Below are 55521 nucleotides of genomic sequence, written 5' to 3'. Positions count from 1 at the left end.
GACGTTCGACGATCCGCGCTGGCTGGTCAAGCACCTGCCCGAGCACGCCCGCGAGGCCGTGATGTTCCGCAACGGCATCGCCACGTACCACCTTCCCGAGACGGTTCCGGCCCTCGAGGGCCAGGTGCGGGTGTTCTGAGTTGGACGAGCAGAAGAAGACGCCCCGGCTGGCCCAGGGGCGTGAGCACGTCGTGGCCACTGTCGACGAAATCCCGCCGGGCAAGCACAAATTGGTGCCGATCGGACGCCACGGCGTCGGCGTGTACAACGTCAATGGCACGTTCTACGCGATCGCGAACTACTGCCCGCACGAGGGCGGCCCGCTGTGTTCGGGCCGCGCCCGCGGTCGCACCGTCGTCGACGACAGCGTGCCCGGCGACGCGGTGATGGTTCGCGACCTCGAGTACATCTACTGCCCGTGGCACCAGTGGGGTTTCGAACTGGCCACCGGCACCACCGCGGTCAAGCCCGAATGGAGCATCCGCACCTACCCGGTTCGGGTGGTCGGCAACGAGGTGCTGGTGCAGGCATGAGCGAAGCTCGCGAGCGAATCATCGGCACAGAATGCCGCGGCGGAGCCTGCGAGGTCGCGGCATGAGCGAAGCTGTCGGCCCCAAGCTCAAGCGCGGCGAGAAGACCATCGAGATCAACGGCGGCAACGTCGTCTACGAAATCCTAGGTAAGGAAGGCGATTTCATCGCGCTCACCCCGGGCGGCCGGTTCAGCAAGGACATCGAGGGACTGCGTCCGTTGGCGCAGGAGCTGGTCAAGGGCGGCTATCGGGTGCTGCTGTGGGACCGGCCCAATTGCGGCAAGTCCGACGTTCAGTTCTACGGGCAGAGCGAATCGCACATGCGCGCCGACACCCTGCACGCGTTGATCACCGGCCTCGACATCGGCCCGTGCATCATCGCCGGCGGTTCTGGCGGCGCCCGCGACTCGATGCTGACCACCATGCTGTATCCCGAGATCGTGCGAAAGCTGGTGGTGTGGAACATCGTCGGCGGCGTGTACGGCTCCTTCGTGCTGGGCTCGTACTACATCGTGCCGAGCATCCTCGCGGTGCGTGGCGCTGGCATGAAGGCGGTTGCCGCCGTCGACGAGTGGAAACAGCGCATTGAAGAAAATCCGGCAAATCGCGAGCGTATCCTCGCTCAGGATCCCGATCAGTTCCTCAAGCTGATGCTGCGGTGGCTCAACGCGTTTGTCCCCAAACCCGGCCAGACCATCCCCGGCGTCGAGGACGAGATGTTCGACAACATCAAGGTTCCGACGCTGATCATCCGCGGCGGTGAGAACGACCTCGACCATCCGAAGCGGACCTCGCTCGAGGTGAGCTGCCTGATCAAGGGCTCCGAACTGATCGACCCGCCGTGGCCCGAGGACGCCTGGGAGCGCGCCGGTGAAGCTCGCGCCTCCGGAAAGGTGAAGCGATTCAACATGTTCGACACGTGGGTGCAGGCTGCGCCCGCGATCTTGAAGTTTCTGGACAGCTAGATGAGCAGGCGAACCTCCCCCGCGGGGGCACACGCGCCGGTTCATACGGACCGGATGCGCACCTCGCAGTTCAGTGACGCCTCGAGCGCGGTGTGGACGCGGCTCTCGGGCACGCGCTCGAGGTCGGCCTTGCGCAACGTCACGTGCACGACGTCCCAGCCGTCGTCGCCCGGCACGCGTTCGATCTCACCGGCCAGCCCCAGACCGGCGAGCACGCCATGCGCATCGGCGTCGGTGCCGCGACTGATGAACGTCACCACGCCGGGTACCGGTGTGGTGCCAAACTCGCCAAAGGCGCGAGCGCACAAGTCGACAGCGGTACGCGTGAGGGTCGCGGGATCGTCGCCTTCGATAAGCAGTTCCACCTCGCGGCGATGGGCAGGCAGGCCGGACAGCTTGTTCTCGATCAGTTCGATGCCCGCCGCGCCAGCCAGCTCGCGCAGGCGGGCCGTGCCCTCATCGAGCTGCGCAGAATCGAGTTCGCCTGCGCGGTCGACGCCGACACGAACCACCGCAGTCCTCATGGCCGTCAGCCTATCCGCGGATTGCAAGGACGCCTCATGACCTCCACCGCCACCGAAGTCGCAGTCACCGCCTGGCCTGACTGCACGCCACGACTTCTGCGCCTCGCGGGCTCGGGTCCGGAGGACTATGCCGACTACGCACAGGCGGGTGGGTACCAGGCGCTGTCCGACACCGAGGCGCTGGCCGAGCAGGTAGACCTGTCCGGACTGCTGGGTCGCGGCGGCGCGGCTTTTCCCATCGGCACCAAACTTCGTTCCGTGCGCGACGCATATCAGCGCGGATCGGACACCGTCGTCGTCGCAAATGGCGAAGAGGGCGAGCCGGCGTCGATCAAAGACCGCTGGTTGCTGCGCCACCGCCCGCACCTGGTGCTCGACGGACTACGCTTGGCCGCCGTCATCGCCGGGGCCGGGCGCGCCTACGTGTACGTTTCCGACGGCCCCGCGGCCAGCGCGGTGAGCATTGCGTTGAGCCAACTTCCGCCAGACACGTTCGGCGGTACCGAAGTCACCGTCGTGATCGTCGAACCGGGTTACGTGGCCGGTGAGGAGACCGCGGCAGTGCGGCGCATCAACGGCGGGCAGGCCAAGCCCACCGACAAGCCGCCGCGGCCCTTCGAGGAGGGGGTGTCCGGGCTGCCGACGATGGTCAGCAACGTCGAGACGTTGGCCAACCTGCCGTTCATTCACGCCCACGGCGCGCAGGCGTTCCGGTCGGTGGGCACGCCGATGTCGCCGGGAACCTTTCTCGCCACCATCACCGGTGGTGCTCGGCCGGCCGTACTTTACGAGATCCCGCACGGCACAAGGTTTTCCGAGCTGCTGCAGGTGCACGGTGTCGACAAAGAGGCCGTCACCGGTGCGTTGATGGGCGGCTACTTCGCCGGCCTGCTCAACACCGACGTCCTCGACGCGACGCTGGACCACGAATCGATGCGCCGCCTGGGCAGTGGCCTCGGCTGCGGGGCCATCTCCATCCTGACCGACGACTGCCCGGTGGCCGTCGCCGCGTCGGTGATGGCCTACTTCGACCGCGAGAACGCCGGCCAGTGCGGAAGCTGCTTCAACGGCACCGCCGCCATGAGCGCGGTCACCTCGGCACTACGCGACGGGGTGGCGACCGACGAAGACGTCGCACGCCTGGAACGGTGGTCAGTGGTGTTGCGCGGCCGCGGCGCCTGCGGCACCCTCGACGGCGCCACCAACATCGCCGCCAGCCTGCTGCGCCAGTTCCCGCAGGCGGTCGCCCGCCATCTCGCCGACGACTGCCAGATCTGCCGTGCCGGCGCCTTCGAAGCAATCCGACCCTACGAAGTGGAGGCGGTGGCCCGATCATGAGCGACGGCTTGAGGATTCGGCTCGACCGAACGCTGTGCGACGGCTTCGGCATCTGCGCCAGGCACGCCCCGGAGTACTTCTCGCTAGACGACTGGGGTTACGCGTCGCTGATCGGCGACGGGACGGTGCCGGAGAAGGACCGCGACGCGGTGATGCGGGCCCTGCTCGACTGTCCCGTCCACGCGATCATCTACATGGGTGAACACCGGCCGTCCGATGACAACGCGGTGCGCGAAGAACCGCGCGAGTCCCCCGAGCCCGATCCGACGGCCGGCGAGAGTAACGAAGCGATCTCGGGATTCGTTCGGTGACCCGGCCGCTGCCGGAACTCACGGTCCTCAACGAGTTCTTCTGGACCGCAGGCGCTGACAACGTGCTGCGCATCCAGGAGTGCCGCGACTGCTCCGCGCTGATCCACCCGCCGCAGCCGGTGTGCCGGTACTGCCGCAGCCACAACATGGGCGTTCGCGACGTGTCGGGCAGGGCCACGCTGTCCGCTTTCACGGTCAATCATCGGTTCGGCTTCCCCGACCTGCCGCCGCCGTATGTGGTGGCTCAGGTCGCCGTAGTCGAGGACCCGCGAGTTCGGTTGACCACCAACATCGTCGACTGCGATCCCGACGCTCTCGAACTCGGCCAACTCGTCGAGGTCACGTTCGAGAAGCTCGCCGATCAAGCCGGAGACGTCTTCCTGCCGGTGTTTCGGCCAAGCGCCGACAAGCAGACCGGCCCCCTTCCCGACGACGAGATCGCGCCGCAGGATTTCGCCAAGCACGTCAGCAGCCCGCTGACCACACACCGGTTCGAGGAACACTCCGCGATCACCGGCATCGGCGCGTCCCGGCTCGGCCGCCGGCTGATGGTGCCGCCGCTGTCGCTGACCATCGAGGCGTGCGAGGCGGCGGTCGCGGACGCGGGCCTGACCTTCGACGACATCGACGGGCTCTCCACCTATCCGGGCCTGGACATCGCGGGCATGGGCGAGGGCGGCGTCTCCGCGCTCGAAGGCGCGCTGGGCATCCGTCCGGCGTGGATCAACGGCGGCATGGACACGTTCGGTCCCGGCGGCTCTGTCATCGCCGCGATGATGGCGATCGCCACCGGCATGGCCCGTCACGTGCTGTGCTTCCGGACGTTGTGGGAGGCCACTTTCCAGCAGCTGATGAAGGAGGGCAAGGCCTCGCCTCCCGGTGGTGCCCGCACGTCGAGCTGGCAGATGCCGTTCGGCGCGATGTCGGCAGCGCACACGCTTGCCCTCAACGCGCAACGACACTTCGACCGGTACGGCACGACGCGGGAGACCCTCGGCTGGATCGCGTTGAACCAGCGCGCGAATGCGGCGCTGAACCCGACTGCCATCTACCGCGATCCGATGAGCATGGACGACTACCTGGGCGCACGGATGATCACCACGCCGTTCGGGCTCTACGACTGCGACGTGCCGTGCGACGGCGCTGTCGCGGTGATCGTCTCGGCCGTCGATGCCGCCAAGGACATGCCGCGCAAACCCGTGCTCTTCGAAGCCGTCGGGACGCAGATCGTCGAGCGCACGGACTGGGACCAGAGCACTCTCACCCACGAGCCCCAGGTGCTCGGCCAGGCGGCGCACCTGTGGACGCGAACCTCACTGCGGCCCAAGGACGTCGACGTCGCCGAGCTGTACGACGGCTTCTCGTTCAACTGTCTGTCCTGGCTGGAAGCGCTCGGCTTCTGCGGTATCGGAGAGGCCAAGGACTTCCTCGACGGCGGTCAGGCGATCGCCCGCGACGGCGTGATCCCGTTGAACACCCACGGCGGTCAGTTGTCCCACGGCCGCACCCACGGCATGGGCCTGATCCACGAGGCGGTCACGCAGTTGCGCGGCGACGCCGGTGACCGACAGGTCAACGATGCGCGCGTCGCCGTGGTCAGCAGCGGCGGGCTGACGCCCAGCGGGGCGATCCTGATGCGGACCGACTCGTGAGTGTGAGGCCGCGCTCTGATGTCGCCGCCGGTGCGGCTCCCCGTCCCCGCGTCGTCCTTGTCGACGGTGTGCCGATGTCAGGGCTCGTCGCCGCCGTCGACGAACCGAGGGCCGTGATCGTTGCGTTCCACGGCGGGGCCAGCACCGCGGCGTATTTCGACTGCCCCGGCCATCCGCGGCTGTCACTGCTTCGCATCGGCGCCGCGTTGGGCTTCACCGTCGTCGCGCTGGACCGACCGGGCTACGGCAGTTCGGCGCCGTATCCGGACGCGATGCAGCAACCGGACCAACGCGTTGCGCTGACCTACGGCGCCGTCGAGAAGGTCCTCGCCGACGGTTCCCACGGCGCCGGGCTGTTCCTGCTCGGCCACTCGGCCGGCTGCCAGCTGGCAGTGCGGATGACCGCAAGTGAAAACGCGGTCGACGCAGGCGTTCTCGGGCTCAGCTTGGCCGGCACCGGCCTGCGGTACAGCGATCAGGCCGCCGAGATGATGAAGACCGCGACGGCCACCCGGCGACCGGTCGGGTTACGTGAACTGCTGTGGCAGCCCGCGCACCTCTATCCGCCCGAGGTGCTCTCCGGCATGACCAACTCCTCCGGTGGCGCGCAGTACGAAGCTCAGACCACCAAAACCTGGCCGCGCCAGGACTTCCCGGCGCTCGCAGCGCAGGTGAGCGTCCCGGTACAGTTCGTCGTCGCCGAGCACGAACGGGTGTGGCGCACTGATTCCGACGCGCTGGCCGACATCGCCGCGGTCTTCACGGCCGCACCCAGGTTCGTGTTCGACGAGCAACGCAATGCCGGACACAACATGTCGTTGTCGGTCAGCGCTGCGGCATACCACCTGAAGGTCTTGTCATTCGTCGAGGAATGTGTAGTCGCGCACTTGAGCGCAGAAACGAAGTTGGAGGCGGGTTGATGCGCGTCGGATTCATCGGGCTGGGCAGTCAGGGCGGTCCCATGGCACGCCGGATCGCCGAAGGCGGTTTCGAGACGACACTGTGGGCCCGCCGAGAGGCCAGCTTGGAACCCTACAAAGACACCCCCGCGAAGACGGCGAGCTCGCCCGCGGAACTGGGCGCCGCCAGCGATCTGGTCTGCCTCTGCGTGGTCGGGGACGACGACGTCCGCGAGGTGCTCAACGGCGAGTCCGGCGTGCTCGCCGGCCTGGCCCCCGGCGGTATAGTCGCCATCCACAGCACCGTACATCCCGACACCTGCCGCGAAATCTCGAAAGCCGCTGCAGAGCAGGGTGTTTCGGTTATCGATGCGCCGGTCAGCGGCGGTGCACCCGCCGTCGAGGAGGGCAAGCTGCTGGTCATGGTCGGCGGCGAGGAGGAGGTCGTCGAACGCTGCCGCCCGGTGTTCGCCACCTATGCCGACCCGATCGTCCACCTCGGCCCGCTGGGCAGCGGACAGGTCACCAAGATCCTCAACAACCTGTTGTTCACCGCGAACCTCGGCGCAGCGTTGAGCACATTGGATCTCGGTGAGTCGCTGGGCATCCCGAGGGTGCGCCTCGCCGAGGTCCTCAACGGCGGATCGGCCACCAGCAAAGCGCTCGGCAGCATCTCCGTGTTCGGCGGCACGGTGGAGGGCCTCGCCCCGATCGCAGGAGCGCTGCTGCAGAAAGACGTTCGGCATGCCGCCAACATCGCCGCCAGCGCATCGGTGTCGGAGGGTTCGGTGTTCACCGTGGCCGACACCGCCCTGGAGTCGATGGAACATCCGCGGTGACCCGCGTCGGGTTCGTCGGGGCGGGCCGGATGGGCGCCCCGATGGTGCGCCGTCTCGTCGCAACCGGTCATGACGTCGCAGCTCTTGGCCGGACCGACGACAAGCGCGCTGCCGTGCGCGATCTCGGCGCGCGCCCGGTCGACACCGTGACCGACGCCGCCGACGCCGACGTGGTGATCGTGTGCGTTTTCACCGACGAGCAGGTGCAACAGATCTGCCTGCACGACGGGTTGGTGGCGGCGATGCGCCCGCGCGCCTCGCTCGTGATCCACACGACCGGAAGCCCCGCCACCGCACGGACCATTGCCGGGCAGTTCCCCGATGTCGACGTCGTCGACGCCCCGGTCAGCGGCGGCCCGCACAACATCGCCGCCGGCCAGGTGACCCTGTTCGTCGGCGGCTCCGACGAGGCGGTCGCCCGGGTGCAATCCGTGATGGGCGCCTACGGCGACCCGATCCTGCATGTCGGTGCGCTCGGCGCGGGCCAGGCCGTCAAGTTGATCAACAACGCGTTGTTCGCCGCGCAGATCGGTTTGCTCGCCGAATCCGTGACGCTGGGCGCTTCCCTCGGGGTGGACGAGGCCGAACTGCTCGCGTCGATATCCCATGGCAGCGGGGCAAGCCGCGTCGGCGAGTTCATCTCCGCACGCGGGTCGGTGTCCGGGTTCGTAGCCGATGTCGGCGAGTTCATCGGCAAAGACGTCGACGTGGTCCGCAAAACGGCGGCTGAGCTGGGCCGTGATCTCGGCTTACTCGACGACGTCATCAACGCCGGAATTCGACCATGAAGACAGCGATTCGCCCTACTCAAACCCTTCCCATGGGGGATACTATTGACGTTACACAATTGCGCCCTCGCGTAACGGAAGCGGTTACTAGCCCACCGCGAAAGAGGAGATCATGACCAAGCCGAAACTCGTGTTCGACCCGTATTCGCAGGAGTACTTCGACGACCCGTATGAGATCTACGCCCGGATGCGCGACGAGACGCCGATCTACTACGACGAGGAGCAGGACTTCTACGCGCTGACGCGGCATGCGGACGTTGCAGCGGCCCTCAAGGACCACGAGTCGTTCTCGTCGACCCGCGGCTGCCACCTGAACATGGTCAAGTCCGGCAAGGGGTTCCAGAAATCCATCATCTTCATGGATCCGCCCGAACACCGCTTCATGCGCAGCCTGCTCAACAAGGCGTTCACCCCTCGGGCCATCCAGTCGCAGCGCGACACCGTCGTCGAACTCGTCGAGCACTATCTGTCCAAGGTGGATCCCGACAACTTCGATGTGGTGCAGGACTTCTCCGGTCCGTTCCCCGTCGAGGTGATCACCCGGATGGCAGGGGTGCCCGAGGAATTCCGTCAACAGGTACGGCACTGGATCGACAAGGGCCTGGAAGTCAAGCCCGGGCAGCTGGATCTATCCGAAGAGAACATGCAGGCCAACATGGACGCCGGGGTGTACTACTTCGGGCTCGTGCAGGAGCGCCGGCAGGATCCCCAGGACGACATGATCAGCCGCCTGATCGCCGCGGAGGTTCCCGGCGAGAACGGCGAAATGCGCAAACTCGACGACATCGAGATCACCGGCTTCGTCGCACTACTCGGCGGCGCGGGCGCCGAAACCGTCACCAAGTTGGTCGGCAGCGCGGTGGTCGAGTTCGCGCGGCATCCCGAGCAGTGGCAGATGCTGCTCGACGACCGCAGCCTGGTACCTGCTGCCGTCGAAGAGTTGCTGCGCTACGTGGGCCCGGTGCAGTACAACGTGCGCTATACCCTCAGGGAGGCCGAAGTGCCCAGCGGCACGATTCCCGCGCACAAGCCGGTGTTCCTGATGAAAGCGGCCGCCAACCGCGACCCCCGCGCCTTCGACGACGGCGAGACGTTCGACATCACCCGTGACCGCACGCAGGCGCAGAACCTGGGCCTGGGCTACGGCATCCACAGTTGCCTCGGCGCCGCGCTGGCCCGGTTGGAGACCACCATCGCGCTCGAGCACCTGCTCGATTTCATGCCGCGCTACGAGGTCGATTTCGACGGTCTGCAACGCGTGCACATGCAGAACGTCGCCGGGTACCACCACGTGCCCGTGAAGGTGTTGAAGTGACCGCTGGGGTGAGGAGGAGGGCGCTTCTGTGACTCAGAAAATCGTCGTCGACTTCGGGCTCTGCGAAAGCAACGGGGTGTGCATGGGCATCATCCCCGAGGTGTTCGATCTCGATGACCAGGACTACCTTCATGTGCTACAGGAAGAAGTGACGCCGGAGAACGAGCAGCAGGTCCGGGAAGCGGTGCGCCAGTGCCCGCGGCAGGCGATCTCGATCGAAGACGAATGACGGCAACCGAACTCGTCTTTGACCCGTTCTCCGAAGAATTCTTCAACGGACCGTGGGAGGTCTACCGCCGCCTGCGTGAGGAGGCGCCGGTCTACTACAACGCGGAGCACGACTTCTACGCACTGTCCCGGCACGAGGACGTGGCCGCGGCGTACAAGGACTTCCAGACGTACTCGTCGGCGTACGGCCTCGACCTGGCGACGGTGCGGTCCGATGAACCGATGGTCGCGAAGATGATCATCGTCATGGACCCGCCCGAACACCGGCAGATGCGCAGCCTCGTCAACAAGGTGTTCACCCCGCGCGCCATCCAGGCGCTCAAACCCATGGTCACCGAGACCATCGAGCGGTACCTGTCGCGGGTCGACCGCGACCGCTTCGACGTGGTTCAGGACTTCTCGGCGCTGTTCCCGGTCGAAGTGATCACCCAGATGCTCGGGGTGCCGGAGGAATACCGTCAGCAGGTGCGCGAGTGGGTGGACATCTCCCTGCATCGCGAACCCGGGCAGATCGAGATGTCCGAGAAGGGATTGCAGGCGGTCGCGGAATCGATGGCTCTGTATTACAAGCTGATTCAGGAGCGGCGGGCCGAGCCGCGCGACGACATGTTCAGCCGCCTGATCGCCGCCGAGATCGAGCGGGACGACGGCGGCAAGCAGACGCTGGACGACTTCGAGATCGCCGGCTTCGCCACACTTCTCGGTGGCGCGGGCGCTGAGACCGTCACCAAACTGGTCGGCAACGCCGCGGTGACGTTTGCGCGCAACCCCGACCAGTGGCAGAAGCTGCTCGATGACCGCAGCAAGATTCCGGACGCGGTGGAAGAGTTGCTGCGCTATGAGGCGCCCAACCAGTACAACGTCCGGCGCTCCATGCGGGAGGTGCACCTGCACGGGGTGACGATCCCGGCCGGCAAACCGGTATTCCTGCTCGCCGGTTCGGCCAACCGGGACCCCGAGGCGTTCACCGACGCCGACACGTTCGACATCGATCGGGATCGCACCGAGGCGCAGAACCTCGGGTTCGGCTACGGCGTGCACAGTTGTCTGGGCGCCGCGCTCGCCCGGATGGAAAGTGCCATCGCGCTGGAGAGCCTCTTGGACTTCATGCCACGGTATGAGGTGATTTTCGACGAGTGCCGGCGGGTGGCCGCCCAGAACGTCGCCGGCTGGTCGAGTGTGCCGGTGCGAGTGCTGCACTGATGCGATTCGTCTTCGTGCACGGCGGTTTTCACGCCGCCTGGTGCTGGGAACGCACCATCGCCGAGTTACAGGACATGGGCCACGACGCGGTGGCCGTAGACCTGCCCGGCCACGGCGCGCGCACGGAGCAGGAGTCGACACTGGCCAACCGCCGCGACGCGATCGTGTCGGTGATGCAACCCGGTGACGTGCTCGTCGGACACTCCGGCGGCGGGTTCGACGCCACCCTGGCCGCCGACGCCCGCCCGGATCTGGTCAGTCACATCATCTACCTGGCTGCGGCGCTACCCCGCGAGGGCCGCACCTATCCCGAGGCGATGGCGATGCGGGACTCTGAGGACGGCGAGTTCGATGCCGACGTCGGAGAGATGTTGAGCTATCTGAAGTTCGACGACGACGGTGCGATGTGGTTCGCCGATTTCGACGGCGCGTGGCAGTACTTCTACCACGACTGCGACGAGGCCACCGCGCGGTGGGCGTTCGAGCGCCTCGGCCCGGAACGGTTCGGCGACACCACGGTGACGCCGGTGTCGGTGCCCTCGTTCTGGGCCGCCGAACTCGCCCGCAGCTTCATCCGCTGTCTGCAGGATCGCTCGATGCCACGCTGGCTGGCCGATACCGTGACGCGCCGCCTCGGCGTCGAGCAGTTGACGATCGACACGTCGCACTCGCCGTTCCTGAGCAAGCCGCGCGAGCTCGCCGGACTCCTGGTGCACGCCACCACGACATCACCGACCGGCCCCCTGGTGCCCCACTGACCCAGCTGAACACCGCCGCTCATCGCTGCGCCGAGATCGACGTTTTGGCGGTTTTCACTCCAACTTTTCCGCCAGAACGTCGGTTTGGGCGATGGTGATCAGCCGAGGCCGTGCAGGATGACGCCGTTGCAGTCGGCGGCGGCTTGCCGCAACTTGACCGCCTCCTGATAGGCGTCGGAGTTGTACCACTCGCGGGCCGCCTCTTCCGACTCGAACTCCAGCAACACGGTCTGCGTGCCGTGCCACTCGCCCTCGAGCAGCTCGGGCTTCTGGTCGAACGACAGCAGCGTGGACCCGGCCATCGCCTTGCCGGCCAGCTTGGCGTACTCGGCCATGCCTGCTGGGTCCTTCACGTCCTCGGTGATGAGGATGTACGCCTTGGGCACTGAAAACTCCTTCGTGGTCAGTCGATTTCGCGGATCGCTTGTTCCGGACAGTTTTGGATGGCGTCGCGCGCGGCGTCCTCCAGCCCGACAGGCACGTCGCCCGGATCGGCAACCGCCCAGCCGTCGTCGGTCATCTCGAACACCTCGGGGCACAACGTCAGGCACATGCCGTGGCCCGCACAGCGGTCTTCGTCGACGGTGACCTTCATCGGGCACCACCGTCGACGAGATCGAACTCCAGGTGCAACTCGGTGAGACCGCGCAGGATGTACGTCGGGATGTAGCAGTAGCGGCGCGAACCGGCAGGGCCGTGGTGCTTTTCGCTGATGCGGATGTCGGTCGTGCGGTCCAGCAATCGCTCCAGCCCGACACGCGTTTCGGCGCGGGCCAGCGGCGCTCCCGGGCAGCTGTGGATGCCGCGACCGAACGCCAGATGCTGACGGGCGTTCTTGCGTTCGGGATCGAAGGTGTCGGGATCTTCGAAACGGCGCGGGTCGCGGTTGGCGGCCCCGTTGATCACCATCACTGTGCAGCCTGCTCCGAGCGACTGCTCGCCGATGTTCGTCGGCACCCGCGACAGCCGGAAGTCGCCCTTGACGGGGCTTTCGATGCGCAGGCACTCCTCGATGAAATTCGGTAGCAGGCTGCGGTCCTCGCGTAACTTGCGCTGAATGTCGGGGTTGTCGCCCATCACCTTCAGCGCCGTCGACAACAGCCGCACCGTGGTTTCCTGTCCGGCGGAGAACACGTTGGTCGCCACCCGCACGACGTCGCCCACCTCGGGCAGCGTCCCGTCGGGGAACGTGGCCGTCGCCAACCCGGTCAGCACGTCCTCACGCGGCTCACGACGACGATCCTCGACATACTCGGCGAACACCTCGTAGAGGTATTCCAGTGGCGTCTTGGTGAGCGTCTTCTCGGCGTTGCCGAGCCCGCCGCCGTGGGTGCCGCGCGCGAGCCGCTCGAGCAGTTCGGGGCGGTCCTCGTCGGGGACGCCGAGCAGATCTGCGATGACGCGCAACGTGAACGGCCCGGCGAAGCCCTTGATGAACTCGCCCTCACCCGGCGCAAGGAACTCGTCGAGGATGTCGTCGGCCAGCTGCCACATCGCGTCCTCGTTCTCCTTGAGGCGCTTGGGCGTGATCAGCCGCATCAGCAGGGCGCGGTGATTGGTGTGCGTCGGCGGGTCCAGCGTCGGCAACTGGTCGCTGAACGGGATCTCGTCGCGGTGCTGGTTGATCAGGTCCGTGATGTCGTCGTCCTGCAAGCCGTCGAGCGGCACCGGAAAGCCGGGGAACGGGCCCGTCACCGAGATGCACGACGAGAACGTCTCGGCGTCGTTGTAGACGTCGACGGCCTCCTGCCAGCCGGTCACCATCGTCACGCCGTAGTGGTCCTCCCGGCTGACCGGGCACTTGTCGCGAAGTGCCGCGTAGAACGGGTACGGGTCGTCGGTCAGACGGCCGTCCCGGAAGAAGTCGACCGAGGTGAGGTCCTCCGTCATTGGCCCTCCGTTTCGACGATCTCAGCAGGAGAGAACGTGATTCTCATATCGGGGTATCAGATTTCCATACGGCAATGCCGTCGTCAACGACCGGTGCTGTGCAACTGCTCAGCGCTATTGGATCGGCTCGTCACCGAGCACCGTCGTGCGCAGCATCTCGCGCGGCGAATCGGGGTCGTACGGCGCCGCGCGGTGCAGCACACCGTTGTTGTCCCAGATGACCGTGTCGCCGACGGACCACCGATGGCTGTACACCAGGTCAGACCGGGTGGCACGGTCGAGCAGGTCGGCAAGCAGCGCTCGGCCCTCGTCGAGATCCATGCCGACGACGTAGTCCGCCGACGCGCCCAACACCAAGGATTTGCGGCCGCTGCGGTGTGTCCACACCAGCGGATGCTCGTGGGTGGGGCGCGCGCGCCACTTGGCCACCAGCTCCGGCGACGGATCCGGCGTGACCCGGCGCTGCGACGCCTCGAGCGAATGAACCACCCGCAGCGCTCCGAAGCGTTCCTTCTCCTCGTCACTGAACGCCTCGTACGCCGCATACGAGTTGGCGAACTCCGTCTCACCACCGCGCTCGGCCACCTGTTTGGCGGAAAGCACGGTCGCCTTCTGCGGGCACTCGCCGTTGGTCGGCGTGCAGCCGTCGATGTGCCAGTCGAACGTGGCGCGCAGGTACGCCGCGGACGAGTTCTTCGACTTGTCCAGCGTCACCGGATAGATGCCGGCCACCGGATGGTGGCCGTCGGACGAGTGGTCGATGTCGCCGAGTCGCCGGCAGAACGCCACCTGCGCCTCGGGCGTCAGGCCGAGACCCGGGAACACGAGCACGCCGTTGTCTTCCAGCGCGTCGAGGACGGCGGCGCCGAGCGCATCGTCTCCTGCCAGGGCGTCGGAATCCACCCCGAGCACCTCGGCGCCCACAGATTCGGTGAGTTTGTTGATCGTCAGCACAGTCATGGTCGTCCCGTCCTGGTCGTCACGGCACCGGCGCGCTGACGCGGTGCATCTCCGCGTCAGCGGAGTCGATGGGCTTCTGCGTACCGAAGATCTCGACGGCCATCGAGACCATGATCATCGAGTAGATGAGATGCAACAGGTTCAGCGCATCGTCGGGGACATCGTCGAGCGGAAACTTGTCGCAGTAGTCGATCGCCTCCTCGAAGCGGGGCGAGAACGCGTCGTAGAACTTCCGCATCTCCTGCATGGGCGTGCTCAGCCGCGCTTCCCACCGCTCCGGTTCCGTTGCCAGACACCACTTCTCGGCAAACGGCTCGAACTCGGCGAATGCGCTGGGCAGTCGGGTCTGCGCCATGGTCACACCCCCACCGGACTGCGCTCGTTCTTGTACTCCTCGACCCACTTGACGGCCTCGTGGTGTAGATGTCGCACGAGGATCTCCTGATCACTGAGCGGAAAGTCGTCGACCACGTCGTACTCCAACGCCGCCTGCGTTCCGCCGAGCATCCCGGCGTCCTGCAGCGCGAACTCCTTGAGCACGACCGAGGCGACCTCGTGTTCGATGCGCTCGCGCACATTGCGCGCCGGATGAAAAGCGTTGTACGCCTCGAACTTGTGGGTGTTGTGCGACGTCGGCCAGTACCGGTACAGCAGGTACCAGCCGTGGTAGATGAGGATCTCCAGGTTCGGGAAGATCTGGAAGTTGGAGATGCCCCACGGTTCGATCCCGCCCGGGTTCAGACCGGCCGACTGATGCGTCTCCGGGGTCCGCCATGGGCCGACAAGCCCACTGCGGGTGACCCTTTCGACCGGGTACATGTACTCGGGATCGAGCAGCCACCGGCGCGTGCCCGCCGTGGACACGAGGCGATGCGGACCGTCGATCTGGAAGTGCCCGCATTCGAACGTCGCATTCGGTTGCCGCACCGCGCTGGGCACCTGCTGCGAGTGCAGCGACGGCACGTGGTAGTACTCCTGGAACGCGTCGGCGAAGATCTTCCAGTTGCTGTTGTTGTGCGCTTCGAACTCGTAGCGTTCGGTCATCAGGTGGAACGGGTAGTCATCGAGCGCGGTGATCATCGGGCCGAGGAACTCGCGCAGGCTCCACCGCGGTTCGGGGTCGAAGTTGATGAAGATGAAGCCGTTCCACACGTCGCAGTGCACCGGCTTCAGCCCGTACCGCGAAGTGTCCAGGCCGAAGAACTCTCCCTCCTGCTGGACGAAGGTGAGATCGCCTTTGAGGTCGTAGCGCCACCCGTGGTACTTGCAGGTGAACTGGCGACAGGTGCCCTTGACCTCTTCATTGGGAAAGTCGTTCCACACCAGTTTGTTTCCGCGGTGCCGACAGATGTTGTAGAAGGCGCGGATCTGCTGGTCCTTGCCCTTGACGACGATCACCGACGTCCGGGCGGCGTCGATCTCCTTGGTGAAGTAGCTGCCGACCCGCGGCACATCCTCCACCCGGCCGACATTGAGCCAGGCCCGCTTGAAAACCGCTTCACATTCGAGTTCGTAGAACTCGGGGGAGATGGAATCGCGGAACGAGATCGGCCCGGTACCCAGGTCCGGATAGTGCTCGGTCCAGCTGCCCTCCGCCGGCTTAGGCCACTTCCCCATGCGAACCTCCCTGTCGTGTTTGAACTCTCATCACATCACCGACCCGCCGTTGACACCCAGAGTCTGGCCGGTGATGAAGCCGGCCTCCTCGGAGCACAGGAACCCGACGGCGGCGGCGATGTCCTCGCCGGTGCCGAGATGACCGAGCGGAACGCTTGCGGCCATCTGCTCGTTGGGCGGAAGGTGGCCGGCGGCCTGAGACTGGTGCTGCATCGGCGTCTCGATGGCCGACGGTGGAATGTTGTTGACCGTGATGCCCGCCGGACCGTATTCGCGGGCAAGCGATCTGGTCAGCGACAGCAACGCGCCCTTGGACGCGGCGTAGTGGGCCATACCGGGTGAGCCGCGCTGGGCGCTCGACGACGAGATCATCACGATGCGGCCCCAACCCGCTTCGAGCATGTCGGGCACCGCCACCTGGCAGCAGTGAAACGTTCCGGTGAGGTTCACATCGACCAGCCGTTGCCAGGCCTGCACGGTGATCTCGGTGAACGGCGCGAAGTCCACCGCGCCCGCGCTGGTGACCAGGATGTGCACCGGTCCCAATTCGGTTCGCACCTTGGCGAAGGCCTCCTCCACCGCCTGGCGGTCTCTGACATCGGCCGCGACGCCGAGCGCCGGGATGCCTTGGGCGCGCAGGTCTTCGGCGACTCGGTGCGCCGCATCGCCGTTGAGGTCGAGCACCGCGACCTTGTGTCCCCGCCTGCCGAGCTCGTGGCAGGTTGCCTCCCCCATGCCCGACGCGCCGCCCGTCACCACCGCGACCCGTGTCATCGCCTCCGCCTCATCTTGCGCACCCCTACTCGTAGATCACGTGGACTGTTCGGCTGGTCGGCAGGGACTGGCACGTCAGCACCCATCCCTCGGCCACTTCGTCGTCATCGAGCGCATCGTTGTTCAGCATCCGGGCGCTGCCCGACTCGATCCGCGCCATACATGTTCCACACGAACCGGTTTCGCATGACGACGGCGCCCGCAGCCCCGCGATGCGGGCTGTCTGCAGCAACGTGTTTCCCGCCCGGTAAGGGGCGGTGACGGTCTTGCGGTCCAGTTCGATGACCACTTCCTCGGTCTGCTCGGTGGCTTCCACCACGTCGACGGGCGCCGGCGCGACCTCGAACCGCTCGAGGTGCAACCGGTCTCGCGGAACCCCTGCCTCGAGAAGCGTCGCTTCCACGGTGTCCATGAACGGTCCGGGACCGCAGATGTAGTACTCGACGTCGCGACCGGAATCGACGAACGCCTCGACCGCGGCGCGCTGGACCACCCCGGACTCCTCGTCGAAGTGATGGGTCACCGCCAGTCGGTCGGAATTGGCATCGGCGAGCGCACTCAGCGACTCGCCGAAGATCACCGAGTCACGGCTTCGGTTGGCGTAGAACAGCTTGACGCGCCGGTCGGTGCTCACCAGCGCGAAACCGATCAACGAGAAGATGGGGGTGATACCGCTGCCGCCCGCGAAGGCCACGATGTCGCGCTCGGCCTCACCCAGGACGAAGCGGCCCTCCGGCGGCGCGGCGTGAATCTCGTCGCCGGCGGATGCGGTGTCGTTGAGATAGTTGGAGACCAGCCCCCCGGGGTCACGCTTGACGGTGATCTGCAGGTCTTCGCCGTTGTGGGGCGACGACGACATCGAGTAGCAGCGCCGGTGGTCATCCCCGGCGACTTTCACGCGCAGGGTCAGGAACTGGCCCGCTCTGTACCGGAACCGCTGCGAACAATCGGCGGGCACGTCGAGCACCAGCGACACCGCGTCACTGGTTTCGCGCACCACCCGCTTGATGCGCAGTGGCGCGAATTCGACGGCTTGTTCCGACATCACCCCCAGAGTATCAAGTACTTGTGATTGGTATCAAGGAATAGCTCACAGCCAGATCGGCTTCGGCAGCAGCCTGATCCGCTAGTCGCCGATGTGGTCGTCGACCAGCGTGTGCCCGGTGCCCTTCTCGACCACGCGCGCCAACAGGTCGCGCAACGTCTGCTGCTCTTCGGGGGTGAGCACGCCGAACACCGCCTCATGCGCGGCGATCGCGTCGCTGACGACCGCGGTGGCAACCCTGCGACCCTCGTCGGTCAGGTAGGCCTTCAAGATCCGCGCGTGCTGTGGATCGGGTTTGCGCTCGACGAACCCGCGCTGCTCGAGCGCCTTCACCGCGAGTTGCACGCCCTGCGGCGTGATCAGCAGCCGACGCGCGAGCTCAGCTCCCGAGAGCCCCGGCTCGTTCGTGAGCTGGCGCAGCACACCGATCTGCGCGGTGCTGACGCCGTGTTGGCTGACCGCGTCGTTGACTGCGGTGAGCGAGAAATACCACGCCTGCTTGAGGTGCCACAGGATGTTGTCGCCGAGCTCCATACCCAGTTCTGGGTTTGTCTCCCTAGCCACGACCCTCGCCCCCGTCGTGCTTGTAGATCTGACCGTCCTTCATCACGAACCGAACGTCCAGCGTGGTCGCGATGTCGTCGGACGGGTCGCCGGGCACGGCGATGATGTCGGCAAGGTATCCCGGTGCGAGAAGCCCCAATTCGTCGTCGGCCTCGATCAACTCGGCGCTGGTGACCGTCGCGGCCCGGATCGCCTGCATCGGCGTCATACCGCGCTCGACCAGCGCGCAGAGTTCCTTGGCGTTCTGTCCGTGCGGTATCGCGGGTGCGTCTGTGCCACAGGCGATGCGCACGCCTGCCGCGATGGCCTTGGGCAGCATGGCCTGCGCCTGGGGGAAGACCACTTCGGCTTTCTTGCGCAGCTCCGGTGCGATGCGGTCGATCGCCATGGCCTGGGTCAGGTAGGTGGTCGAGACCAGGAATGTCTGAGTGTCGGCCATCAGCTGAATGGTTTCGTCGCTGGCGAGAAATCCGTGTTCGATGCAGTCGATGCCGGCCCTGATGCAGGCGCGAACAGCGCTGTCCCCCACCGCATGCGCGGCGACCCGTACGCCGGCGCGGTGAGCCTCGTCGGCAATCGCGGCGAACTCGTCGTCGGAGTACTGCTGCGCGCCGGGCGCGGTGCTGTGCGACATCACGCCGCCGGACGCCGACACTTTGATGAGTTTGGCACCGTGCCGTACCTGATAGCGCACGCAGGCGCGGACGTCGTCGACGCCGTTGGCGATGCCCTCGGCCACCGACAGCGGCATGATGCCCGGTGCGAGTCGCTGGAACACGGTCGGATCGAGGTGCCCGCCGTACGGCGTCACGGCGTGACCGGCCGGATAGATTCGCGGGCCGACGTGCCAGCCCTGGTCGATGGCGCGCATCAGAGCGACGTCGAGCAGGTAGCCGCCGGTCTTGACCATGAGGCCGAGGTTGCGCACCGTGGTGAAACCGGCCTCAAGGGTGGTGCGGGCGTTCACCGCACCGCGCAGGGTGCGATACGCCGGATCGTCTTGTACGCCGTGCATCGGGCTGGGCAATCCCTCGGGACCGCCGGGCCCGCCGATGAGCAGGTTGAGCTCCATGTCCATCAGACCGGGCAGCAGCGTGACATCGCCCAGATCGACGATCGTCGAATTCGGCGGCAGTTCAGGCGGATTCACCGCAGAGATGCGGTTGCCCTCGACGACCACGACGGCCGGCGAACGCACCTCGCCGGCTTTGACATCGGCCCAGCGCGCGGCGCGCAGGACGGTCGGGCTGGTCACGGAACGGGTTCGGACACGCAGTCCAGCGTCGTGGCACCCGAGTCGGGCACCTTCGGTTGCTTCCAGCACTCGACCGGGAAAGACGCCTGGATCATCGAGTACAGCAGGTGCATCAGGTTGAGGACGTCCTCGGGCAGGTCGTCGAGCGAGAACTTGTCGCAATAAGCGATGGCCTCCTCTGCTCGCGCCGTGATGGCGTCATAGAAGGCCTGCAACTCCTGCATGGTGCTGGCCAGTCGCTTGGCGTAGCGCTCCGCCTCGGTCGGCAGGCACCAGTCGGAAAACTGTTCCAGGTCAGAGAATTCGGGCGGAAGTTTCGTCGTTGTCGCCGTGGTCATGTCACACCCCCGCCGTCTTGCGCTGGTAGTCGTCGACCCAGGCCGCGGTCTCCTTGTGCAGATGGCGGATCAGCACCTCCTGATCGCACAGCAGGAACTCGTCGATGACCCGCGACTCGACCATGCTCTGCGTCGCCTCCAGCGTATTCGCGTCCTGGAGCCCGTATTCCTTGAACGACACCGCAGCGAGTTCCTGGGCGATGCGCTCGCGAGGCGTTCTCGCCTGAGGGAAGTACACCGTGCCCTCGAAGAGGTGCGTGTTGTGTGACGTGGGCCAGTAGTGATATGTCAAATACCAGCCCTGGCCCCAGAACAGGATCACGAAATTGGGGAACAGCTGGAAGGAATCCAGCCCCCACGGATCGCATTTGGCCGGATTGAGCCCGACGGGCATCTCCCCCAGATCCGGTTTGTCCCAGGGCCCGAACAGGCCGCTCTGGCAGATGTCCTCGATCGGCTTGCGCATCTCGTCGGCCATCTCCCACGCCCGGATACCGGAGGTGCTGACCAACCGATGCGGCCCTTCGATGCGGTAATGCGGCGCCTCAAATCCCGCCTCGGCAGCGGCCTTCGAGTACGCGGTAGGTGACTGGTTCGCATGCAGTACGGGTGCGTGATAGAACTCCTGGAACGCGTCCATGTAGAGCTTCCAGTTGGCCTTGACTTCCGACCGGTAGTAGAACCGTGAGGTCATCTTGTCGAACGGATAGCCCTCGAGATCGGTGATCATCGGACCGAGGAACTCACGCAATGACTGCTCGGGCTGCTTGGCGAAGTTGACGAAGATGAAGCCTTCCCACACCTCGCAGTGCACCGGCACCAGACCGTAGCGGCTCTTGTCGAGGTCGAAGAACTCGCCCTCCTGCTGAACGAAAGTCAGGTTGCCGTCGAGGTCGTAGCGCCATGCGTGGTACTTGCAGGTGAACTGCCTGCACACACCGCTGGTCTCCTCCAGCGGCATGTCGTTCCACACCAGCTTGTTGCCACGATGGCGGCAGACGTTGTGATACGCCTTGATCTCGCCCGAGGTCGTGCGCACCACGATGATCGACGTGTTCACCACCTTGAGCTCTTTGGTGAAGTAACTACCTTTGCGTAAAACCTGCTCGGCGCGACCGACATTGAGCCAGGCCCGCTTGAAGACGGCTTGACGCTCGACCTCGTAGAACTCGGGGCTGATCGAGTCCTCGTAGGAGACCGGCTCCGTTCCCAGCTGCGGGTAGTGCTCTGTCCAACTGCCTTCCGGGGGTTTGGGAAAGCGAGCCATCGGCTTCTCCTGTCATTGCTTTTCGGCATTCGGCGGGAGCCTGATAAACCGACGATATATGCTGACGCAGGCAATCACAAGTAGTTGATATTGCTCCGTGAGTCGGTGCCGAAAGGAGTCGGGCAGGTGCATTCGGATGAGCTGTTCATCGGTGGCAAGTGGTCGCAGGCGAGCACCGGACAGCGCATCCAAGTCGTCTCCCCGCACACCGAGGAACCTTTGGCGGAGGTGGCTGCTGCCGGCCCCGAGGATGTCGACAACGCCGTGACCGCCGCACGGTCGGCCTTCGACACCGGCCCCTGGCCGCGACTGGACCCCGCCGAACGCATCGCCGCGTTGCGGCGACTCGCCGCCCTCTACGGCGAACGTCGCGCCGAGATTTCCGAGGTGATCACCTCGGAAATCGGCGCGCCGATCAGCTTCGCGCAACGGGCCCAGGTCGGATTGCCCGCGATGATGATGACCGCGTTCTGCAACCTGGCCGAGACGTATCCGTGGCGTGAGGTACGCCCGGGAATGTACGGCGCGGACATCCACATCCGCCGTGAACCGGTCGGCGTCGTCGCCGCGGTCGTGCCGTGGAACATGCCGCAGTTCCTCATCGTCACCAAGCTCATCCCCGCGCTGCTCGCCGGCTGCAGCGTGGTCCTCAAGCCGGCGCCGGAATCACCACTCAACGCGCTGCTACTGGCCGAGATGATCGCCGAGTCGGACCTACCACCGGGCGTGGTGAGCGTGCTGCCCGGCGACGGATCGATCGGCGATTATCTGGTGAGACATCCTGGCGTGGACAAGGTTTCGTTCACCGGGTCGACGGCCGCGGGCCGGGCGGTCGCCGCGGCCTGTGCGGCCGACCTGAAGCGCGTCAGCCTCGAACTCGGCGGCAAGTCCGCCGCAATCGTGCTCGACGATGCCGACGCCGCCACCGTAGCCGCCGGGGTGCGCTCGGCGAGCCTGAGCAACAGCGGCCAGATCTGCAACGCGCTCACCCGCATCCTGGTGCCGGCCGGCCGCGCTGACGAATTCACCGAGGCGCTGGCCGCCGAGATGGCGTCACTGGTGGTCGGCGACCCGACTGCTGCGGCCACGCAGGTCGGTCCGCTGGTGGCCCGACGCCAGCAGGAGCGGGTGCGCGGCTACATCGACGCCGGGCAAGCCGAGGGCGCGCGCCTCGTCGCCGGTGGCACCGCGATGCCCGACGGTCTCGACAAGGGGTGGTACGTGCGTCCCACCCTGTTCGCCGACGCGACGAATTCGATGCGTATCGCGCGCGAGGAGATCTTCGGTCCGGTGCTGACGGTCATCCCCTACCGCGACGAGGGCGAGGCCGTGGCCATCGCCAACGACTCCGAGTACGGACTGGCGGGGTCGGTGTTCACCGACGACACCGAGCGCGGACTCGACGTCGCCGCCCGTATCCACACCGGCACCTTCGGCGTCAACCAGGGTTACACGATGGACCCGTTCGCGCCCTTCGGCGGGGTCAAGGGCAGCGGCTACGGTCGCGAACTCGGTCGCGAAGGCATCGACGGCTACACCGAGACCAAGTCGATCTCCGTTGCGGCAAAACAAGATGCGGGCGCAGCGGCCGCCGGCAAGGGAGCGTGACGCCATGACGACACTGGAAACCCGCGAACCGAACTTCGCCCGACCGGTCGCACCGCACCGCGGTCGGATATATCTCGGCGTCGGACTACTGACGGGCATGGTGTTTCTGGTGATGACGTTCGGGGTCGAGTTCAGGCTCATCACACCCGATTTCACCTCGGACGTCGTCGCAAACCTGCTCTTCGGCATACCCGTGATCCTGGTGCCCCTCATCATCCTGTGGGACGCGCCCGGCGAGAACCGGACTCGGCTCGACAAAGCCGCGGAGCTGACGCTGTTCTACCTGCCCTATAGCGCCTGCAGCCAGATCGGCTACGAGTTGATGTTTCTCATCGGCCACCCGCTGGGTTGGTGGACACCGACCACGGACCCCGGCTGGAAATGGCTGTGGTGGCAGTACGCGCTGGCCGACACCCGCTACGTCAGCGGCAACCCGTGGATCTTCGCGCTGGAGGTGGTCGGTGTGACCACCGGTGTCTTCGTGTTCGTCATGTGGACGAGGCTGATCAAGGTCGGTCTCAGCACGGAGACGCGAATCCGTTGCCTGTGGGGCGCGTTCGCCGGCTGCGCGATCTTGATGAGCAGCACCGCCGTGTACTTCCTGGCCGAGGTGGCTGCGGGCTTCGAGAACATCGGCCAGGGCGCTTACGGCCTGGGCTTCAAGTTCATCGCCGAGAACGTCCCATTCATCGTGCTGCCGCCGCTGGTCCTGTACTCGATCTACCTACAGGTGGACTACCTGACGCGGCGGGCCGGCAGGCTCACGGCAACTTGATCGCCGACACGTACATCTCGATGACCGGCCGGTAGAGGTCGACGTCGTCGAGTTCGCTACCGAGCACGACCGAGTCACTGGTCGCCACGAGTATCTGCGCAAAAGTCAATGGCGGAATCAGCAACGCTCCTCCGAGCCTGTCGATGCCTTCGACGATGAACCTCGCGAGCGCCTCGACGACCTCTGACCTCTTCTCCGCCACCCGCGCGCGGATGTCGGGGTTGCGTAGGAGGTAGAGCGCAAACTCGTGGCCCAGCGCGGCGTGCTCGGCACCGCGGTCACGGCTGAGTTGGCGCCAGCGCGCCGCGATCTCGTCGAGCTCGCGTGACCCTATCTGCTCCGCCGAGGACATCACGTCGGCGAAATTGTCGAAATAGCGGCGCCAGTACCGGTCGCTCACTGCCAGGAAGAGATCCTCCTTCGTGGCGAAGTGCTTGTAGATCGCACCTTTGGTGTAGCCCGCGGCGTGCGCGATGTCGTCGAGAGTTGCTGGAGCAAAGCCCTTTTCGGCGAACACGTCCTCGGCGGCGTCGAGGAGTAGTGAGCGCGTGTGCTCGAGACGTCGTTCCCGTGTCCACCGCTCGACCATGAAAAAATTCTGCCACAGATTCTGAGAATCTTATTGGCTACCAAGATACTGGCTGGTATCTTTCGACGAACGCAGACCTCCAGGAGGCGTCATGAGCGATCTGTCGGACAAGAAGCCTGCCGTGACCGAGTCGGCCACGAAGGTCTCCGACCTCGGAACCTCGACCCAACGGCCGAGCAACGTGGTCAAGATCTGGGCCACCATCGGCGGCGCCATCCTGCTGCTGCAGTTGTACGTGTGGACCAGGTGGATCACCGGGCCCTATTTCGAACGGGTGCCCGGCGGCCCCTCCGATCCACCCCTGTACATGAAGATCCCGCTCATCTTGAACATGGTCGTCGTCTGCGTGGGTTTCCCGATCGCGGTGTGGTGGTTCATCATCCGGCCGTGGATGCGCGAACGCCGAATCACCCTGGACGGCATCCTCCTGGTTTCCATGGGACTCATGTTCTTCCAGGATCCGTTCCTGAACTACATCAACACCTGGTGCACCTACAACAGTTGGCTGCCGAACTTCGGCGCGTGGACACCGTACGTGCCCGGATGGGTCTCACCCGACGAGCCGGGCCGGATGGTGCCGGAACCTATTTTCACGAACTCACCCGGTTACGCCGCCGGTGTTCTCATGCTGACCATCCTCGGATGCTGGGTCATGCGCAAGATCAAAAACCGCTGGCCGAACATCAGCAATCTGCGGCTGATCCTCGTCACCTATTTGGCGGCGTTCTTACTCGATTTCGTCATGGAAGGCCTGATTCTGCTGCCCACCGGGCTGTACTCATATCCCGGTGCCATTCGTGAGCTGTCATTCAACGCAGGCACCTACTACCAGTGGCCCGTCTATGAGGGCATGATGTGGGCCGGCGTCCAGACGGCCATGTGCTGTCTGCGCTTCTTCACCGACGACCGTGGCCGCACTGTTGTCGAGCGTGGATTGGACCATGTGCGAGGCGGTTTCGTCGCGCAACAACTGACCCGCTTTCTGGCGATTTTCGCCGCGATCAGCGCTTGCTTCTTCTTCTTCTTCAACCTTCCGATCCAATTCTTCGCCCTGCATCCTGACCCCTGGCCCGAGGACACCCAAAAGCGTTCCTACTTCATGAACGGGCTCTGCGGCGAGGGCTCCGATGTGCCATGTCCCGATCCGGTGCTGCCGTTCCCGACACGAGAGTCCGGCTTCATCAACACCGAGGGTGAGCTCGTCCTACCGGAAGGCGCGCAGATTTCCGAACCCGTCCCCTTCGAACGAGGGGAATGACTCAACCCATCTTGACGGCGGACACGTACATCTCGACCATGGCCGGGTAAAGGTCGATGTCGTCGAGGTGGCTGCCCAACTCGATGGCGTCCGTCGTGGCGATGATGATGTGCGCGAACGTCGTCGCAGGGATCAACAGCGTCGCGCCCAGACTGTCGATGCCCTCGACGATGTAGCGGGCGAGCTGGTCGACGACCTCAGAACGCTTGGCGGCCACCCGTTCCCTTGCCTCCGGGTTGCGCAGCAGGTACAGGTTGAACTCCAGGCCCAGTGCCGCGTGTTCGGCGCCGCGGTCGCGGCTGAGCTGGCGCCAGCGGTCGGCGATGTCTTCGAGTTCGCGCGCTCCGATGTGGTCCGCCGACGACATCACCTCGGCGAAATTGTCGAAGTACCGGCGCCAGTACCGGTCGCTGGCGGCCAGGAAGAGGTCTTCCTTGGTGGCGAAGTATTTGTAGATGGCGCCTTTGGAGTATCCGGCCGCCTTGGCGATGTCATCGAGAGTTGCTGATATGAAGCCTCTTTCGGCGAACACCTGCTCTGCGGCATTCAGCAGCAACGAGCGCGTGCGCTCGAGGCGCCGCTCCCGCGTCCAACGCTCAACCATGCCGCCATCTTGCCACAATTTTGACTCCTTGGTCATTCAGATACTGACTGGTATATTTTCGGCGCATCAGCCACTGCCGGGAGGAGCGCTGGGGTCCATGCGAGCGACAGATGCAGAGGAGACGGTGCGGTGAGCGATCTTTCAAGCAAAAACACGCCCGTTCTCACCGAATCGTTGAGCCAGGCGGCGCTCAACACGCAGCCTCAATCGAAGATCCCTGCGGTGAAGATCTGGGCCACCGTCGGCGGCCTGATTCTCGCGCTCCAGCTGTTCGTGTGGGGCAAATGGGTCACCGGGCCCCACTTCGAACGGGTCCCCGCGGGGCCGACCGATCCGCCGACGTTCATGAAGGCGATCCTGTTCACCTGGACCGCCGTGATCGTGATCGGCATGCCAATTGCCATCTGGTGGTTCCTCATTCGGCCGTGGCGTCGGGAGCGGCGGATCACCCTCGACGGCATGCTATTCGTGTCCTGCGGCCTGCTGTGGTTCCAGGACCCCCTGTTGAACTACTTCAACACGTGGAGCACCTACAACACCTGGATGTGGAACATGGGCTCCTGGGTCCAGGACATTCCGGGTTGGGTGTCGTACGGGGAACCGGGCGCGATGATGGCCGAGCCCGTCTTGATGAACGCCCCGGGTTACTTCTTTGTCCTGCTGTGCACCATGCTCGGCTGCTGGGTCATGCGCCTGGCCAAGAAGCGGTTCCCCAACATCAATACCTTGGGCCTCATCGGCGTGGTGATCGCCTGGACCTTCGTCTTCGACTTCGTCATCGAGGGCCTGTTCCTCATGCCGATGGGGCTGTTCACCTACCCCGGCGCCATTCAGGCGCTGTCGGTCAATGCCGGCACCTACTATCAGTGGCCGCTGTACGAGGGCCTCATGTGGGGCGGTGTGCAGGCGGGCCTCTGCTGCTTGCGCTACTTCACCGACGACCGTGGCCGCACGTTCGTCGAGCGTGGACTCGACCGCGTGCGAGGGGGTTTCGTCCGGCAGCAGCTCACCCGCTTCCTGGCGATCTTCGCCGCCTGCAGCGCCTTCTTCTTCGTGTTCTACAACATTCCGGCACAGTTCTTCGCCATGCACCAGGACCCCTGGCCGGAGGACATCCTGAAGCGCTCGTACTTCCTGATGGGCATCTGCGGTGAAGACACCGATCGGCCGTGCCCCGATCCTGCGCTACCGATGCCCCTGACGAATTCCGGGTACATCAACCACGACGGTGAGCTTGTCCTACCCGAGGGCGTCGAGCTTCCTAAGAACGTTCCGCTAGAGCGAGGAGAATAAATGCACAACACTGCGGTTATGGCCGACATCTCGAACCCGCCGTTCTACCGGGCGGTCGGCGACGAGGTGGAGGTCTTCCGCGCGGCGGCCCGCCGAGGGTTGCCGGTGCTGTTGAAGGGCCCTACCGGTTGCGGGAAAACACGATTCGTGGAGGCGATGGCACATGCGCTGGGCCGGGATCTGATCACCGTTGCCGGCCACGAGGACATGACGTCGGCGGACCTGGTCGGCCGATTCCTGTTGAAGGGCGGTGAAACGGTCTGGGTGGACGGGCCGTTGACCCGCGCGGTGCGCGAGGGTGCGATCTTCTATCTCGACGAGGTGGTCGAGGCGCGCCAGGACACCACCGTGGTCATCCATCCGCTCGCCGATCACCGTCGTGAGCTGCCTGTCGACCGGCTCGGCACCACGCTGCAGGCGGCGCCCGGATTCCAATTGGTGATCTCCTATAACCCCGGATACCAGAGCGTGCTGAAGAACCTCAAGGAGTCGACCCGCCAGCGGTTCATCGCCATCGAACTCGGCTACCCGTCCCCCGAGGTCGAGACGGAAGTGGTGGCGTACGAAGCCGGGGTCGACACCGAGACCGCGCGGGCGTTGGTCAAACTTGCCTACGCGATCCGCAACCTGGACGGCTCACCGCTGCGCGAAGTGGCCTCCACCCGCATGCTGATCCTCGCCGGCGGCCTCGCGGCAGAGGGGCTGAACCTGCGCAGTGCCGTTCACGCGGCCGTCGTCGAGGTGCTGTCCGACGACCACGACGTCATCCGCGCACTCGACGAACTCGTCAATACCGTTCTGCCTCGGAGCCGCAGCGGCGGCGACATTCAACCTCGGACGTGACCGCCATCTCGGACAACCCTGACCGGTTTCGGTTCCTCGCCACCTATATCGCGGGCCGGTCGGTCGACGTCACCGAGGCGCCGGCCGGCCAGCCCGCGCATACGAACGGGCAGTTCATCTTCGTCTCGGCCGGTGCTTCCGTCGCCGAGCAGCGCCGCGAAATGCTGGTTCAGGCGGCCCTTCTCGGCGCGGGCAGCCTCGATCCGCGACTGGTGAAGGGATTGCGGGCGCGGGCCACGGTGGCGCGCCGCTACCTGGCACTCGAGGGCCATCGGGTTCTCACCGAACTCGCCCAACAGATTCCGCTCGATGCCGCGCTCCTCCCCGATGGCGGGCCCGGTACCGCGACCCCCGACGAGTCGCTCGAAGTGGCCAAGGGCCGCGCCGAAGTCGCCGACCCACCGGAGTGGTTCGGGGTCATCAAGCCGTCCCGGTTGCTGGGATCCTCCGCTGGCCCCGGCGGGCAGGCCACCAACAAGGACCTGCAACTGCAGTTCGAACCCATCGACATGCCGGAGTCGGGGGACGACGACGAAGACGACGAAGACGACGGGCCCTCTGATGAGAGCAAGATCCTCAAACTGTTTCAGAGTCCGTTGTTCAACAACCAAACGTTGTCGGACTACTTTCGAAAGATGTTCGGCGGTAAGCGTTCCGAGAGCGAGGCCGCCGCGGGTGCCGAGATGACGGTCCGCTCGGTACGGCGGGTGCAGGAGATCGGACCGAATGCCCGCCCGCTGCCCACCCGGATCCAGTTCACTGACGACGGCAAGCCCGGCGCAGCGTTGGGCGTGGGTGGCGCGCTGTATCCGGAGTGGGACGTCTTCAACGACCGCTACAAGCCCGACTGGTGCCGCGTCATCGACTTTCCGCTGACCGTCTCCGCCGACGTCTCCGACGCCGGGGTCGCGCACGACGACGTGCTGCGTCGGCGCCTGGCCCGAGTCGGACTCGGCCCGAAGGTCCTTCGCGGCCGCGCCGATGGAGACGACCTCGACATCGAGGCGCTCATCGACCTTTTCGTCGATCTGCAATCCGGCTTCTCCTCGCCCGAGCACGTCTACCTGGAGCGGCGCAAACTCGCACGCAACCTCGGCGTGCTCATCCTGATCGACGCCTCCGGGTCCGCAGTCGACGCCGATCCGGAGGGCCTCGCGGTGCACGACCACCAGCGACGGGCGGCGGCCACCCTGGCCGTCACCCTGGAAGAACTCGGTGACCGCGTCGCCGTCTACGCGTTCCGTTCACAGGGCCGCCACGCCGTGCACTTGCCCGCCATCAAAACGTTCGACCAGAGTTTCGGCGCGGTCGGGCGGGCCCGTCTCAACCAGCTTGAGCCGGCGAGCTACACCCGCCTCGGCGCGGGGATCCGTGGTGCGGGCGAGGTTCTCAAGAACGAGGCCGGCACGCCGAACCGGCTGCTGCTCGTGCTGTCGGACGGCTTTCCCTACGACGACGGCTACGAGGGTCGTTACGCGGAAGCCGACGCCCACAAGGCCCTCGAAGAGCTCCGCGCCGACGGCGTTGCGTGCCTGTGCCTGTCTCTGGGCTCTTCCACCGAATCCGATGTGCTCGAACGCGTCTTCGGTTCCGCCAGCTTCGCGAGCGCGCCGACGCTGGCCGAGCTGAGCCCACAGATGGACGAGTTGTTCATGTCGGCGCTCGCCGAACTGGCCGCGCCGAAACCCTCCCGGGTGTAGATCGGCGCCGCTAGTCCAGCGAGCTCCAGAACCGATTCAACGCAGCGGCACCTCGGGCCGGGTCCTCCACCATCCACCAGTGTCCCAGCCCGTCGAGCACCTCGGTGCGGGCGCCTGCTCGATCGGCCGCCCGGCGCCGCATCTCGTCGGATCCGACGTAGGGATCCTCGGTGGCCGACAGCGACAGTCCTGGGCGGGCGGCGGCGTTTTCGAGTGCCCGTCCCGCATCGGCCAGCGCCGGTTGGCGTGCCGAGCGGTATAACGCCAGGATCGCCTTGGCCATTTCGGGACCCTGCGCTGCGGCAAACGAACTCGCGACGCCGGCGGGTATGCCGAACTCGGTCAGTTGTTGCGCCCGGTCCTCAACCGAAGACGCGATCATCGCCTCGACCACCTGCTCGCCGGCCTCCGGAGTCTGGAAGATCTGCGCCATGTCGTGCCACACGTAGTCCGGATCGAACATGCCAACGGTGTCGCTGGCCCAGCTCCGCACCAGATCGGGTCGATGCATCACCGCAATGACGACATGCAGGCCGCCCCAATCGTGTCCGACGAGATCGACGGGTTGATTGATGCCGACCAGCTCGTTAACGAGCCAATCACGGTATGCAAGATAGGTCGCCGGAAATTCGCTCGGCAACGGGGCGCCGAATCCTGGCGGAGACAGTCGCACCACATCCGTGCGCCCCAGGGCGTCAACGAGCGGTCCCCAAACCGCATCGGTCTCCGGATTGCCATGGACCAGAACCACAGTCACGCTCACCATCCTCGCATGTCGTCCGGCGATCGATTGTGAATCTGGCGACGCAAATCGCCTTCAAGCGTCGTCAGATTCACAATCGAGGCTGCGCTCAGCGTGCGGGCAGGCCGAGGACCCATTGGGCGATGATGTTGCGCTGGATCTCCGACGTGCCGCCGGCGATCGTTCCCGCGTACGTGCTGACGTAACGGGCGAACCAGCTCGCGGTGAAAAGATCTGGCGCGTAGGGGTTGTCCGGAGCGGTCAGCGCGGGATTGGTCAACCCGTCGGCACCCGCCGCCTCGAGCGCATGCCTCATCGCGTTCTGCTCGGCCTCTGAACCGAGCACCTTGAGCACTGAAACGGCGGGAATGTCGCGCTCGCCGCGCGCGGCCTGACCCAGCGCTTTGGACCCGAGCAACCTCAGCGCCTGGTAGTCCATCGCGATGGTCGCGTACCGGTCCCGGTTCACCGCCCCGACCGGGCGGAAGTCCTCGAGGAGCTGGTTGAGCCGGTTGGCGAACGACATCCACATCATGGTGCGCTCGTGACCCAGCGACCCGTTCGCGACGCGCCACCCCTCGTGCAACGGACCGACGAGGTTGTCGGCCGGCACCCGCACGTCGGTGAAGAACACCTCGTTGAAGTCAAGACCCTCGCGGTCGTGCACCGACGCGAACGGTCGACACGTCACACCGGGGGTGTCGGTCGGTATCAGCAGTGCACTGATTCCCTTGTGCTTGGCCGCATCCGGATCCGTGCGCACGAACGCCAGGATGACGTCGGCGTCGTGGGCGCCCGACGTCCACACCTTCTGGCCGTTGACGACGAAGCCGTCGTCGTCGACCGTCGCGCGGGTGGCCAGACCCGCTAGATCGGAACCCGCGCCCGGTTCACTCATGCCCAGTGACGCGGTCATCTCTGCGCGCAGTATCGGCACCGCCCACCGTCGCTTCTGGTCCTCGGTGCCGAAGGACAGCAGCGATGCGGCGATGATGCCGACGCCCTGCGGATTGAACGCGTGATAGATCCGCCGTCGCGACAGTTCCTCGCGATGCACGAACTGCTGCAGGATGCCCGCGTTACGACCGCCGAACTCCGGCGGGTTACCCGGCAACAGCCAGCCGTGGTCGAACTGCACCTGCTGCCATCGGCGGGCCCAACCCGGGACATGCGACGTCGACCGCGACCGTTCGGCGGCCGCCTCCGCCTCGGCGGGCAGGTGCTCGTCGAGGAACGCGATGAACTCCGCGCGGAAGGCTTCGACGTCGGCGTCGAACGTGAGTTGCACGCAACCGAGGATATCAAGTACTTAACATTTGCGGTCCGGTGCGCTATGACTGAAGGGATGCTCGACGCGGAGAAGATTCTCATCACCGGCGCGACCGGCAAGATCGCGTTTCCCATCGCACGCGCTCTCGCACAGCGCAACGAGGTGTGGGGCGCGGCCCGACTGAGGAATCCGGGCGACCGCCAGAAGCTGACCGCGGCCGGCATCACCCCGGTCGCCCTCGACATGAGCATCGGGGACTTCTCCGCGCTGCCCGACGACTTCACCTACGTGTTCCATGCCGCGGTCGACACGGGCCAGGGCGACTGGCCACGATGCGTCGACACAAACGCGCAGAAGTCCGGCGACCTGCTGTATCACTGTCGCGCCGTGAGGGGCTTCGTCTTCTGTTCGACCGGTTCCGTCTACGGCTATCAGGGGCGGCGTCCGCTGCGGGAATCCGATCCCCCGGGCGTACCGCTGCGCGCGAACTACAGCTTCTCCAAGATCGCCGCGGAGGCGGTGTGCACGTGGATCGCCAAGCAATATGGCATACCGCTGACCATCATCCGCATCTGCTCCACCTATGGTCCCGAAGGCGGCGCACCCGCCGACCGGCTGGAGATGATGTTGGCCGGCAAGCCGATTCGGTTGTACCCGGACAAGCCGAACAACTACAACCCCATCTTCGAGGACGATTACGTCGAGCTGGGCATCCGTGCCATGGAGGTCGCCGACACGCCGCCGATCGTGGTCAACTGGGCGGGCAGTGAGACCGTCAGCGTCGAGGAGTACTGCGCGTACATGGGCGAATTGGTGGGTGTCGAGCCGCAGTTCGACTACACGCCCGAGGCGCACACCCCGCTGTGGCCCGATGTCACTTACATGCACGAGGTGTTGGGTTCGACGAAAGTGCCCTGGCGCGAGGGCTTCCGGCGGATGATCGAGGCACGACGCCCGGAACTCCTTCGCCCGGCCACGAGCTGAAGGGAACAGCCGATGCAGTTACCCGGCACACCGTCCGACGAGGTGCCCGACGTCCTCGCCGAAGGCCGGGGCGAGGTCAGCACGTTGTTCGTGTCGATGGCCAGGCGGCATCCCGACGGAGCCGACGCCGACTATCTGCGCTGGCACACCCTTGACCATCGACCCGAGCAGCACCGGCTCGCCCAGGTTCGGGCGTCGCTGCGGCTGGTGTCGACGCCGGAGTGCCGTTCGGCGCGGGCGTACAGCCGTGGCCCTTACGACGAGATCGATCACGTGATGACGTACTTCTTCACCGATCCCGGTGGGATGGAACCGTTTCTGGCCCTGTCGAAGGCGCTCGGTGACGCGGGACGCAAGCTGCCCCTGCTGCCGCCGGTCGAACGCGGCGTCTACGAGGTCGGTCAGAAGGCGGCGGCGCCGCGCGTCAAGGTCGGCGCCGACGTTCTGCCATGGTGGCCCGTTCGCGGCGTGTACCTGGTGCTGGAATCGACCGCTTCGGCACCCACGGATCTCGTCGACGTCGACGGAGTCGCCGGGGTGTGGTCAGCGACCTCGCTGTCCGTCGACGAGCGATTGGCCAGTGCGCAAGCGGGCCAGGTGATCTCGTACTGCTTCCTCGACGACGACCCGGTCGTCACCGCGGAAAGACTGAGACCGGTGCTCGTCAAGCGGTGGAGCAACGCGGGGTACGAGCCAATTTTCGCGGCACCGTTCCACCCCGTCGTGCCATACGAATGGGACCGCTATGTACCGTGACCGGAGGTTTGAATGCGCGTCGGGTTGATGGTCGGCTCCGACAAGGAACGTCCGCGCGCGGACCGGCTGACCGGGTTGCTCGACGACGGAAAAGCCGCTGAACGCCAGGGATTCGCGTCGTTCTGGATGCCGCAGGTGCCCGGCTACCTCGACGCGATGACGGCGGTGGCACTGCTCGGCCAGGTCACCGACCGCATCGAGATCGGCACCGCGGTGGTACCGATCCAGACCCGCCATCCGCTGATCATGGCGCAGCAGGCGCTGACCACCCAGGTGGCCTGCGAGGGCCGCTTCACACTGGGCGTCGGGCCGTCGCACCACTGGATCATCTCCGACCAACTCGGCCTGCCCTACGACCGCCCCGCCCGTGTGGTGCGCGACTACCTCGACGTGCTCGCCGCCGCCTTCGCCGGTCCCGGCGCGGTCGCCATCGACAACGACTCGTACCACGTACACAGCCCGATCGATGTGACCGATGCATTCGAGATGCCGGTGCTGGTGGCCGCTCTCGGTCCCACGATGCTGCGGATCGCCGGGGAGCGCACCGGCGGCACGATTTTGTGGATGGCGGACGAAAGGGCGATCGGCGATTACGTGGTACCAGCCATCACCAAAGCCGCGAAGGAGGCCGGTCGTAACGGAATCCGCGTGGTGGCAGGCGTTCCCGTCGCGCTGTGCTCGGCGGGCGAGGTCGACGACGCCCGCGCGTATGCCAGCGAGGTGCTGGGGCACGCCGACTTCTCCCCCAACTACGTCCGCCTGCTCGAACACGGCGACGCCGAGGACGTCGGCGACACCATGGCGGCGGGCGACGAAGCCACTGTCGCGGCCCGGCTGCGCCGATATCGCGACGCCGGCGTCACCGACCTCGCGGCGCGAATCGTCCCGTTGGGGCAGGACCCCGAGGCTCGACGCGCATCCCGCACCCGGACTCAGGAGTTCGTCGCGTCGTTGTCCACCGAGTTCGCATCCGGCGCATAGCTTCCCATGAACTCCATGGGCACCCCGCCAATCGTGCAGAAGAACAGGTCGACTCCCGGCACGCCGGTGTCGAGCATGGTCACGTCGCTGGCGAAGACGCTGGCCTTCTCGCGCGTGTCACCGAAGTCGTCGGTCATGAAGGACAGCGCCGCGAGCCCTTCGGGCACCAGCGTACGTAGGTGCTCGGGCACGTCGAGCACCTCGAGTAAGCCGGCGTTGCCACCGCCCAGCATCGTCACGCCTGCCCCGTCCGACGGCGGCCATCCCAGCGTCTGCTCGAGCACCTCACCCGGTACATGCATCTGGAACTGAACTGTCATTCCGACCACGTCGGTCAGGAATGCGGTGAGGGTCTGAGCGGAATGGCTCCGCATGACGACATGGTGCAGCGAATTCGGCATGTCGCGATCCCTTCTGTGCACCGACGACGTCGACGAATCGTCTGCGGTGGATAGTTCCATACTTAGACAACCGTCAACTATTTTCAAGCCTCAACCTGCCTGCTACTGTGCCGTTATGGCGGATACCAGTGCGGCGGAAGCCGTCAACGGTGGTCAACGCCGGGCGTCGTATCAGCGCGCCAGGTCCCATGAGACCAAACGCGCCCTCGTGCAAGCGGCCATGGCGCTGTGGCGCACCAACGGGTACGCCAAGACGACGGTCGCCGACATCTGCCGGGCCGCGGGCGTGTCGAGGGCGTTGTTCTACTTCTACTTCCCGGCCAAGGAGGACATCCTCTTCGAGGTCGGGTTGCTGTCGACGCGGGCAGCACAACAGAAGATCCGGTCGCTGTTGCGTGGTGACTACGACGTCGAGGTCGTCATCCGGGAGGCGCTGCGCAGCCTCGAACGGTCGATGGCGCGCAATCCGCGCGAGCTGATCATCGAGACCATCCTCGAGGGCTACCGGCACGAGCATCGGATTTTGGCCGGCGAACTACCGGACGGCGCGGATGCAGACATGTTCGGCGAACTGTTCGCGAAGGCTCAGGACGACGGCAAGCTCGCGGCCTACATCGACGTGGCGCACCTGTCGCGGGTGGCTCAGATGCACGTCAGCGAAGGCGTACGCCACTGGGCGGGAGGCGGTTTCGGCGATCGATCGTTCGCCGAGGTCGTCACCGACGACATTGCGGCCTTCGTAGCCGGCTACAACATGCGGGGAAGAAGAGAGGAGCGCGAAGATGGCGTGGGATTTCGAGACCGACCCTGAGTACCAGAAGGTGCTCGACTGGGCCGACGAGTTCGTCCGCGAGGAGGTCGAACCGCTCGACCTGGCCTTCCCGGATCAGCAGTTCGTACCGCTGAACGCCAACCGCCGCAAAGTGATCGACCCGCTCAAGGAGGAGGTTCGGCGCCGCGGGCTGTGGGCCACTCACCTGGGCCCGGAGCTCGGGGGCCAGGGCTACGGACAACTCAAGCTCGCGCTGCTCAACGAGATTCTCGGTCGTTCGCAATGGGCGCCGATCGTGTTCGGCTGCCAGGCTCCCGACACCGGCAACGCCGAGATCATCGCCCACTACGGCACCGAGGCGCAGAAGGAGCGGTACCTGCGCCCGTTGCTCGAGGGCGAGATCTTCTCGTGCTACTCGATGACCGAGCCACACGCGGGCGCCGACCCGACACTGTTCCAGACCACCGCGGTGCGCGATGGCGACGACTGGGTGATCAACGGCTGGAAGTTCTTCTCCTCCAACGCCAGAACTGCGTCGTTCCTGATCGTCATGGTGGTGACCAACCCGGAGGTGAGCCCGTATCAGGGCATGTCGATGTTCCTGGTGCCGACGGACACACCCGGGGTCGACATCGTCCGCAATGTCGGGCTGCACGGCGAGCGCGAAGGCGAAGGCTCGCATGCGCTGATCCACTATGACAACGTGCGGGTGCCCGCCGATGCGCTGCTCGGCGGCGAGGGCCAGGCGTTCGTCATCGCCCAGACCCGCCTCGGTGGCGGCCGGATCCACCACGCGATGCGCACGATCGGGCTGTCGCGCAAGGCGTTGGACATGATGTGCGAGCGCGCGTTGAGCCGCGAGACTCAGGGCAGCCGGCTGTCGGAGAAACAGTTCGTCCAGGGCTACATCGCCGACTCGTACGCGCAATTGCTGCAGTTCCGGCTGATGGTGCTCTACACCGCGTGGGAGATCGACAAGTACAACGACTACAAGAGGGTCCGTAAGGACATCGCCGCCGTCAAGGTCGTGATGCCGACCGTGCTGCACGACATCGCCTGGCGTGCAATGCAGGTGCACGGCGCGCTCGGTGTCAGCAATGAGATGCCGTTCCTCGGGATGGTCACCGGCGCCGCCGTGATGGGACTGGCCGACGGCCCGACCGAGGTTCACAAGACGACGGTGGCCAAGCAGGTGCTGCGCGACTATCGGCCGAACTCAGACACGTGGCCGACGGAGTGGCTACCCGCCAAGCGCGAACAAGCTCGGGCCAAATTCGCCGAGTACCTGGAGAACGAGGTGGGCAACCTGTGAGCGGCGTCGACGTTGTCCGCCTTGCCGATTGGATGGACGCGGCCACGCTGCCCGGAAAGGGAGAACCTCTTCAGACACGGTTTCTGTCGGGTGGGACGCAGAACGTCATTTACGAGCTGCGCCGTGGCGAGCATCGCTGCGTGTTGAGAATGCCTCCGCCCGAGGCGCCTCCGGATCGAGACAAGGGCATTTTGCGCGAGTGGCGCATCATCGAGGCGCTCGACGGCACCGATGTTCCGCACACACCGGCCGTCGCGGTGTGCCCGGACGCCGCCGTGCTGGGCCGGCCGTTCTACCTGATGGGTTTCGTCGACGGCTGGTCGCCGATGGAGCTCGAGGATCGGCGGTGGCCTGAGCCCTTCGACTCCGACCTCCAGGCGCGCGCCGGACTGTCCTACCAACTCGCCGAGGGCATCGCCCTGCTCTCCAAGGTCGACTGGAAAGCCAAGGGTTTGCATGATCTCGGCCGTCCCGATGGCTTTCACGAACGCCAAGTGGACCGCTGGATCGCGTTCTTCGAGCGCATCAAGGGTCGCGAGATCGATGGCCTCGATGTTGCGACGGAATGGTTGCGCGCGCATCGACCGCTGGACTTCATTCCCGGCCTGATGCACGGCGACTACCAGTTCGCGAATGTCATGTACCGGCATGGCGCGCCGGCACAGCTCGCTGCGATCGTCGACTGGGAGATGGGCACCGTCGGCGACCCCAAGCTCGATCTCGGGTGGATGGTGCAGAGCTGGCCTGAGGACACCGCCGCCCCGACGAAGTCGGAGATGAGCTACGTCGACATGCGCGCAATGCCCTCGCGCGCAGAGGTTGTCGAGCACTACGCGAAGGTGTCCGGGCGCCAGGTCGACGACCTCGACTACTACCTGGTGCTGGCCAAGTGGAAGCTCGCGATCGTGCTGGAGCAGGGTTTTCAGCGGGCCGGTGACAACGAGAAGCTGCTCGCGTACGGGCCGATCATCGTCGAGTTGATGCGCTCGGCGGCCGATCTCGCCGAATCCAGCGACTACCGGTGAGGGCCGCGGTCTGCCCGCGGTACGGGCCGCCGGAGGTGGTGCAGATCCAGGATCAGCCGTCGCCTGCCGTCGGCGCAGGCAGGGTCCGGGTGCGCGTCCAGGCCGCCGCGGTGAACTTTCCCGACGTGTTGTTGATCGGCAACGAGTATCAGATCAGCGTGCCGCCCCCGTTCGTGCCGGGGAGCGAGTTCGCCGGTGAGATCGTCGAACTGGGCGACAATGCCGATCAATTCACCGTCGGCGACAGGGTGAGCGGCGCCGTCCTGCAAGGCGCGTTCGCCGAGGAGGTCACCGTCCCGGCCGAGGGCCTTGCGCACATCCCCGACAGTGTCGACGACCGCACCGCGGCCGCCTTCGGCGTGGCGTATCGCACCGCGTACCACACGCTGCGCTCGATGGCTCGGATCCAGAGCGGCGAAGAGTTGATCGTGCTCGGTGCGGGCGGCGGCGTCGGCCTGGCCGCCGTGCAACTCGGCGTCGCGCTCGGTGCCTCGGTCACCGCCGTCGCATCGACGGACGAAAAGCTGACAGCCGCTGCGAGTTACGGCGCCCGCCACGTCATCAACCACCGCGCCGACAACGTGAGAGACGCGCTACGCGGGACCCTGCCCGATGGCGCACACGCCGTCGTCGACCCGGTTGGCGGTGAGCTTTCCGAACCCGCGCTGCGGTCGCTGCGCCGTAGCGGTCGATTCGTCACGGTCGGGTTCGCTTCCGGCGTCATTCCCCGCATCCCCCTGAACCTGGTGTTGATGAAGGGCGTGCAGGTATTGGGTTTTCAGTTCCACGACGTCCCGCCCGACGAGTTTGCCCGCAACGAATCCGAGTTACGCGAACTTCTGGTCAGCGGCCGCGTCCGCCCGCATATCGGCGCGGTCTACCCGCTCGAGCAGACGGTTGAGGCGCTGCGCCACGTCGCCGACGGACGCGCGGTCGGCAAGGTGGTCATCGACCTCACGTCATAGCGGGCGTCGAGACTAGCTGGCGGGCACCAGGTCCGCGGCAACCGAAACCATCATCCCGCAGCGGAACGTCTCACAAGAGTGGACACCGCCCGTGCCCGAATCCTGGGCCGCGGCAAGCGCCTTGACCTTGAAAGCCCGTGCTGCTGCGCTCAAATGATGTTCGACGGAGTCAACGCTGCTGTCGAGTTCGGCGGGCAACCGCTCGCCCCACAGCGTCACCTCGGTGGCGCCCTGGTCGAGCGCGGTGCGCACGTGGGCGAGCACGCGCGGATCACGTTCGAACATTTCGGCCGCCACCGCGATCGTCTGGGGATGCGGCCGGTCCTGCCAGGCCTGCAGCACCGATTCCAGATCCAACGTCCTGGCGCCCAGGATCGTCAGTGGTCGGACGTCGTCGTCGCCGCCCACCAGGACGGTGACATCCCATCCGGCCATCACCCTGTCGTAGATCCAGCCGCCCGCGTACCTCACCGCGTCGGACACGGTGGGCGCGACGACATCCAGGCGGTACCTCATGTCGAGCTCCGTGGCGCCAACTCGCGCCCCAGCGACTCGGCGTACCCCTTGAACACCTCGGCCAACTGAATTGAGGGGTCGAGCAACCATAGGGTCTCCATTCCATAGATGAACGCGAGTATTTCCACGGCCTTGGCTGCCGCGTCGACATCTGTGCGGTACTTGCCGCTTTCCTGACCGCGCTGGATGATCCCGACGATGATGTCCACCGCGTCGCTGTAGCGCTTGACCAAGCGGTCGTGCAGCGGTGCATCGGGCGCGATGTTCTCCACCAGCAGCACCGTGAAGGTGCCGACCAGCTCGGGTGCGCGATCGAACCGTTCGGGGACCCGGCTGAGTTCGGTGACGAGGTCGCCGGAGCGGTAGTCGGCATGGATCGCGTCGTCGGCGTCGCGGGCGTCGAGCACCGCGTTGAGCAGTTGCTCCTTGGACTCGAAGTGGTGCAGCAGACCTGCCGGCGTGACGCCGGCTTCCTTGGCGATCTGTGCCAGCGACGTGTTGCGCCACCCGTTGCGCGCGAGCAGTCGTTCGGCCACCGAAAGGATGCGCTGCCTGCGGTCCTCGCCCTTGGCGAGGAGCGTGGCGTAAGGCCTCACAGATTCCGTGGCGGACACCTGACCCCTTCGTTCAACCAACCTAGTGAACACACAGTAGGTAGGTTTCGGCGCTGTGACAAGCATCTCAGCGAAAAAGTGTTTGGGTTGGCGTCACATGCGGCAGGTCAAAGGGCGATTTCGGTGTAGAAATGCGCGGCCAGCGCAACCAACTACACCGAAATCGCAAGTTAGCTGCCGGCTGAAGTGAACTCGATGTGCAGTTCGGTCAGGCCGCGCAACAGGAAAGTGGGTTCGTAGGCGTAGCGACGGTTGCCGGCGGGACCATGGACGGCCTCGTCGATGCGGATGTCTCGCGTGCGGTCCAGAAGGCGGCGGACCGTGATCTTGCCTTCGACGCGGGCCAGCGGCGCGCCCGCACAGGTGTGGATGCCGCGGCCGAACGCGATGTGTTCCCGCACGTTTTTGCGGTCCGGGCGGAAGTCGTGAGGATCGTCGAACTTGCGCGGGTCGCGATTGGCTGCGCCCAGACACAACATCACGATGGTCCCCGCCGGCAGATTCACGCCGCCGAGCGTGGTGGTCTTGCGGACCAGTCGGAAGTCCACCTTCGTCGGCGAGTGCATCCGCAGCGCTTCCTCGATGAACGCCGGGATACGCTCGGGGCTGTCCCGGAGAATCTGCTGATACTCGGGCCGGTCGCCGAGGGTCTGCACCGCCGCGCTGAGCAGCTTGGTGACTGTCTCCTGGCCCGCGGCGAACAGAAAGGTCGCCGGCTTGACCACTTCGATCAGTTCCGGGGTCGAGCCGTCGGGATAGACGGCGGTCGCCATGCCCGACAGCACGTCGCCACGCGGTTCGCGGCGACGATCGGCGAGATACCGGGCGAATTTGTCGTCGAGATACTGCAGCGGATCGAGCCCGACGGGCTCACCGTCGAGAGCTCCCACGCGGCTACCGCCCGGGCGCGCGGCGCCGAGCGCCGCCAGGAACTCCGGGCGGTCCTGCTTCGGCACACCGAGCAGGTCGATGATCGCCGACGTGGCAAAGGGTTTCGCGTATTCGGAGAGAAATTCGCAGCGGCCTTCCGATGACGCTGGATCGATGAACTGGTCGAGTTGGCTGTCGGCCAGCTGCCACATGTAATCCTCGTTTTCCTGGAGGCGTCGCGGCGTCAGCAGCTTGGTCAGCAGCGAACGCGCCCGCTCATGCGCGGGTGGATCCATCACGACCATGTGCTCGTGGATCGGAAACAGGTGTCGGTGCGCCTCGATCTGCTCGGTGATGTCGTCGCCCTCCGGCACGAAGGGCAGCGGCGGAAAGGGACCGCCGATCGCGTTGACCGCGGAGAACGAGTCGTGATCCTTGAACGCCGCCAGCACTTCCTGATAGCCCGTGACGGCCACGACTCCGTAGTTGGGCTCCAGGAAGACCGGCCCCTGCGCGCGCAGGTAGTCCCAGTACTCGTAGGGATTCTGACTGATCGCGTGATCTGCGAAGTAGTCCACCGATGCGAGATCGGTCATCAACGGCCGTCCTTTCGGTCACGGATCGAATCCGTCGTCAGATCATCCTGATCATTCGACCAAACTGTTAGGATGCGCCATGCCTACCACGAGGCCGGACGGACGGTCAAGCAACCGAGCGGCGGCCGGTCGCATGCCTTCGTCAGCGAAGGGCAGGCCCGCCGAGCTCGGCGCCCGGCAACGGCTGATCGACGCGACCGCCAAGATCATGCGCGACGACGGCTATGCGGCCGCGACCTCCCGGCGAGTGGCCGCGGAGGCCGGCGTCAAGCAGGCGCTGGTCTACTACTACTTCCCGACGATGGACGACCTGTTCGTCGAGGTGCTGCGCGCTGGTGCTGAAGTCTCGCTGGAGACCATGCGTGCCGCGCTCACCGACGATGACCCGCTGCGCACGCTGTGGTCGATAAACAGCGATCTGCGGGCGACGGCCCTCAACACCGAGTTCATGGCATTGGCCAACCACCGCAAGGTGATTCGCGCGGAGTTGAAGGCTTACGCGGAGCGGGTGCGCGACATCGAGACCGCGGCTGTCACCGTCGCGCTTCGCGCCAGGGGAATCGACCTCGAGCAGTACCCGCCCGTCGCGGTCTCGATGCTGATCGCACAGATCGCCCGCAGCCTGTGCAACGAGAGCGCGGTCGACGTCACGCTCGGCCACGACGAGATGCGGGCTTTCATGGAGCGCCAGTTCGACCTGCTGGCCGATACGTCGAGGGCCACGGCGCCGCCCGCGACCCGAGGTTGATCCGCCGCGCTCGGCGTCGACACCCGCTGTTCCGTCGTGGCCGGGTTGACAGCCGCGCCGATCAATGTCACGCTCCTGATCGATCGACCAGTTTTGATCGATCGACCAACACGGTTCGCATTCGGGCGGCCAGAGAATCGAGGTGCGACATGGGTGGGCGAGTCGAGGGCAAAGTGGCGTTCGTCAGCGGTGCGGCGCGCGGTCAGGGCCGCAGCCATGCTGTACGTCTCGCCGAGGAAGGCGCCGACATCATCGCCGTCGACGTCTGCAAGCGCATCAGCAGTCAGAGCGATATCCCCGCGGCGACACCGGATGACCTGGCTGAGACCGCTGATCTCGTCAAGAACCTCGATCGTCGCGTCATCACGGCGGAGGTCGACGTGCGCGACTACGACGCGGTGAAGGCCGTCGTGGACAGCGGCGTCGAGCAGTTGGGACGGCTCGACATCATCATCGCCAACGCCGGCATCGGCAACGGCGGAAACACCTTGGACAAGACCAGCGAGGAGGACTGGCGCGACATGATCGACGTCAACCTCTCGGGGGTGTGGAAGACGGTGAAAGCCGGTGTGCCGCATCTGCTGTCCGGCGGCCGCGGCGGCTCGATCATCCTGACGAGCTCGGTGGGCGGCCTTAAGCCGTACCCGCACACGGGCCACTACATCGCCGCCAAACACGGGGTCATCGGGCTGATGCGCACGTTCGCGGTCGAATTGGGGCAACACTCGATCCGGGTGAACGCCGTCTGCCCCACCAACGTCAACACGCCGCTCTTCATGAACGAGGGCACGATGCGGTTGTTCCGCCCCGATCTGGAAAACCCCGGCCCCGACGACCTGGCGGTGGCCGCACAGTTCATGCACGTGCTTCCCGTGGGTTGGGTCGAGCCGATCGACGTCAGCAACGCCGTGCTGTTCCTGGCGTCCGACGAATCCCGCTACATCACCGGCCTTCCGGTCACCGTCGACGCCGGCAGCATGTTGAAGTAGCCCGGCGATTTCGGTGTAGAAATGCGCGGCCAGCGCAACCAACTACACCGAAATCACTCAGAGCCCGAGCGATTTGGCGATGATCACCTTCATCACCTCGCTGGTACCGGCGTAGATGCGGGCCACCCGCGCGTCGGTGTACAACCGCGCGATCGGATACTCCATCATGTAGCCGTAGCCGCCGAACAACTGCAGGCAGCGATCCACCACGCGCTGCTGCATCTCGGTGCAAAACAGTTTCACGCGCGCTGCGTCAGCGGCGGACAACTGCCCATCGACGTGCAGACTCACCGCGCGGTCCAGCATGGCCTGCGCGGCCTCTACCTCCGTCGAACACGCCGCCAGTTCGAATTTCGTGTTCTGAAACGACGCCACTGGCGTGCCGAATGCCTTGCGGTTCTTGGTGTAGTCGATCGCCGCTGCGATCGCCGAGCGAGCCTGCGCGACGGATCCCACCGCGACGGTGAGCCGCTCCTGGGGCAGGTTGTGGCCGAGGTAGCCGAACGCCTCGCCCTCCTCCCCCAGCACGTTGGCCGCCGGCACCCGCACGTCGACGAAGGACAGTTCCGCGGTGTCCTGGACCTTGCAGCCCATCTTCTCCAGCTCGCGACCCCGCGTGAAGCCCGGCATGCCGTCCTCGACGACAAACAGGGTGAGCCCCTTTCGCCGGTTGTCCGGATCGGTCGAGGTGCGCGCCACCACGATGACGAGATCGGCCTGCATGCCGCCGGTGATGAACGTCTTGGCGCCGTTGAGGATCCAGTCCCCACCGTCGCGCACCGCGGCGGTCCGCATCCCGGCCAGGTCGGAGCCGGTACCCGGTTCGGTCATCGCGACGGCGGTCAACAACTCGCCCGACGCCAAGCCGGGGAACCAGCGGGTGCGCTGCTCGGCGTTCGCGTAATGCAAGAAATACGGCAGGATCACCTCGAGCTGTGTGCGCACCGTCGACAAGGTGACCAACGCGCGCGCCGCCTCCTCCTGAAGCACGACGTTGTAGCGGTAGTCGTCGGCGCCGGCCCCGCCGTACTCTTCGGGGATGGCCATGCCGAGCATGCCCAGCGATCCCATTCGCTTGAAGACCTCGCGAGGCATCCTTCCGCCCTTCTCCCACTCGGGATAGTGCGGAACCACCTCCTTTTCGACGAAGTCGCGGGCGAGTTCCCGGAACGCCTCGTGGTCCTCGGTGAACAGATTTCTTTGCACGACGATCCTTTGGTCAGTTCAGGCGATGAGTTCCACCGCCATCGCTAGGCGATGAGTTCAACCAGAGTGGCGTTGGCGGTTCCGCCACCCTCGCACATGGTCTGTAGGCCGAACCGAATGCCGTTGTCGCGCATGTGGTTCAGCATCCGGGTCATCAGCACCGCGCCGGACGCGCCGAGCGGATGCCCGAGCGCGATCGCGCCGCCGAGCGGATTCAGTTTGCTTTCGTCGACACCCGTCTCGGCGAGCCACGCCAGCGGTACCGGCGCGAACGCCTCGTTGACCTCGAACACCCCCACCTCGTCGAGGGTCACGCCGGACTTGTGCAGAACCTTCTCGGTCGCGGGAATCGGGCCGGTCAGCATCAGCACCGGGTCAGCCCCGGTGACCGCGCCGGCGCGGTATCGGGCGATCGGGCTCAGCCCCAGCGCCACCGCGTTGTCGGCCGCCATCACCAGCAGGGCCGCAGCGCCGTCGGAGATCTGCGACGAGTTCCCCGCATGGATGACGCCGTCGTCCTTGAACGCGGGCTTGAGTCCCGCGAGTTTCTCGACGGTGCTCCCCCGCCGCACCCCTTCGTCGGCGACCACGGGCTCACCCTCGGTGAACACCGGCATGAGCTGCCTCTCGAACGCGCCGCTGTCCTGCGCGGCGGCGGCCAACTCGTGCGAGCGCACGGAGTACTCGTCGAGCCGGGTCCGCGAGAAGCCCCACTTCTCGGCGATGAGTTCGGCCGAGATGCCCTGGTTGAACGAGAAATCCTTGTACCGGTCAAGCACTCTCGGGCCGTACGGCATACCGGTTGCCCGGGCCGCTCCGAGCGGCACCCGGCTCATCACCTCGACGCCACCGGCGACGACGACGTCCTGCTGACCGGACATCACCGCCTGCACCGCGAAGTCCAGCGCTTGCTGACTCGATCCGCAGGCCCGGTTGACCGTGGTGCCCGGAATCGACTCGGGCCAGCCCGCGGCCAGCACCGAGTATCGCCCGATGTTGCTCGACTGGTCGCCGACCTGCGACACGCAGCCCCAGACGACGTCGTCGACGATGTCGGGATCGATACCCGCGCGCTCGACGAGCGCGTTGAGCACGATCGCGGACAGGTCCGCGGCGTGCATATCCGACAGCCCGCCGTTGCGCTTGCCGACGGGGGTGCGTACGGCCTCGACGATCACGGTCTCACGCATTGTCATCTCTCCGATCTGGACACGGCCCACCGCCCGGTGAAGGTGGCCTCACGTTTCTCGGCGAACGCCGCATACGCCTCTGACGAGTCTGCCGTGGCGAAGTTGCCCGGTTGCGCGCGGGCTTCGTTGGCCAACGCCTCACGCAGCGTCGCGTTGGCCCCGTCGTTGAGCAGCGCCTTGCTCTGCGCGAGCGCGACGGGCGGACCCGCCGCCAACCTCGCCGCCAGATCCTCTACGAAGCGGTCGATTTCGTCTGCGGCCTTGACCCAGGTGACCAGTCCGAGGCTGCGCGCCTCCTCGGCATGGATCATGTCGGCCAGCAACACCAGCCGCTTGGCCTGTTGCAGGCCGACGAGCTTGGGCAGCAGCCAGGATCCACCCAGATCGACCGACAGTGCTCGCTTCGAGAAGATCTGGGAGAACCGCGATTCCGGGGTCGCAACGACGAAGTCGCACCCGAGCGCGAGATTCCAGCCTGCGCCGACGGCCACGCCGGTCACCTTGGCGATCGTGGGCACAGACAGTTCGTGCAGGGCCAGCGCGACATCGGTGAGCCTGCGCAGCTTGTGCCGCGGGTGAATGTCCTCTCCGGTGCCGATGTCGGCACCCGAGCAGAATGCCCCGCCGGCGCCGGTGATCACCACCGCGCGGAGTTCGGTGTCGCGGGCCGCCGCGCGCAAGGCGTCGGCCAACTCCTCCCACAACTGCGCGTTGATCGCGTTCTTGCGTTCCGGCCGGTTCAGCGTCAGCGCACGGACGCCATCGCGGTCGGACGTCAACAGCACATGCTCGGTCACGAGTGGCTCGGCCCGATCACGCCCTCGGCCCGTAACCGCTCGAGATCGGCTGGGGTGAGCCCAAGTTCGCTCAACACGGCGTCGGTGTGCTGGCCCAGCCCCGGGACCGCGCCCATGCGCTGCTCGAATCCGCTGACCACCGGTGGCGGGCGCAGCGCCCGGATCTCGCCCTTGGGTGTGTCGACCGTGCGCCAGCGGTCCCGCGCCGTCAGCTGCGGATGCGCGACCACCTCGCTGGGCACGTTGTAACGCGAGTTGCCGATCCCGGCGTCGTCGGCGATCTTCTGGATTTCGGCGAGATCGTGTTGTGCGCACCAACTTCCGATGGCCTCGTCGAGAACCCCGCGATGCGCGCAACGGCCCGGGTTCGTGGCGAAGCGCGGATCGTCGGCGAGGTCGGGGCGGTCGATGATCTCGCGCGCCACCCGCTGCCATTCCCTGTCGTTGGTGGTGCCGAGCACCACGGTCTGCCCGTCGCGCGTCGGGAACGCGCCGTAGGGCGCGACGGCCGGTGAGCCGACCCCGAGAGGCTCCTGGTCGATCCCCGAGTGCTGGGTGTAGGTCAGCTGATAGCCCATGACGTCGGTCATCACGTCGAACAGGCTCAGCGCCACCGACGGTGCCGTCTCGGTGCTGGTGTTGTTGCGGCCGATCAGCAACGCCAGAATCGAGGTGGCCGCATACAGGCCGGTAGTGAAGTCGGCCATCGCCGGCCCCGGCTTCGCGGGCATGCCCGGATACCCGGTGACGGCGCACGATCCTGATTCCGCCTGCACGAGAAGGTCATACGCGCGCTTGTGGGAGATCGGCCCGCCCGGACCGTAGCCGTCGATTTCGACGGGGATCACGTGGGGGTGCCGCACCGCCAGGTCTGCGGGTGCCAAACCCATGCGGGCGGTGGCGCCGGGCGCCAGGTTGGACACGAACGCGTCGGCTCGGTCGAGTAGCCGGTGCAGCAGGTCCATTCCCTCGGGCGCCTTGGTGTTCAGCGTCACCGACTCCTTGCCGCGGTTGCACCAGACGAAATGCGCCGCCAGGCCGCCGGGCCCGTTGACCACATCGTCGTAGTCGCGGGCGAAGTCACCCCCGTTGGGGTTCTCGATCTTGATGACCCGCGCGCCGAAGTCGGCGAGCACGCGGGTGCACATGGGCGCGGCGACGGCCTGTTCCATTGCGACGACGGTGACGCCGCTCAGGGGAGCCGTCACATCACCATTCCTCCGTCGACCGGCAGCACCTGCCCCGTGATGTAAGACGCCGCATCGGAGGCCATGAACACGAACGCACCCGCGACCTCCGACGGTTCGGCCCACCGCTTCATCGGGATGCGGTTCATCATGTTGGCCGCGAACTTCTCGTTCGTCCGGATGGTCTCGGTCATCGGCGTGGCCGCCAGCGGGGCCAGCGCGTTGACCATGATGCTCTTCGTCGCAAGTTCGCGCGCAAGCGATTTGGTGAACCCGATGATGCCCGCCTTGGCCGCCGAGTAATTGACCTGCCCCAGCGTGCCCGTTAGGCCCGCCGCCGATGTGACGTTGACGATGCGTCCGGTGCCGTCGGTCGGGATGTGCGGCAACGCCGCCTGCGTGACGTTGAATGCGCCCATCACGTGGATGTCGAACAGCAACCGAAAGGACTCCTGCGTCGTCTTCTCGAACATCGCCGGCTTCGTGACGCCGGCGTTGTTGATCACGATGTGCAGCTTGCCGTCGGCCAATGCAGCGGCCTGCGCAGCGGCGGCGTCGGCGGACTCACGGTCCGACACATCGAGCGCCGCGGCTTCGGCACGCTTACCGCTTGCCGAGATGCGTTCGGCCACAGCGGCGGCGGCGTCCTTGTCCACGTCGGTGACAAGCACGGCCGCGCCGGCGTCGGCCAGGGCCTGTGCGACGGCGGAACCGATGCCGCCGGCAGCGCCGGTCACCAGCGCCGAACGGCCGGTCAGATCGAAGTAGGTGCTCATTCGGTAGTGCTCTCCATCGTCAGTAACTACGGGGAAGGCCCAGGACGTGTTCACCCAGGAAGTTCAGGATCATCTCCTGGCTCACCGGTGCGATCTTCATCAGCCGGGACTCGCGGAAGTATCGCGACACGTGATATTCCTCCGAATACCCCATGCCGCCGTGCAACTGCAGCGCACGGTCGGCGGCGCCGAAACCGGCGTCGGCACATAGGTATTTCGCGGTGTTCGCCTCACGCCCACACGGTTTGCCGTTGTCGTAGAGCCAGGTGGCCTTGCGCAGCACCAACTCGGCGGCGTCCAATCGGGCCAACGAGTCGGCGAGCGGGAACTGCAGGCCCTGGTTCATGCCGATCGGCCGGTTGAACACGTGCCGCTCGTTGCCGTACTTGACCGCCTTCTCGAGCGCCACCCGCCCGATGCCCAGCGCTTCGGCGGCGATCAGCATCCGTTCGGGGTTCAGCCCGTCGAGGATGTACTTGAAGCCCTTGCCTTCTTCGCCGACCCGGTCACCCACCGGCACCATCAGGTCGTCGATGAACACCTCGTTGGAGCTGACGGCGTTGCGGCCCATCTTCTTGATCGGCCGGATGTCGACGTGGTCGCGGTCGAGGTCGGTGAGGAACAACGTCATACCGTCGGTCTTCTTGCTGACCTCGTCGAACGGCGTGGTCCGGGTGAGCAGCAGGATCTTCTCCGACTCCAGCGCCTTGGAGATCCACACCTTGCGACCGTTGACGCGGTAGTGGTCCCCCTCGCGTTTGGCGAACGTGGTGATCCGCGAAGTATCCAGTCCCGCACCGGGTTCGGTGACACCGAAGCAGACGTGCAGATCGCCGTTGACAATCCGCGGCAGCGTCGCGGCCTTGAGTTCGTCGGAGCCGTGTTTGACGACCGGTTGCATCCCGAAGATCGTCAGATGGATGGCGCTGGCGCCGTTCATCGCCGCACCGGATCGGGCCACCTCTTCCAGCAGCAGCGTCGCCTCGGTGATGCCCAGCCCATGCCCGCCGTATGCCTCCGGGATGGTCATGCCCAGCCATCCGCCGGAGGCAATCGCGTCGTAGAACTCCTGCGGGAACTCGTGTGCCAGGTCCTTTTTCATCCAGTACTCGTCGTCGAACTTGCTGCACAGTTCGGCGACCGACTTGCGGATGATCTGCTGATCCTCGCTCAGCTCGAACGTCATCCCCCCGAATGCGTCAGACACGTCTGTTCTCCTCTGCTCAATGGCGCACACGTCAGTGCGCCGGCGCGTGAACGCCCTTCCCGCACCGGCGCACTACGAGACGCTCCCCCGGTGGTCGGCCGGAGGACCATCCCATGTTCAGTCCTTGTTGCCGGTCAGCTCCTTGGCCCTCGCTGCAAAGTCCGCGAAATTCGCGCCGGTCTTCTCCTTCTTCGACAACGCTTGGATCGAGACGTCATGGCCCTCGGCGGCTTTGCGCAGGGCGCCGACGGTGGCCTGTTCGCGGCTGATGTGGGTGAACGGGTCCCAGTGGTACCAGCGCATCGCGTTCTCGTAGGTCATCTTGTTGATTTCGTCGTCGGGCACGTTGTTGGCCTTGAGGACCTCGTCGAGTTGCTCGGGGGCGCCGGGCCACATCGAATCGCTGTGCGGATAGTCGGCTTCCCAGCAGATGTTGTCCACCCCGATTTGGTGGCGCACCGCCACCCCCACCGGGTCGGCGATGAAGCAGGTCAAGAAGTGCTCGCGGAACACCTCACTGGGCAGCTTGCCGCCGAAGTCCTGACCCGTCCACGTCGAGTGCATCTCATAAGTGCGATCCACCCGCTCCAGGAAGTACGGAATCCAACCCGTCCCACCCTCACTCAAGGCGATCTTGAGCGTCGGATACTCCTTGATCGGACGCGACCACAACAGATCAGCGGCGGCCTGGACGATGTTCATCGGCTGCAGGGTGATCATCACATCCATCGGCGCATCCGGGGCGGTGATCGCCAACCGGCCCGACGAGCCGATGTGCACATTGAGCACGGTCTCGGTGTCAACCAGCGCATCCCACATCGGCTTCCAATGATCGAAATCATGGAAGCTCGGATACCCCATCGCCGACGGGTTCTCGGTGAACGTCAACGAATGCACCCCACGCTCGGCGTTGCGCCGAATCTCGGCCGCGCAGGCTTCGGGATCCCAGATCACCGGCAACGTCATCGGGATGAACCGTGCCGGATAGGCCCCGCACCACTCCTCGACGTGCCAGTCGTTGTAGGCCTGCACCAACGCCAAACTGAACTCCGGATCCTCGGTGGCGAACAACCGGCCGGCAAAACCCGGGAACGACGGAAAACACATCGAACCCAAAATGCCCCCGGCGTTCATGTCCTTGACCCGCTCATCAACCTGCCAACAGCCCGGCCGGATCTCATCCAGACCCTGGGGCTCCAGGCCGTACTCCTCCTTGGGCCGCCCGGCCACGGCATTGAGCGCGACGTTCGGGATCACCGTGTCGCGGAACTGCCAGGTGTCCGAACCATCGGGATTGTGCACCAACCGCGGCGCCTCATCGATGTACTTCTTCGGCAGATGATTCTTGAACATGTCGGGCGGTTCGACGATGTGATCATCGACGCTGATCAAGATCATGTCGTCCTTGTTCATGCCCGTTCCTTTCGTCGCATCCTCCGAGGCTATCCATCACGCTGTTCTCAATGTGAGGAAACTATCTTCTCACCGTACGAGAATCAATGTCCGAAAGCCACCCTAGGCCCCTCTGGCAGCACTGTTGGGCCTCGCGCCGCACCGTCGTGACCACCCGTTCCGGCCTCACACGTTGACCATTCCCGAGAAAGGTGGAAATCTATTGGCGAAATATGAGAACCTGATTCTCATAGCCGAGAGGACATGGGAAGGAGGCGCCTTGCGCGTGTCGCCGCTGCCCGCAGAACAGTGGGATGAAGCCGTCGACGAGGCCCTGTCGAGCATGGCTCCCGAACGGCGCAATCCCGAACTGGCGGGCAACCTGCTGTCGACGCTGGTTCGCCACCCCAAGCTGACCCGCGCCTTCCTGCGGTTCAACTTTCACTTGCTGTACGGATCGACGCTGCCGCCACGGCTACGCGAGTTGGCGGTGCTCCGCGTCGCGTATCTGACGAACTGTGAGTACGAGTGGCGACACCACGTCGAGATGGGCCGCGACGAGGGTCTGACCGATGACGTCATCGATGCCCTACAACGCGGTGAGGCCTCAGACGAGCTCGACCGGGCCGTACTGCATGCGGTGGACGAACTTCAGGACAAGTCCAACATCTCCGACGCGACGTGGGCTGCCTTGTCCGAGCACCTCGAGGAACGTCAGCTGATGGACCTCGTCTTCACGATCGGCTGCTATGGCGCACTGGCCATGGCGATCAACACTTTCGGCGTAGAACCCGACTCCGAAATGCACGCAGAGAGGTAGATAATCGTGGCGTTTTTCCCCAAACCAGCCGAGGGAAGCTGGACCGAACACTGGCCGGAGCTCGGTACCGCGCCGGTCGATTACACCGACTCGATCGACCCCGAACAGTGGAAGCTCGAGCAGCAAGCCATTTTCCGGAAGTGCTGGCTCAATGTCGGGCGGGTGGAACGTCTTCCCAAGAAGGGCAGCTACTTCACCCGCGAGATGCCGTCCGCGGGCCCGGGCACGTCGGTGATCATCGTCAAGGATGGTGACAACGAGGTGCGCGCGTTCTACAACATGTGCCGCCACCGCGGAAACAAGTTGGTGTGGAACGACTATCCCGGCGAAGAGGTGTCCGGTACCTGCCGCCAGTTCACCTGCAAGTACCACGCCTGGCGCTACAACCTCAAGGGTGATCTGACGTTCATCCAGCAGGAAGGCGAGTTCTTCGACGTCGATAAGGCCGACTACGGGTTGGTGCCGGTGCGCTGCGAGGTGTGGGAAGGCTTCATCTTCATCAACTTCGACAACAACGCCGAACCGCTCACCGACTACCTCGGCGAATTCGCCAAGGGCCTGGAGGGCTACCCCTTCCACGAGATGACGGAGACGTATTCCTACCGGGCCGAGGTCAATTCGAACTGGAAGCTGTTCATCGACGCGTTCGTCGAGTTCTACCACGCACCGGTCCTGCACATGAAGCAGGCGGTCAAGGAGGAAGCCGAAAAGCTGGCCAGCTACGGCTTCGAAGCCCTGCACTACGACATCAAGGGCAGGCACTCGATGATCTCGTCGTGGGGCGGGATGAGCCCGCCGAAGGACCTGAACATGGTCAAGCCCATCGAACGCGTGCTGCACAGCGGGCTGTTCGGACCGTGGGACCGGCCCAACATCAAGGGCATTCTGCCCGACGAGCTGCCGCCGGCGGTCAATCCGGCGCGCCATCCGTCCTGGGGCCAGGACTCTTTCGAGTTCTTCCCGAACTTCACGCTGCTTCTCTGGGCGCCGGGCTGGTATCTCACCTACCACTACTGGCCCACGGACGTGGACAAGCACATCTTCGAGTGCACGCTCTACTTCGTTCCCGCCACCAACACCCGCGAGCGGCTGGCGCACGAACTCGCGGCGGTGACGTTCAAGGAGTACGCGTTCCAGGACGCCAACACGCTGGAAGCCACCCAGACGATGATCAACACTGGGGTGGTCAAGGAATTCCCGCTGTGTGACCAGGAAATCCTGCTGCGCCATCTGCACAAGACGGCGTGGGACTACGTGAACGCCTACAAGAAGGAAAAGGGCCTCGAAAACGGTGGGGGCAATGGTCAAGCCACCTCGCCGGCGAGCCAGAAGGATGCGATCAATGCCTAAGTTGCCCGAAGAATTCGCCGACCTCGAGCGGTTCACCGACTGGTGCCTGCCCACCGAGGAGGAGCGCTATCAGAAGCGGCTGTCCTCGACGATGGCCGAGATGCAGGACTTCTACGACACCGCGTTCCCGCGGCTCGAGGCGGTCATGGAATACTGCGACGCCAGGTTCCCCCTGGACGGAATGCCCGACGATGCAAAGGCTCTCATCCACATGATGCAGTCACTGGTCAACGTGTCGTTCCCGATCGAAGTGTGGAAGCAGCCACGGGTGCTCGACAGTGGCGCCACGTACATCACCTGCATCAAGGAGCCGGTGGTCTAGGGGTGCCGACCCTCAAGGCAGCGGGTCTGCTCGACGTCGAAGCCGGCGAGATCGTCCGGCCCGGCGTCGTGCGGATCGCGGACGACCGGATCGTCGCCGTCGGCCGAGCCGACAATGCAGCAGACGTCGGCCGAGCCGACGATGCAGCAGCCGTCGGCCGCGCCGACGATGCAGCAGAGGGCGACGTCATCGACCTGGGTGACTCGATCCTTCTGCCCGGGCTGATGGACATGGAGGTCAACCTGCTGATGGGCGGGCGGGGCGAGAACCCAGGCCTCTCCCAGGTGCAGGATGATCCCGCGACCCGCGTGCTGCGTGCCGTGGGCAACGCCCGACGGACGTTGCGGGCAGGCTTCACGACGGTGCGCAACCTCGGATTGTTCGTCAAGACAGGCGGTTACCTACTCGACGTCGCGTTGGCCAAGGCGATCGATGCCGGCTGGATCGACGGCCCGCGCGTCATTCCTGCGGGGCATGCGATCACCCCGACGGGCGGCCATCTCGACCCGACGATGTTCGCCGCGTTCATGCCCGGCGCGCTGGAGCTGACGATCGAGGAGGGCATCGCCAACGGTGTCGACGAGATCCGCAAGGCAGTGCGATACCAGATCAAGCACGGCGCCGAGCTGATCAAGGTCTGCGTCTCCGGGGGCGTGATGTCGCTGACCGGAGAGGCGGGCGCACAGCACTATTCGGACGAGGAGCTGCGGGCCATCGTCGACGAGGCGCATCGACGTGGTCTGCGGGTCGCCGCTCACACGCATGGCGCCGAGGCCGTCAAGCATGCGGTCGCGTGCGGCATCGACTGCATCGAACACGGCTTCCTGATGGACGACGAGGCCATCCAGATGCTGGTCGACAACGACCGGTGGCTGGTGACGACGCGTCGGCTGGCCGAGGCGATGGACGTCTCCAGGGCGCCGAAGGCGTTGCAGGACAAAGCCGCCGAGATGTTCCCCAAGGCGCGCACGTCGATCAAGGCGGCCTACGAAGCGGGTGTCAAGATCGCCGTCGGTACCGACGCCCCCGCGATCCCGCACGGCAAGAACGCCGATGAACTGGTGACCCTCGTCGACTGGGGTATGCCGCCCGCGGCGGTGCTGCGCGCGGCGACCGTCGTCGCCGCCGACCTGATCAGCAAGCCGGACCTGGGCCGCATCGCGGAAGGCTTTCTCGCCGACATCATCGCGGTACCCGGCGACCCTCTGACCGACATCAGCGTTACACGCGATGTCAACTTTGTAATGAAGGGCGGTAAGGTCTTCAAGAATGACTGTGCCAACTGACAAAACCAGGACCGACGACCTCGTCGAGATCCAGCAACTGCTGGCGAAGTACGCCGTCACCATCACCCAGGGCGACATCGAGGGGCTGATCTCGGTGTTCACCCCGGACGGCACGTACAGCGCGTTCGGCTCGACCTACACGCTGAACCGCTTCCCCGAGTTGGTCGACGCCGCGCCCAAGGGACTGTTCATGACGGGAACGTCGTTGGTGCACCTGGATCAGAACGATCCCGACAAGGCGACAGGCACCCAACCGTTGTGCTTCATCGAGCATTCCAAACACGACATGCGCATCGGCTACTACAACGACACCTACGTCCGCACCGACGACGGCTGGCGGCTGAAAACCCGTGCCATGACGTTCATCCGGCGCAGCGGGGAACATGACTCCGGCCGCCCCCACGCGATCGGACGGCCCGACCCCGACGTGGCCGCCGATGCGGCTCCGGAAGTACGATGACGGACAATCTCCTCGAGCCCCCCGCGTTCCGCACGGCGCTGCGCAACTGGCTCGACGACAAGCTCGATTCCGGCGAACTGACCCCGCTCACCGACAACCACTCCCTCGACGCGCATCAAGCCCAGCATTTGCGGGTGCTCAAGGCACTGTACGACGCCGACTGGATGCGCTACGGGTGGCCCGAGTCGGCCGGTGGCCTGGGCGGACCGGATATTCTGCGCGCGATCGTCGGCGAGGAGATCGTCGGGCGCGGGC

Annotated in this window: 62 protein-coding genes (2 of these 62 running past the window's edge); 34 read left to right on the top strand and 28 right to left on the bottom strand. The window is 65.6% G+C overall.

The features are described 5' to 3' along the window. From AU188_RS10195 to AU188_RS10185, 3 genes are all read left to right on the top strand, one after another. Positions 1-139, top strand: partial view of an amidohydrolase family protein gene (locus tag AU188_RS10195; protein WP_059163598.1) — the final stretch only. Its footprint begins 1004 nt before the window's first position; 139 of the gene's 1143 nt are visible here — the last part of the coding sequence; the start codon falls outside the window, past its left edge; its stop codon occupies positions 137-139. A 1-nt stretch (position 140) separates the two neighbouring features. Beyond that, positions 141-533, top strand: coding sequence for a Rieske (2Fe-2S) protein (locus AU188_RS10190; RefSeq protein ID WP_059163597.1), 393 nt, complete (start codon positions 141-143; stop codon positions 531-533). Between the two features lie 61 nt (positions 534-594). Further along, a complete protein-coding gene (locus tag AU188_RS10185; protein ID WP_059163824.1) occupies positions 595-1497 on the top strand; it encodes an alpha/beta fold hydrolase in 903 nt (300 codons plus the stop codon). Between the two features lie 41 nt (positions 1498-1538). Here the strand turns inward: AU188_RS10185 and AU188_RS10180 are convergent, their stop codons facing one another. Continuing rightward, positions 1539-2021, bottom strand: a complete 483-nt coding sequence (locus AU188_RS10180; protein WP_059163596.1) for a hypothetical protein — start codon at positions 2019-2021, stop codon at positions 1539-1541. Positions 2022-2057: 36 nt separating this feature from the next. On the opposite strand from AU188_RS10180, the gene AU188_RS10175 reads away from it, so the two are divergent. The 10 genes from AU188_RS10175 (at position 2058) to AU188_RS10130 (ending at position 11352) form a co-directional block, all read left to right on the top strand. Further along, the gene (locus tag AU188_RS10175; protein WP_059163595.1) at positions 2058-3359 is read left to right on the top strand and encodes an NADH-ubiquinone oxidoreductase-F iron-sulfur binding region domain-containing protein; all 1302 of its coding nucleotides are present in this window, start codon (positions 2058-2060) and stop codon (positions 3357-3359) included. Next, entirely contained in the window at positions 3356-3670 is a 315-nt protein-coding gene (locus AU188_RS10170; protein ID WP_059163594.1) for a ferredoxin, read from the top strand. Before AU188_RS10175 ends, AU188_RS10170 begins: the two co-directional genes overlap by 4 nt. After that, positions 3667-5322 carry a thiolase C-terminal domain-containing protein gene (locus AU188_RS10165; protein WP_059163593.1) on the top strand — a complete coding sequence of 552 codons (1656 nt, stop codon included), beginning with the start codon at positions 3667-3669 and terminating at the stop codon, positions 5320-5322. Before AU188_RS10170 ends, AU188_RS10165 begins: the two co-directional genes overlap by 4 nt. Positions 5323-5396: 74 nt before the next feature. Then, the gene (locus AU188_RS10160) at positions 5397-6242 is read left to right on the top strand and encodes an alpha/beta hydrolase (RefSeq protein WP_059163823.1); all 846 of its coding nucleotides are present in this window, start codon (positions 5397-5399) and stop codon (positions 6240-6242) included. Beyond that, on the top strand, positions 6242-7060 hold the full coding sequence (locus AU188_RS10155; protein WP_059163592.1) for an NAD(P)-dependent oxidoreductase: 819 nt from the start codon (positions 6242-6244) through the stop codon (positions 7058-7060). The genes AU188_RS10160 and AU188_RS10155 overlap by 1 nt, the downstream gene beginning before the upstream one ends. Continuing rightward, positions 7057-7848 (top strand): NAD(P)-dependent oxidoreductase, encoded by a 792-nt coding sequence (locus AU188_RS10150; protein WP_059163591.1) that lies wholly within the window; start codon positions 7057-7059, stop codon positions 7846-7848. The genes AU188_RS10155 and AU188_RS10150 overlap by 4 nt, the downstream gene beginning before the upstream one ends. Before the next feature lie 112 nt (positions 7849-7960). After that, positions 7961-9163 (top strand): cytochrome P450, encoded by a 1203-nt coding sequence (locus tag AU188_RS10145; RefSeq protein WP_059163590.1) that lies wholly within the window; start codon positions 7961-7963, stop codon positions 9161-9163. 28 nt (positions 9164-9191) lie between these two features. Continuing rightward, positions 9192-9392 carry a ferredoxin gene (locus tag AU188_RS10140; RefSeq protein WP_059101950.1) on the top strand — a complete coding sequence of 67 codons (201 nt, stop codon included), beginning with the start codon at positions 9192-9194 and terminating at the stop codon, positions 9390-9392. Continuing rightward, complete coding sequence (locus tag AU188_RS10135) at positions 9389-10594, top strand: cytochrome P450 (RefSeq protein WP_059163589.1); 1206 nt, start codon at positions 9389-9391, stop codon at positions 10592-10594. The genes AU188_RS10140 and AU188_RS10135 overlap by 4 nt, the downstream gene beginning before the upstream one ends. Further along, the gene (locus tag AU188_RS10130; protein ID WP_059163588.1) at positions 10594-11352 is read left to right on the top strand and encodes an alpha/beta fold hydrolase; all 759 of its coding nucleotides are present in this window, start codon (positions 10594-10596) and stop codon (positions 11350-11352) included. The genes AU188_RS10135 and AU188_RS10130 overlap by 1 nt, the downstream gene beginning before the upstream one ends. Positions 11353-11450: 98 nt before the next feature. On the opposite strand, the gene AU188_RS10125 is transcribed toward AU188_RS10130, so the two are convergent. From AU188_RS10125 to AU188_RS10070, 12 genes are all read right to left on the bottom strand, one after another. Beyond that, positions 11451-11738 (bottom strand): DUF1330 domain-containing protein, encoded by a 288-nt coding sequence (locus AU188_RS10125; RefSeq protein ID WP_059163587.1) that lies wholly within the window; start codon positions 11736-11738, stop codon positions 11451-11453. 17 nt (positions 11739-11755) lie between these two features. Then, positions 11756-11947 carry a ferredoxin gene (locus tag AU188_RS10120; protein ID WP_059101953.1) on the bottom strand — a complete coding sequence of 64 codons (192 nt, stop codon included), beginning with the start codon at positions 11945-11947 and terminating at the stop codon, positions 11756-11758. Further along, on the bottom strand, positions 11944-13242 hold the full coding sequence (locus AU188_RS10115) for a cytochrome P450 (RefSeq protein ID WP_059163586.1): 1299 nt from the start codon (positions 13240-13242) through the stop codon (positions 11944-11946). The genes AU188_RS10120 and AU188_RS10115 overlap by 4 nt, the downstream gene beginning before the upstream one ends. A gap of 114 nt (positions 13243-13356) precedes the next feature. Continuing rightward, positions 13357-14202, bottom strand: a complete 846-nt coding sequence (locus tag AU188_RS10110; RefSeq protein WP_059163585.1) for a TauD/TfdA dioxygenase family protein — start codon at positions 14200-14202, stop codon at positions 13357-13359. Positions 14203-14221: 19 nt separating this feature from the next. Continuing rightward, complete coding sequence (locus tag AU188_RS10105; RefSeq protein WP_059163822.1) at positions 14222-14557, bottom strand: hypothetical protein; 336 nt, start codon at positions 14555-14557, stop codon at positions 14222-14224. 2 nt (positions 14558-14559) lie between these two features. Further along, positions 14560-15819 (bottom strand): aromatic ring-hydroxylating oxygenase subunit alpha, encoded by a 1260-nt coding sequence (locus AU188_RS10100; RefSeq protein WP_059163584.1) that lies wholly within the window; start codon positions 15817-15819, stop codon positions 14560-14562. A gap of 30 nt (positions 15820-15849) precedes the next feature. Next, positions 15850-16593 carry an SDR family NAD(P)-dependent oxidoreductase gene (locus tag AU188_RS10095; RefSeq protein ID WP_059163583.1) on the bottom strand — a complete coding sequence of 248 codons (744 nt, stop codon included), beginning with the start codon at positions 16591-16593 and terminating at the stop codon, positions 15850-15852. A gap of 25 nt (positions 16594-16618) precedes the next feature. Next, positions 16619-17638: a ferredoxin--NADP reductase gene (locus AU188_RS10090; RefSeq protein ID WP_059163582.1), complete on the bottom strand. Its 1020-nt coding sequence runs from the start codon at positions 17636-17638 to the stop codon at positions 16619-16621. An 81-nt stretch (positions 17639-17719) separates the two neighbouring features. Continuing rightward, positions 17720-18172, bottom strand: a complete 453-nt coding sequence (locus tag AU188_RS10085) for a MarR family winged helix-turn-helix transcriptional regulator (protein WP_059163581.1) — start codon at positions 18170-18172, stop codon at positions 17720-17722. A 22-nt stretch (positions 18173-18194) separates the two neighbouring features. Beyond that, the gene (locus AU188_RS10080) at positions 18195-19457 is read right to left on the bottom strand and encodes a metal-dependent hydrolase family protein (RefSeq protein ID WP_059163580.1); all 1263 of its coding nucleotides are present in this window, start codon (positions 19455-19457) and stop codon (positions 18195-18197) included. Beyond that, the gene (locus AU188_RS10075; RefSeq protein WP_059163579.1) at positions 19454-19795 is read right to left on the bottom strand and encodes a hypothetical protein; all 342 of its coding nucleotides are present in this window, start codon (positions 19793-19795) and stop codon (positions 19454-19456) included. The genes AU188_RS10080 and AU188_RS10075 overlap by 4 nt, the downstream gene beginning before the upstream one ends. 1 nt (position 19796) lies before the next feature. Further along, complete coding sequence (locus tag AU188_RS10070) at positions 19797-21062, bottom strand: aromatic ring-hydroxylating oxygenase subunit alpha (protein ID WP_059163578.1); 1266 nt, start codon at positions 21060-21062, stop codon at positions 19797-19799. Positions 21063-21188: 126 nt separating this feature from the next. Between AU188_RS10070 and AU188_RS10065 the strand changes: the two genes are divergently transcribed. Beyond that, the gene (locus AU188_RS10065; protein WP_059163821.1) at positions 21189-22670 is read left to right on the top strand and encodes an aldehyde dehydrogenase; all 1482 of its coding nucleotides are present in this window, start codon (positions 21189-21191) and stop codon (positions 22668-22670) included. Between the two features lie 4 nt (positions 22671-22674). Further along, positions 22675-23445, top strand: coding sequence for an emopamil-binding protein (locus AU188_RS10060; RefSeq protein ID WP_059163820.1), 771 nt, complete (start codon positions 22675-22677; stop codon positions 23443-23445). On the opposite strand, the gene AU188_RS10055 is transcribed toward AU188_RS10060, so the two are convergent. Next, a complete protein-coding gene (locus AU188_RS10055; RefSeq protein WP_059163577.1) occupies positions 23432-24034 on the bottom strand; it encodes a TetR/AcrR family transcriptional regulator in 603 nt (200 codons plus the stop codon). The genes AU188_RS10060 and AU188_RS10055 overlap by 14 nt on opposite strands. Before the next feature lie 91 nt (positions 24035-24125). Between AU188_RS10055 and AU188_RS10050 the strand changes: the two genes are divergently transcribed. Next, the gene (locus AU188_RS10050) at positions 24126-25292 is read left to right on the top strand and encodes a spirocyclase AveC family protein (protein WP_059163576.1); all 1167 of its coding nucleotides are present in this window, start codon (positions 24126-24128) and stop codon (positions 25290-25292) included. A gap of 1 nt (position 25293) precedes the next feature. Here the strand turns inward: AU188_RS10050 and AU188_RS10045 are convergent, their stop codons facing one another. Beyond that, on the bottom strand, positions 25294-25896 hold the full coding sequence (locus AU188_RS10045; RefSeq protein WP_059163819.1) for a TetR/AcrR family transcriptional regulator: 603 nt from the start codon (positions 25894-25896) through the stop codon (positions 25294-25296). 129 nt (positions 25897-26025) lie between these two features. On the opposite strand from AU188_RS10045, the gene AU188_RS10040 reads away from it, so the two are divergent. From AU188_RS10040 to AU188_RS10030, 3 genes are read left to right on the top strand one after another with little or no spacing between them, the layout of a single operon-like run. Beyond that, entirely contained in the window at positions 26026-27189 is a 1164-nt protein-coding gene (locus tag AU188_RS10040) for a spirocyclase AveC family protein (RefSeq protein ID WP_059163575.1), read from the top strand. An 18-nt stretch (positions 27190-27207) separates the two neighbouring features. Further along, positions 27208-28032, top strand: a complete 825-nt coding sequence (locus tag AU188_RS10035; protein ID WP_502687602.1) for a CbbQ/NirQ/NorQ/GpvN family protein — start codon at positions 27208-27210, stop codon at positions 28030-28032. Further along, entirely contained in the window at positions 28029-29732 is a 1704-nt protein-coding gene (locus tag AU188_RS10030; RefSeq protein WP_082686568.1) for a VWA domain-containing protein, read from the top strand. Before AU188_RS10035 ends, AU188_RS10030 begins: the two co-directional genes overlap by 4 nt. 10 nt (positions 29733-29742) lie before the next feature. Here AU188_RS10030 and AU188_RS10025 read toward each other — a convergent pair whose 3' ends face one another. Further along, entirely contained in the window at positions 29743-30489 is a 747-nt protein-coding gene (locus AU188_RS10025) for an alpha/beta fold hydrolase (RefSeq protein WP_059163817.1), read from the bottom strand. A 94-nt stretch (positions 30490-30583) separates the two neighbouring features. Continuing rightward, entirely contained in the window at positions 30584-31762 is a 1179-nt protein-coding gene (locus AU188_RS10020) for an acyl-CoA dehydrogenase family protein (protein WP_059163573.1), read from the bottom strand. Positions 31763-31807: 45 nt separating this feature from the next. Between AU188_RS10020 and AU188_RS10015 the strand changes: the two genes are divergently transcribed. The 3 genes from AU188_RS10015 to AU188_RS10005 are packed head-to-tail and all read left to right on the top strand — an operon-like array spanning position 31808 to position 34465. After that, positions 31808-32728, top strand: coding sequence for an NAD-dependent epimerase/dehydratase family protein (locus AU188_RS10015; protein WP_059163572.1), 921 nt, complete (start codon positions 31808-31810; stop codon positions 32726-32728). Positions 32729-32740: 12 nt separating this feature from the next. Further along, on the top strand, positions 32741-33484 hold the full coding sequence (locus AU188_RS10010) for a hypothetical protein (RefSeq protein ID WP_059163571.1): 744 nt from the start codon (positions 32741-32743) through the stop codon (positions 33482-33484). A gap of 12 nt (positions 33485-33496) precedes the next feature. Beyond that, positions 33497-34465, top strand: a complete 969-nt coding sequence (locus AU188_RS10005) for an LLM class F420-dependent oxidoreductase (RefSeq protein ID WP_059163570.1) — start codon at positions 33497-33499, stop codon at positions 34463-34465. Here the strand turns inward: AU188_RS10005 and AU188_RS10000 are convergent. Then, on the bottom strand, positions 34417-34839 hold the full coding sequence (locus AU188_RS10000; protein WP_286137377.1) for a VOC family protein: 423 nt from the start codon (positions 34837-34839) through the stop codon (positions 34417-34419). The genes AU188_RS10005 and AU188_RS10000 overlap by 49 nt on opposite strands. Before the next feature lie 142 nt (positions 34840-34981). Here AU188_RS10000 and AU188_RS09995 point away from each other — a divergent pair, with 142 nt between their 5' ends. From AU188_RS09995 to AU188_RS09980, 4 genes are read left to right on the top strand one after another with little or no spacing between them, the layout of a single operon-like run. After that, a complete protein-coding gene (locus AU188_RS09995) occupies positions 34982-35677 on the top strand; it encodes a TetR/AcrR family transcriptional regulator (RefSeq protein ID WP_172799451.1) in 696 nt (231 codons plus the stop codon). Continuing rightward, a complete protein-coding gene (locus tag AU188_RS09990; protein WP_059163569.1) occupies positions 35649-36950 on the top strand; it encodes an acyl-CoA dehydrogenase family protein in 1302 nt (433 codons plus the stop codon). Before AU188_RS09995 ends, AU188_RS09990 begins: the two co-directional genes overlap by 29 nt. Positions 36951-36982: 32 nt before the next feature. Continuing rightward, positions 36983-37975, top strand: a complete 993-nt coding sequence (locus AU188_RS09985) for a phosphotransferase family protein (protein WP_059163568.1) — start codon at positions 36983-36985, stop codon at positions 37973-37975. Beyond that, positions 37972-38940 (top strand): NADPH:quinone oxidoreductase family protein, encoded by a 969-nt coding sequence (locus AU188_RS09980; RefSeq protein ID WP_059163567.1) that lies wholly within the window; start codon positions 37972-37974, stop codon positions 38938-38940. Before AU188_RS09985 ends, AU188_RS09980 begins: the two co-directional genes overlap by 4 nt. A 12-nt stretch (positions 38941-38952) precedes the next feature. Here AU188_RS09980 and AU188_RS09975 read toward each other — a convergent pair whose 3' ends face one another. The 3 genes from AU188_RS09975 to AU188_RS09965 form a co-directional block, all read right to left on the bottom strand. Beyond that, positions 38953-39456: a hypothetical protein gene (locus AU188_RS09975; RefSeq protein ID WP_059163566.1), complete on the bottom strand. Its 504-nt coding sequence runs from the start codon at positions 39454-39456 to the stop codon at positions 38953-38955. Further along, entirely contained in the window at positions 39453-40070 is a 618-nt protein-coding gene (locus AU188_RS09970; protein ID WP_059163565.1) for a TetR/AcrR family transcriptional regulator, read from the bottom strand. Before AU188_RS09970 ends, AU188_RS09975 begins: the two co-directional genes overlap by 4 nt. Before the next feature lie 170 nt (positions 40071-40240). Then, entirely contained in the window at positions 40241-41536 is a 1296-nt protein-coding gene (locus AU188_RS09965; protein WP_059163564.1) for a cytochrome P450, read from the bottom strand. A 79-nt stretch (positions 41537-41615) separates the two neighbouring features. Between AU188_RS09965 and AU188_RS09960 the strand changes: the two genes are divergently transcribed. Continuing rightward, positions 41616-42284, top strand: a complete 669-nt coding sequence (locus AU188_RS09960) for a TetR/AcrR family transcriptional regulator (RefSeq protein ID WP_172799450.1) — start codon at positions 41616-41618, stop codon at positions 42282-42284. A gap of 149 nt (positions 42285-42433) precedes the next feature. Beyond that, positions 42434-43273, top strand: a complete 840-nt coding sequence (locus tag AU188_RS09955; RefSeq protein ID WP_059163562.1) for a mycofactocin-coupled SDR family oxidoreductase — start codon at positions 42434-42436, stop codon at positions 43271-43273. 57 nt (positions 43274-43330) lie between these two features. Here the strand turns inward: AU188_RS09955 and AU188_RS09950 are convergent, their stop codons facing one another. The 7 genes from AU188_RS09950 to AU188_RS09920 form a co-directional block, all read right to left on the bottom strand. Next, a complete protein-coding gene (locus AU188_RS09950) occupies positions 43331-44479 on the bottom strand; it encodes an acyl-CoA dehydrogenase family protein (RefSeq protein WP_059163561.1) in 1149 nt (382 codons plus the stop codon). A 44-nt stretch (positions 44480-44523) separates the two neighbouring features. Continuing rightward, positions 44524-45669, bottom strand: coding sequence for a thiolase family protein (locus tag AU188_RS09945; protein WP_059163560.1), 1146 nt, complete (start codon positions 45667-45669; stop codon positions 44524-44526). 2 nt (positions 45670-45671) lie between these two features. After that, complete coding sequence (locus AU188_RS09940) at positions 45672-46454, bottom strand: enoyl-CoA hydratase/isomerase family protein (protein WP_059163814.1); 783 nt, start codon at positions 46452-46454, stop codon at positions 45672-45674. A gap of 8 nt (positions 46455-46462) precedes the next feature. Then, complete coding sequence (locus tag AU188_RS09935) at positions 46463-47674, bottom strand: CaiB/BaiF CoA transferase family protein (protein ID WP_082686566.1); 1212 nt, start codon at positions 47672-47674, stop codon at positions 46463-46465. Then, positions 47671-48429 (bottom strand): SDR family NAD(P)-dependent oxidoreductase, encoded by a 759-nt coding sequence (locus AU188_RS09930; RefSeq protein WP_059163559.1) that lies wholly within the window; start codon positions 48427-48429, stop codon positions 47671-47673. Before AU188_RS09930 ends, AU188_RS09935 begins: the two co-directional genes overlap by 4 nt. 19 nt (positions 48430-48448) lie before the next feature. Next, positions 48449-49615, bottom strand: coding sequence for an acyl-CoA dehydrogenase family protein (locus AU188_RS09925; RefSeq protein WP_059101982.1), 1167 nt, complete (start codon positions 49613-49615; stop codon positions 48449-48451). Between the two features lie 138 nt (positions 49616-49753). Next, entirely contained in the window at positions 49754-51049 is a 1296-nt protein-coding gene (locus tag AU188_RS09920; RefSeq protein WP_059163558.1) for an amidohydrolase family protein, read from the bottom strand. 259 nt (positions 51050-51308) lie between these two features. Here AU188_RS09920 and AU188_RS09915 point away from each other — a divergent pair, with 259 nt between their 5' ends. The 6 genes in view from AU188_RS09915 to AU188_RS09890 are tightly spaced (at most 6 nt apart) and all read left to right on the top strand, a layout consistent with a single transcriptional unit that may run on beyond the window. Further along, positions 51309-51848 (top strand): carboxymuconolactone decarboxylase family protein, encoded by a 540-nt coding sequence (locus tag AU188_RS09915; RefSeq protein WP_059163812.1) that lies wholly within the window; start codon positions 51309-51311, stop codon positions 51846-51848. 6 nt (positions 51849-51854) lie between these two features. After that, on the top strand, positions 51855-53198 hold the full coding sequence (locus AU188_RS09910) for an aromatic ring-hydroxylating oxygenase subunit alpha (RefSeq protein WP_059163557.1): 1344 nt from the start codon (positions 51855-51857) through the stop codon (positions 53196-53198). Then, positions 53191-53520: a hypothetical protein gene (locus tag AU188_RS09905; RefSeq protein ID WP_059163556.1), complete on the top strand. Its 330-nt coding sequence runs from the start codon at positions 53191-53193 to the stop codon at positions 53518-53520. The genes AU188_RS09910 and AU188_RS09905 overlap by 8 nt, the downstream gene beginning before the upstream one ends. A gap of 2 nt (positions 53521-53522) precedes the next feature. Continuing rightward, positions 53523-54806, top strand: coding sequence for a metal-dependent hydrolase family protein (locus AU188_RS09900; protein WP_059163555.1), 1284 nt, complete (start codon positions 53523-53525; stop codon positions 54804-54806). Beyond that, complete coding sequence (locus AU188_RS09895; RefSeq protein ID WP_059163554.1) at positions 54790-55266, top strand: nuclear transport factor 2 family protein; 477 nt, start codon at positions 54790-54792, stop codon at positions 55264-55266. The genes AU188_RS09900 and AU188_RS09895 overlap by 17 nt, the downstream gene beginning before the upstream one ends. After that, positions 55263-55521, top strand: the 5' end (the start) of a protein-coding gene (locus AU188_RS09890) for an acyl-CoA dehydrogenase family protein (RefSeq protein ID WP_059163553.1). It continues 881 nt past the right edge of the window; only the first 259 of its 1140 coding nucleotides appear in the window; it begins with the start codon at positions 55263-55265; its stop codon lies beyond the right edge, outside the window. The genes AU188_RS09895 and AU188_RS09890 overlap by 4 nt, the downstream gene beginning before the upstream one ends.

The sequence above is a fragment of the Mycobacterium sp. IS-3022 genome (assembly GCF_001500065.1).
Lineage (GTDB): Bacteria > Actinomycetota > Actinomycetes > Mycobacteriales > Mycobacteriaceae > Mycobacterium.
Note: the sequence above shows the minus strand (reverse complement) of the source record. Positions and strands in the feature narration are given on the sequence as shown.

Excerpts from the sequence above, each read along its gene's own strand:
- AU188_RS10185 (WP_059163824.1), top strand. The coding sequence starts at position 595 with ATGAGCGAAGCTGTCGGCCCCAAGCTCAAGCGCGGCGAGAAGACCATC.
- AU188_RS10180 (WP_059163596.1), bottom strand. The coding sequence starts at position 2,021 with ATGAGGACTGCGGTGGTTCGTGTCGGCGTCGACCGCGCAGGCGAACTC.
- AU188_RS10175 (WP_059163595.1), top strand. The coding sequence starts at position 2,058 with ATGACCTCCACCGCCACCGAAGTCGCAGTCACCGCCTGGCCTGACTGC.
- AU188_RS10170 (WP_059163594.1), top strand. The coding sequence starts at position 3,356 with ATGAGCGACGGCTTGAGGATTCGGCTCGACCGAACGCTGTGCGACGGC.
- AU188_RS10160 (WP_059163823.1), top strand. The coding sequence starts at position 5,397 with ATGTCAGGGCTCGTCGCCGCCGTCGACGAACCGAGGGCCGTGATCGTT.
- AU188_RS10155 (WP_059163592.1), top strand. The coding sequence starts at position 6,242 with ATGCGCGTCGGATTCATCGGGCTGGGCAGTCAGGGCGGTCCCATGGCA.
- AU188_RS10145 (WP_059163590.1), top strand. The coding sequence starts at position 7,961 with ATGACCAAGCCGAAACTCGTGTTCGACCCGTATTCGCAGGAGTACTTC.
- AU188_RS10135 (WP_059163589.1), top strand. The coding sequence starts at position 9,389 with ATGACGGCAACCGAACTCGTCTTTGACCCGTTCTCCGAAGAATTCTTC.
- AU188_RS10130 (WP_059163588.1), top strand. The coding sequence starts at position 10,594 with ATGCGATTCGTCTTCGTGCACGGCGGTTTTCACGCCGCCTGGTGCTGG.
- AU188_RS10120 (WP_059101953.1), bottom strand. The coding sequence starts at position 11,947 with ATGAAGGTCACCGTCGACGAAGACCGCTGTGCGGGCCACGGCATGTGC.
- AU188_RS10115 (WP_059163586.1), bottom strand. The coding sequence starts at position 13,242 with ATGACGGAGGACCTCACCTCGGTCGACTTCTTCCGGGACGGCCGTCTG.
- AU188_RS10110 (WP_059163585.1), bottom strand. The coding sequence starts at position 14,202 with ATGACTGTGCTGACGATCAACAAACTCACCGAATCTGTGGGCGCCGAG.
- AU188_RS10105 (WP_059163822.1), bottom strand. The coding sequence starts at position 14,557 with ATGGCGCAGACCCGACTGCCCAGCGCATTCGCCGAGTTCGAGCCGTTT.
- AU188_RS10100 (WP_059163584.1), bottom strand. The coding sequence starts at position 15,819 with ATGGGGAAGTGGCCTAAGCCGGCGGAGGGCAGCTGGACCGAGCACTAT.
- AU188_RS10095 (WP_059163583.1), bottom strand. The coding sequence starts at position 16,593 with ATGACACGGGTCGCGGTGGTGACGGGCGGCGCGTCGGGCATGGGGGAG.
- AU188_RS10090 (WP_059163582.1), bottom strand. The coding sequence starts at position 17,638 with ATGTCGGAACAAGCCGTCGAATTCGCGCCACTGCGCATCAAGCGGGTG.
- AU188_RS10085 (WP_059163581.1), bottom strand. The coding sequence starts at position 18,172 with ATGGAGCTCGGCGACAACATCCTGTGGCACCTCAAGCAGGCGTGGTAT.
- AU188_RS10075 (WP_059163579.1), bottom strand. The coding sequence starts at position 19,795 with ATGACCACGGCGACAACGACGAAACTTCCGCCCGAATTCTCTGACCTG.
- AU188_RS10070 (WP_059163578.1), bottom strand. The coding sequence starts at position 21,062 with ATGGCTCGCTTTCCCAAACCCCCGGAAGGCAGTTGGACAGAGCACTAC.
- AU188_RS10060 (WP_059163820.1), top strand. The coding sequence starts at position 22,675 with ATGACGACACTGGAAACCCGCGAACCGAACTTCGCCCGACCGGTCGCA.
- AU188_RS10055 (WP_059163577.1), bottom strand. The coding sequence starts at position 24,034 with ATGGTCGAGCGGTGGACACGGGAACGACGTCTCGAGCACACGCGCTCA.
- AU188_RS10050 (WP_059163576.1), top strand. The coding sequence starts at position 24,126 with ATGAGCGATCTGTCGGACAAGAAGCCTGCCGTGACCGAGTCGGCCACG.
- AU188_RS10045 (WP_059163819.1), bottom strand. The coding sequence starts at position 25,896 with ATGGTTGAGCGTTGGACGCGGGAGCGGCGCCTCGAGCGCACGCGCTCG.
- AU188_RS10035 (WP_502687602.1), top strand. The coding sequence starts at position 27,208 with ATGGCCGACATCTCGAACCCGCCGTTCTACCGGGCGGTCGGCGACGAG.
- AU188_RS10015 (WP_059163572.1), top strand. The coding sequence starts at position 31,808 with ATGACTGAAGGGATGCTCGACGCGGAGAAGATTCTCATCACCGGCGCG.
- AU188_RS10010 (WP_059163571.1), top strand. The coding sequence starts at position 32,741 with ATGCAGTTACCCGGCACACCGTCCGACGAGGTGCCCGACGTCCTCGCC.
- AU188_RS10005 (WP_059163570.1), top strand. The coding sequence starts at position 33,497 with ATGCGCGTCGGGTTGATGGTCGGCTCCGACAAGGAACGTCCGCGCGCG.
- AU188_RS10000 (WP_286137377.1), bottom strand. The coding sequence starts at position 34,839 with ATGCGGAGCCATTCCGCTCAGACCCTCACCGCATTCCTGACCGACGTG.
- AU188_RS09995 (WP_172799451.1), top strand. The coding sequence starts at position 34,982 with ATGGCGGATACCAGTGCGGCGGAAGCCGTCAACGGTGGTCAACGCCGG.
- AU188_RS09990 (WP_059163569.1), top strand. The coding sequence starts at position 35,649 with ATGGCGTGGGATTTCGAGACCGACCCTGAGTACCAGAAGGTGCTCGAC.
- AU188_RS09985 (WP_059163568.1), top strand. The coding sequence starts at position 36,983 with ATGGACGCGGCCACGCTGCCCGGAAAGGGAGAACCTCTTCAGACACGG.
- AU188_RS09975 (WP_059163566.1), bottom strand. The coding sequence starts at position 39,456 with ATGAGGTACCGCCTGGATGTCGTCGCGCCCACCGTGTCCGACGCGGTG.
- AU188_RS09965 (WP_059163564.1), bottom strand. The coding sequence starts at position 41,536 with ATGACCGATCTCGCATCGGTGGACTACTTCGCAGATCACGCGATCAGT.
- AU188_RS09960 (WP_172799450.1), top strand. The coding sequence starts at position 41,616 with ATGCCTACCACGAGGCCGGACGGACGGTCAAGCAACCGAGCGGCGGCC.
- AU188_RS09955 (WP_059163562.1), top strand. The coding sequence starts at position 42,434 with ATGGGTGGGCGAGTCGAGGGCAAAGTGGCGTTCGTCAGCGGTGCGGCG.
- AU188_RS09945 (WP_059163560.1), bottom strand. The coding sequence starts at position 45,669 with ATGCGTGAGACCGTGATCGTCGAGGCCGTACGCACCCCCGTCGGCAAG.
- AU188_RS09930 (WP_059163559.1), bottom strand. The coding sequence starts at position 48,429 with ATGAGCACCTACTTCGATCTGACCGGCCGTTCGGCGCTGGTGACCGGC.
- AU188_RS09925 (WP_059101982.1), bottom strand. The coding sequence starts at position 49,615 with ATGACGTTCGAGCTGAGCGAGGATCAGCAGATCATCCGCAAGTCGGTC.
- AU188_RS09920 (WP_059163558.1), bottom strand. The coding sequence starts at position 51,049 with ATGAACAAGGACGACATGATCTTGATCAGCGTCGATGATCACATCGTC.
- AU188_RS09905 (WP_059163556.1), top strand. The coding sequence starts at position 53,191 with ATGCCTAAGTTGCCCGAAGAATTCGCCGACCTCGAGCGGTTCACCGAC.
- AU188_RS09895 (WP_059163554.1), top strand. The coding sequence starts at position 54,790 with ATGACTGTGCCAACTGACAAAACCAGGACCGACGACCTCGTCGAGATC.